The organism is uncultured Algibacter sp. (assembly GCF_963976535.1).
Classification (GTDB): domain Bacteria; phylum Bacteroidota; class Bacteroidia; order Flavobacteriales; family Flavobacteriaceae; genus Algibacter_B.
Genome location: NZ_CAXBLF010000023.1, coordinates 1 through 48,821 on the forward strand (window position 1 = coordinate 1; position 48,821 = coordinate 48,821).

The 48,821-nt window shown below is 33.0% G+C and carries 41 protein-coding genes; 22 read left to right on the top strand and 19 right to left on the bottom strand.

Annotation, left to right across the window (positions count from 1 at the left end):
* Window positions 1–290: 290 nt before the first annotated feature.
* The 11 genes from AAC024_RS08185 to AAC024_RS08235 all read right to left on the bottom strand — a co-directional run bounded on the left by AAC024_RS08185 (window position 291) and on the right by AAC024_RS08235 (window position 12,567).
* Window positions 291–527 (bottom strand): DUF6095 family protein, encoded by a 237-nt coding sequence (locus AAC024_RS08185; RefSeq protein WP_339894797.1) that lies wholly within the window; start codon window positions 525–527, stop codon window positions 291–293.
* Window positions 511–1,332 carry an N-acetylmuramic acid 6-phosphate etherase gene (gene murQ, locus AAC024_RS08190; protein ID WP_339894798.1) on the bottom strand — a complete coding sequence of 274 codons (822 nt, stop codon included), beginning with the start codon at window positions 1,330–1,332 and terminating at the stop codon, window positions 511–513. Before murQ ends, AAC024_RS08185 begins: the two co-directional genes overlap by 17 nt.
* 69 nt (window positions 1,333–1,401) lie before the next feature.
* Complete coding sequence (locus AAC024_RS08195; RefSeq protein ID WP_339894799.1) at window positions 1,402–2,217, bottom strand: DUF4249 domain-containing protein; 816 nt, start codon at window positions 2,215–2,217, stop codon at window positions 1,402–1,404.
* A 4-nt stretch (window positions 2,218–2,221) separates the two neighbouring features.
* Complete coding sequence (locus AAC024_RS08200; protein WP_339894800.1) at window positions 2,222–4,597, bottom strand: TonB-dependent receptor; 2,376 nt, start codon at window positions 4,595–4,597, stop codon at window positions 2,222–2,224.
* A 68-nt stretch (window positions 4,598–4,665) separates the two neighbouring features.
* The gene (locus AAC024_RS08205; RefSeq protein WP_339894801.1) at window positions 4,666–6,882 is read right to left on the bottom strand and encodes an NADP-dependent isocitrate dehydrogenase; all 2,217 of its coding nucleotides are present in this window, start codon (window positions 6,880–6,882) and stop codon (window positions 4,666–4,668) included.
* Between the two features lie 254 nt (window positions 6,883–7,136).
* Complete coding sequence (gene dnaN, locus AAC024_RS08210) at window positions 7,137–8,255, bottom strand: DNA polymerase III subunit beta (protein ID WP_339894802.1); 1,119 nt, start codon at window positions 8,253–8,255, stop codon at window positions 7,137–7,139.
* 172 nt (window positions 8,256–8,427) lie between these two features.
* Window positions 8,428–10,095, bottom strand: a complete 1,668-nt coding sequence (gene gldG, locus AAC024_RS08215) for a gliding motility-associated ABC transporter substrate-binding protein GldG (protein ID WP_339894803.1) — start codon at window positions 10,093–10,095, stop codon at window positions 8,428–8,430.
* Window positions 10,088–10,573: a hypothetical protein gene (locus AAC024_RS08220; protein WP_339894804.1), complete on the bottom strand. Its 486-nt coding sequence runs from the start codon at window positions 10,571–10,573 to the stop codon at window positions 10,088–10,090. The genes gldG and AAC024_RS08220 overlap by 8 nt, the downstream gene beginning before the upstream one ends.
* Window positions 10,574–11,290 (bottom strand): gliding motility-associated ABC transporter permease subunit GldF, encoded by a 717-nt coding sequence (gene gldF, locus AAC024_RS08225; RefSeq protein WP_339894805.1) that lies wholly within the window; start codon window positions 11,288–11,290, stop codon window positions 10,574–10,576. It abuts the gene before it with no gap.
* Window positions 11,291–11,362: 72 nt separating this feature from the next.
* Window positions 11,363–11,659 carry an antibiotic biosynthesis monooxygenase family protein gene (locus AAC024_RS08230; protein WP_339894806.1) on the bottom strand — a complete coding sequence of 99 codons (297 nt, stop codon included), beginning with the start codon at window positions 11,657–11,659 and terminating at the stop codon, window positions 11,363–11,365.
* Between the two features lie 14 nt (window positions 11,660–11,673).
* Window positions 11,674–12,567, bottom strand: coding sequence for an SAM-dependent chlorinase/fluorinase (locus AAC024_RS08235; protein ID WP_339894807.1), 894 nt, complete (start codon window positions 12,565–12,567; stop codon window positions 11,674–11,676).
* A 248-nt stretch (window positions 12,568–12,815) separates the two neighbouring features.
* Here AAC024_RS08235 and AAC024_RS08240 point away from each other — a divergent pair, with 248 nt between their 5' ends.
* Both AAC024_RS08240 and AAC024_RS08245 read left to right on the top strand, forming a co-directional pair.
* Window positions 12,816–13,769: a PhoH family protein gene (locus AAC024_RS08240; RefSeq protein WP_339894808.1), complete on the top strand. Its 954-nt coding sequence runs from the start codon at window positions 12,816–12,818 to the stop codon at window positions 13,767–13,769.
* A gap of 468 nt (window positions 13,770–14,237) precedes the next feature.
* Window positions 14,238–15,194 carry a phosphoribosylaminoimidazolesuccinocarboxamide synthase gene (locus AAC024_RS08245; protein ID WP_339894809.1) on the top strand — a complete coding sequence of 319 codons (957 nt, stop codon included), beginning with the start codon at window positions 14,238–14,240 and terminating at the stop codon, window positions 15,192–15,194.
* A gap of 501 nt (window positions 15,195–15,695) precedes the next feature.
* Here the strand turns inward: AAC024_RS08245 and AAC024_RS08250 are convergent.
* The 4 genes from AAC024_RS08250 to AAC024_RS08265 all read right to left on the bottom strand — a co-directional run bounded on the left by AAC024_RS08250 (window position 15,696) and on the right by AAC024_RS08265 (window position 20,534).
* A complete protein-coding gene (locus tag AAC024_RS08250) occupies window positions 15,696–16,481 on the bottom strand; it encodes a carbonic anhydrase family protein (RefSeq protein WP_339894810.1) in 786 nt (261 codons plus the stop codon).
* A 134-nt stretch (window positions 16,482–16,615) separates the two neighbouring features.
* On the bottom strand, window positions 16,616–18,988 hold the full coding sequence (locus AAC024_RS08255) for a TonB-dependent receptor (protein WP_339894811.1): 2,373 nt from the start codon (window positions 18,986–18,988) through the stop codon (window positions 16,616–16,618).
* A gap of 57 nt (window positions 18,989–19,045) precedes the next feature.
* The gene (locus AAC024_RS08260; protein ID WP_339894812.1) at window positions 19,046–19,405 is read right to left on the bottom strand and encodes an RNA methyltransferase; all 360 of its coding nucleotides are present in this window, start codon (window positions 19,403–19,405) and stop codon (window positions 19,046–19,048) included.
* Between the two features lies 1 nt (window position 19,406).
* Window positions 19,407–20,534 (bottom strand): heparan-alpha-glucosaminide N-acetyltransferase domain-containing protein, encoded by a 1,128-nt coding sequence (locus tag AAC024_RS08265; RefSeq protein WP_339894813.1) that lies wholly within the window; start codon window positions 20,532–20,534, stop codon window positions 19,407–19,409.
* Between the two features lie 216 nt (window positions 20,535–20,750).
* On the opposite strand from AAC024_RS08265, the gene AAC024_RS08270 reads away from it, so the two are divergent.
* From AAC024_RS08270 to acs, 10 genes are all read left to right on the top strand, one after another.
* Window positions 20,751–22,106 carry an alanine/glycine:cation symporter family protein gene (locus AAC024_RS08270; protein ID WP_339894814.1) on the top strand — a complete coding sequence of 452 codons (1,356 nt, stop codon included), beginning with the start codon at window positions 20,751–20,753 and terminating at the stop codon, window positions 22,104–22,106.
* A gap of 244 nt (window positions 22,107–22,350) precedes the next feature.
* Window positions 22,351–22,770 (top strand): hypothetical protein, encoded by a 420-nt coding sequence (locus AAC024_RS08275; protein ID WP_339894815.1) that lies wholly within the window; start codon window positions 22,351–22,353, stop codon window positions 22,768–22,770.
* Window positions 22,771–22,881: 111 nt separating this feature from the next.
* Entirely contained in the window at window positions 22,882–24,111 is a 1,230-nt protein-coding gene (locus AAC024_RS08280) for a hypothetical protein (protein ID WP_339894816.1), read from the top strand.
* A gap of 12 nt (window positions 24,112–24,123) precedes the next feature.
* Entirely contained in the window at window positions 24,124–24,384 is a 261-nt protein-coding gene (locus AAC024_RS08285) for a DUF4212 domain-containing protein (protein ID WP_339894817.1), read from the top strand.
* 30 nt (window positions 24,385–24,414) lie between these two features.
* Complete coding sequence (locus AAC024_RS08290; protein ID WP_339894818.1) at window positions 24,415–26,193, top strand: sodium:solute symporter family protein; 1,779 nt, start codon at window positions 24,415–24,417, stop codon at window positions 26,191–26,193.
* A 294-nt stretch (window positions 26,194–26,487) separates the two neighbouring features.
* Window positions 26,488–29,178, top strand: coding sequence for a sensor histidine kinase (locus AAC024_RS08295; protein WP_339894819.1), 2,691 nt, complete (start codon window positions 26,488–26,490; stop codon window positions 29,176–29,178).
* Window positions 29,179–29,196: 18 nt separating this feature from the next.
* Complete coding sequence (locus AAC024_RS08300) at window positions 29,197–29,562, top strand: response regulator (protein WP_339894820.1); 366 nt, start codon at window positions 29,197–29,199, stop codon at window positions 29,560–29,562.
* Window positions 29,563–29,635: 73 nt separating this feature from the next.
* Window positions 29,636–29,860, top strand: coding sequence for a hypothetical protein (locus AAC024_RS08305; protein WP_339894821.1), 225 nt, complete (start codon window positions 29,636–29,638; stop codon window positions 29,858–29,860).
* Window positions 29,857–31,755, top strand: coding sequence for an acetate--CoA ligase (locus tag AAC024_RS08310; protein WP_339894822.1), 1,899 nt, complete (start codon window positions 29,857–29,859; stop codon window positions 31,753–31,755). The genes AAC024_RS08305 and AAC024_RS08310 overlap by 4 nt, the downstream gene beginning before the upstream one ends.
* Before the next feature lie 11 nt (window positions 31,756–31,766).
* Window positions 31,767–33,674 (top strand): acetate--CoA ligase, encoded by a 1,908-nt coding sequence (acs, locus tag AAC024_RS08315; protein WP_339894823.1) that lies wholly within the window; start codon window positions 31,767–31,769, stop codon window positions 33,672–33,674.
* 49 nt (window positions 33,675–33,723) lie between these two features.
* On the opposite strand, the gene AAC024_RS08320 is transcribed toward acs, so the two are convergent.
* Together AAC024_RS08320 and AAC024_RS08325 are read right to left on the bottom strand one after the other, a co-directional pair.
* Window positions 33,724–34,386, bottom strand: a complete 663-nt coding sequence (locus tag AAC024_RS08320) for a 3'-5' exonuclease (protein WP_339894824.1) — start codon at window positions 34,384–34,386, stop codon at window positions 33,724–33,726.
* 1 nt (window position 34,387) lies between these two features.
* A complete protein-coding gene (locus tag AAC024_RS08325) occupies window positions 34,388–36,280 on the bottom strand; it encodes a DUF294 nucleotidyltransferase-like domain-containing protein (protein WP_339894825.1) in 1,893 nt (630 codons plus the stop codon).
* A 253-nt stretch (window positions 36,281–36,533) separates the two neighbouring features.
* Between AAC024_RS08325 and AAC024_RS08330 the strand changes: the two genes are divergently transcribed.
* The 3 genes from AAC024_RS08330 to AAC024_RS08340 all read left to right on the top strand — a co-directional run bounded on the left by AAC024_RS08330 (window position 36,534) and on the right by AAC024_RS08340 (window position 40,209).
* Entirely contained in the window at window positions 36,534–37,541 is a 1,008-nt protein-coding gene (locus AAC024_RS08330; RefSeq protein ID WP_339894826.1) for an NAD(P)-dependent alcohol dehydrogenase, read from the top strand.
* Between the two features lie 259 nt (window positions 37,542–37,800).
* Window positions 37,801–39,573 (top strand): ABC transporter ATP-binding protein, encoded by a 1,773-nt coding sequence (locus tag AAC024_RS08335; protein ID WP_339894827.1) that lies wholly within the window; start codon window positions 37,801–37,803, stop codon window positions 39,571–39,573.
* A gap of 117 nt (window positions 39,574–39,690) precedes the next feature.
* Window positions 39,691–40,209 carry a DinB family protein gene (locus AAC024_RS08340; protein WP_339894828.1) on the top strand — a complete coding sequence of 173 codons (519 nt, stop codon included), beginning with the start codon at window positions 39,691–39,693 and terminating at the stop codon, window positions 40,207–40,209.
* Between the two features lie 122 nt (window positions 40,210–40,331).
* Here the strand turns inward: AAC024_RS08340 and AAC024_RS08345 are convergent, their stop codons facing one another.
* Window positions 40,332–41,537, bottom strand: coding sequence for a multidrug effflux MFS transporter (locus AAC024_RS08345; protein ID WP_339894829.1), 1,206 nt, complete (start codon window positions 41,535–41,537; stop codon window positions 40,332–40,334).
* Between the two features lie 98 nt (window positions 41,538–41,635).
* Here AAC024_RS08345 and AAC024_RS08350 point away from each other — a divergent pair, with 98 nt between their 5' ends.
* From AAC024_RS08350 to AAC024_RS08380, 7 genes are all read left to right on the top strand, one after another.
* Window positions 41,636–42,079, top strand: a complete 444-nt coding sequence (locus tag AAC024_RS08350) for a DinB family protein (protein ID WP_339894830.1) — start codon at window positions 41,636–41,638, stop codon at window positions 42,077–42,079.
* Between the two features lie 4 nt (window positions 42,080–42,083).
* Window positions 42,084–42,677 (top strand): Crp/Fnr family transcriptional regulator, encoded by a 594-nt coding sequence (locus tag AAC024_RS08355; RefSeq protein ID WP_339894831.1) that lies wholly within the window; start codon window positions 42,084–42,086, stop codon window positions 42,675–42,677.
* A gap of 96 nt (window positions 42,678–42,773) precedes the next feature.
* On the top strand, window positions 42,774–43,127 hold the full coding sequence (locus tag AAC024_RS08360; protein WP_339894832.1) for a nuclear transport factor 2 family protein: 354 nt from the start codon (window positions 42,774–42,776) through the stop codon (window positions 43,125–43,127).
* A gap of 31 nt (window positions 43,128–43,158) precedes the next feature.
* Entirely contained in the window at window positions 43,159–43,737 is a 579-nt protein-coding gene (locus AAC024_RS08365) for a YceI family protein (protein WP_339894833.1), read from the top strand.
* A 121-nt stretch (window positions 43,738–43,858) separates the two neighbouring features.
* The gene (locus AAC024_RS08370) at window positions 43,859–44,473 is read left to right on the top strand and encodes a DEAD/DEAH box helicase (RefSeq protein WP_339894834.1); all 615 of its coding nucleotides are present in this window, start codon (window positions 43,859–43,861) and stop codon (window positions 44,471–44,473) included.
* Between the two features lie 6 nt (window positions 44,474–44,479).
* The gene (locus AAC024_RS08375; RefSeq protein ID WP_339894835.1) at window positions 44,480–45,121 is read left to right on the top strand and encodes an acyloxyacyl hydrolase; all 642 of its coding nucleotides are present in this window, start codon (window positions 44,480–44,482) and stop codon (window positions 45,119–45,121) included.
* Window positions 45,122–45,375: 254 nt separating this feature from the next.
* Window positions 45,376–46,977 (top strand): hypothetical protein, encoded by a 1,602-nt coding sequence (locus AAC024_RS08380; protein WP_339894836.1) that lies wholly within the window; start codon window positions 45,376–45,378, stop codon window positions 46,975–46,977.
* A 299-nt stretch (window positions 46,978–47,276) separates the two neighbouring features.
* On the opposite strand, the gene AAC024_RS08385 is transcribed toward AAC024_RS08380, so the two are convergent.
* Complete coding sequence (locus AAC024_RS08385; RefSeq protein WP_339894837.1) at window positions 47,277–48,806, bottom strand: acyl-CoA carboxylase subunit beta; 1,530 nt, start codon at window positions 48,804–48,806, stop codon at window positions 47,277–47,279.
* Window positions 48,807–48,821: the final 15 nt, after the last annotated feature.

Consider the following 48,821-nt stretch of genomic DNA (forward strand, 5'->3'; position numbering starts at 1 on the left):
CATCACTACGCAATAATCAATTATATTTTTGATAGATTAGGAATTGTTGTTAATGATACCGAATTTGGATATAACCCTACTACTCCAAAACAAACGTCTTTAAACTAAGGCATATTATACCAATTTAACAGTCAGATGTCGCAAAAAACTTGTTTCTTTTTCTCCCATTTGTCGTCATAAAAAAGAACCGTAGCTAGGCTATGCTAAGTCCCGATAGCTATCGGGATTATTTCTTGACTGAACAAAAAATAATTCATATTTTTGAAACTACATTTAAAAATTAAATTGGGTTAATTCTTTTTAAACATACTGTCCATAATAGTGTTAATACCTTTAAATGCTAAGAATATTGCTAAACCACAAATAATTATTGCTAGTATTAAAATAGGAATGTATAAAGGTTTTTCTTGATTGGTTAATGCTATATAAACTAAGGTCGGGCCAAGAAACATAGCCCCTAAAGAAATCCCCATAGTTTTTAACCCTTTTGCAAGAATATTTCTATCTGTTTTATTTTCTTCCATCATTGTAATTTTGAACTGCTAAACGGACACTGCCAAATTCATTTAACAAATCTTCAGCTTCTTTTTGAGGGATCTTTAGTTCCGCCATAATCATTTTGGTGCCTCTATCAACCAATTTATTATTGCTTAATTGCATATCTACCATTTTGTTGCCTTTAATATGCCCCAACTGAATCATGGTAGATGTTGTTATCATATTCAGTACTAGTTTTTGAGCAGTTCCTGCTTTCATTCTAGAGCTACCAGTTACAAATTCTGGTCCTACAACAACTTCGATAGGATACTTTGAAACTTGACTTAAAGGACTATCCTTATTGCAAGTAATACAACCGGTAATTAAATTGTTTGCGTTACATTTTTCTAGGGCTGAAATAACATAAGGTGTGGTTCCTGAGGCTGCAATTCCAACAACAACATCATTTTGGTTAATATTGTATTCTTGTAAATCTTTCCAGCCTTGAGTTGTAGAATCTTCGGCAAATTCAACAGCTTTTCTTATGGCATAATCTCCACCAGCAATTAAACCTATAACTAAATTATGTGAAACTCCAAAAGTTGGAGGGCACTCTGACGCATCCAAAATTCCCAACCTACCACTTGTGCCAGCTCCCATGTAAAATAAACGACCACCACCTTTTAATTTTTCAATTATTTGATTTACTAAACCTTCAATTTGTGGTAATGCTTTTTCAACAGCATCAGGAACTGTTTTATCTTCTTTATTGATGTTTTCAAGCAATTCAAAAATGCTCATCTTTTCCAGATGATTGTGGTTAGAATCTTGCTCGGTAGTTTTAATGAAACTCATGATTCAAAAGTACATAAAAATTTAGTTGACATGATTCTATGTACGTAATTGTTTTTGTACGTATTTTATTTATTCAACAGTATAGGTAAAGACATCAGTTTCAGAAACTCTAAAATACCCCAGTGGGAAATTATCTGGGTTAGTTTGATTGATACAATTCCCTCTTACCGTTGCTGGTTGCGTTTCAAAAGGGTCGCCAGAATCCTCATCGTTTTGTTGCAATAGAATATGTAAAAACTCGTAAGTGCGTTTAGAAATACCAGAGTTTCTAATTAGCAGGAGGTCTCCAGTCTCTAAATCTTCATCAGAATAAAATGCAAATATTTGATTACCATCTGTAAACTCATCATCATAGACTTCAAGAGTTGAACTATTTCTATCTAGATCCAAAAACTCAAAGAGATAATAGTTTTCTATATTTTCAGGGTCTGTGTAAAAAGCCTTAATTTCTATTTCCTCACCTGAAAATCCACCATCATTTTTTTGTTCTATAGATTCAATTGGAACCACAGGTGTCATGGTTTCTGTAGCTATATAAGTCTCATTATTATAAAGGATGTTTAAATTATAAATTTCACCAATAACTGGTATAAAGTTTTCATTTTTATAAATGCCAGTGGTGGCTTCTTCAATAAAATTAAAGGTATTATTATTTGAATCTGAAATAGCCACATTAGCTCCTGTAGCGGGTGGAATACTATCATCAAAATATGGAGCAGTAAGACTAAGTTGGATTAATTGAGTGTTTCCATTTGTGCCTTTAATCCAATGGATGGACGCATCGATAACTAATCTAGGTTCAGCATTATTTACGTCAACATCAATAACATCCTCGCAAGAGATTAGTGTAAGAAGGATAAAAATGGTTTTAAATATTTTTTTCATAACCTTAAAGTTTAAAATTATAAGATATTGATGGTACAATTCCGAAAATGGCTAATCGAGTAGCTTCGTTTGAGCCTGTAATTTCGTTTTGTCCAAAAGATATTGTAGCTGCATTTCTTCTATTATACAGATTATAAATACCAAATACCCATTGGCTTCTCCAGCCTTTAGTTTTATTTGGTTTTGGCGTGTAGTTTAAAGATATGTCTAACCTGTGATATGCAGAAAGTCTATCAGAATTTCTACCACTATAATTAGGAATGTTTAGACCATTAAATTCATATTGCCCATTTGGAAAAGTTGCTGGTTGTCCTGTTTGAAATAGAAAATTGGTATTTATTTTCCATTTTTCATTCCAGTCATAACTTCCCGTAAATGAGATATCGTGCGTTTTATCAAAAGGAGTCTTGTACCATGCTCCATTATTTATACCTAATTCGGTTGCTGTTCTTCCTGGAGTTTGCTGTTCAGATTTAGAAAGGGTATAAGCTAACCAACCTTTAAATCGGCCTTCATTCTTTTTGAGAAAAATTTCCAATCCGTAAGCCCTGGATTTTCCGTTTAATATGACTTGCTCAATAGCATTATTTGCAATTAAATCAGCCCCATCAATATAATCTATTCTGTTTTTTACGGTTTTATAGAAGCTTTCAACTTCTAATGAATATTTGTTATTATTGAAATTTTTAAAATATCCAACCGCATATTGGTCGAGTAATTGTGGTTTTACATATTTGCCACTTGGTGTCCAAATATCTAATGGCGTAGGTGAGTTCGTATTTGAAAGTAGATGTAAATATTGACTCATCCTATTGTAACTCAATTTCACAGAACTCTCAGAATTTAGTTGATATGCTAAAGATGCTCTAGGTTCTAGGTTGTAAAAATTTTCAATAACATCACTTCGTTTGAATGTTTCAGTACCAATTGGTTCAGCTTTTTCATAAATTTGAAAATCTTCATTAAAAAGAACAGCTTGATTATTCTCATAAACATTTAATTCATCTTGCCCTAAACGATAGAAACTACTTAAGCGTAATCCATAAGATAATGCCAGTTTATCTGAAACTTTATGTTCGACATCTAAATAAATAGCATTTTCAAATGCATATTTATCAATAAGCTTAAAAGGGTTTATTCCTGAAGATTCCACAGTAGGTTTTATTTCACCTGGATTAAACTTATAATAAATACTATTTAACCCATATTGAAGTTTTATTTTATCCGTTAGATAATGTTTAAAATCATACTTTAAATTGAAGTTTTGAATTCCAGAAACCCAATCAAATTCAACAAAATTTAATTTTAAATCGTAATAATAATCAGAATAGATTATAGATAAGTTGGAGAATAATTTATCTGAAAATAAATGATTCCATCTGAAGTTTAAAACGGAATTACCATAGGTGTTTTCAAAAGTATCTTCAATTCTAAATACATCTCTACCGAAGTATCCAGAAAGATAAATATTGTTTCGCTCGTTTAATTTATAACTTAATTTAGTATTTAAATCATAGAAGTAAGCAATGTTATTTATATCAAATAGTGGTAAAAATAAATGCGCATAACTTGATCTGCCTCCCAATAAAAAAGATCCTTTATCTTTTTTAAGAGGACCTTCAATAAGTAATCTGCTTGACACAATACCAACTCCTCCATTGGCATGAAATTCTTTGCTATTCCCTTCTTTTTGATAGATATCTAAAACAGAAGAAACGCGACCACCATAACGTGCAGGAATCCCACCTTTGTAAAGTCTTAAATCTTTGATAGCATCTGGATTAAAAACGGAAAAGAAACCAAATAAGTGTGATGAATTATAAATAATAGCTTCATCTAAAAGGATAAGATTCTGGTCTGCTGCTCCACCACGAACGTTAAATCCAGAAGCACCTTCTCCAGCATTAGTAACACCAGGAAGTAGCGTTATGGCTTTAATGATATCAGATTCACCAAGTACCACCGGAATATCTTTAATCGTAGCAGAGGTGAGTTTATTTACACTCATTTGTGGGGTTCTAATATTGAGTTTTTCAACATTTTCTGTAATAACGACTTCATCTAAACTTTCTATAGCATCTGTTAAACTAAACTTTTTTGAGATGTCTTCTGAAAGACTAATAGTTTCTGATATTGTGGAATACCCCAAATAGCTAATAACAATATTATAAGTGCCTTCAGGTAATGTTATGGAATAGAAGCCATATTCGTTGGTAGTTGTACCGGCAGATATTTCTGGAAAAATAATGTTAACTCCAATAAGGGTTTCGTTACTTTTTTCTTCAGAAATGGTTCCACTCAATGTGAATTTTTCTTGTGCGTTAAGTGGGAGTATTGTGAAACAAAATGCACAAAGAATCCATAAAAAGGGGTTCTTCATCTAATAGCTTTTTTTATAAAAGTATAAAAAAGCTGCTAAAAAGGAGCTTTTTGAAGTTTATATTAATATTATAATAATCTTAAAATAGCATTAAAGGTCTCACTTGGTCTCATTACTTGATTAATAAGTGCTTCATTAGGCTCATAATAACCTCCAAGATCTGTAGCTTTACCTTGAATATCATTTAATTCTTTTATAATTGCTTCTTCATTATCGGCTAATTGTTTAGCAATTGGCGCAAATTCAGCTTTTAAAGCTTCATCTATATTTTGATTAGCTAATTCCTGAGCCCAATACATGGCTAAGTAAAAGTGACTCCCTCTATTATCTAATTCACCAACTTTTCTAGAAGGTCCTTTTCTGTTCTCTAATAATTTATCAGTGGCATCATCTAAAGTTTCGCCTAAAATCTTTGCTTTTTCATTTTTGTTAACTTCACTAAAATGTTCTAAAGAAACCGCCAAAGCTAAATATTCACCTAAAGAATCCCAACGTAAATGGTTTTCTTCAAGTAATTGTTGTACGTGCTTTGGAGCAGAACCACCAGCACCAGTTTCAAATAATCCACCACCATTCATTAACGGGACAATGGATAACATTTTTGCGCTTGTACCAACTTCCAGTATGGGGAACAAATCTGTTAAATAATCTCTTAACACATTTCCTGAAACTGAAATAGTGTCTTTTCCATTTTTCAATCTTTCGCATGTAAAAAGCGTAGCTTCAATGGGTGATAAGATTCTTAAATCTAACCCAGATGTATCGTAATCTTTTAAATATGTGTTTATTTTTTTAATTAATTCAGCATCATGGGCTCTGTTTTTATCTAACCAGAAAACCGCAGGTGTTTGAGAAGCTCTTGCTCGTGTAACCGCTAGTTTTACCCAATCTTGAATTGGTGCATCTTTAGTTTGACACATTCTCCAGATATCTCCAGTTTCAACAGTATGTTCAATTAATGTATTGCCAGAAGTATCAATAACGCTAACAGTCCCATTAGAAGCTATTTCAAACGTTTTATCATGGGAGCCATATTCTTCAGCCTTTTGAGCCATTAGTCCAACATTAGGAACAGTACCCATTGTTGTAGGATCGAAAGCGCCATTCTTTTTACAGAAATCTATGGTTGCTGAATAAATTCCTGCATAACTACTATCAGGAATTACTGCTTTGGTATCTTCCAATTTGCCATCGGCATTCCACATTTGCCCAGATGTACGAATCATTGCAGGCATAGAAGCATCAATAATAACATCACTCGGGACATGCAGGTTTGTAATACCTTTATCGCTGTTTACCATAGCAATTGCTGGTCCATTTTTAAATGCAGCATCAATGTCTGCTTGTATTTCTTTACGTTTAGCTTCTGGTAAATTTTGAATTTTTTCAACTAGATTTCCAAAACCATTATTTACATCCACACCAATTTCATCTAATGTTTCAGCATGCTTAGTAAATACGTTTTTGAAAAACACTTTAACGGCATGACCAAATATAATAGGGTCGCTTACTTTCATCATGGTAGCTTTCATGTGTAATGAAAACAATACATTAGTTGCTTTAGCGTCTGCTATTTGCTCTTCAAAAAAGTGTATTAAGTCTTTTTTGCTTAATACCGTGGCATCAATTATTTCTCCTTTTAATAAAGCCAAAGAATCTTTTAAAATAATAGTTGTACCATCGCTATCAGTATGAACAATTTTTATGCTAGTAGCATCATCTAAGGTTACTGATTTTTCATTATGAGCAAAATCATTAGCTTCCATAGTAGCTACATGTGTTTTAGAATCGCTAGACCACGCTCCCATAGAATGTGGGTTCTTTTTAGCATAATTCTTAACTGCTTTAGGCGCACGTCTATCTGAATTACCTTCACGTAAAACAGGATTTACAGCACTACCTTTTATTTTATCATAGCGTATTTTAATATCTTTTTCAGCATCAGTTTTAGCCTCATTTGGATAATCAGGAATATTAAAACCTTTAGATTGTAATTCTTTAATAGCGTCTTTTAATTGTGGAAGAGAAGCACTAATGTTTGGTAATTTTACAATATTTGCGTCTGGTTTTTTTGCTAATTCACCAAGTATAGCTAAATCGTCAGTAACACGTTGGTCTTCATTTAAAAAATCTGGAAATACAGATAAAATTCTTGCGGCTAATGAAATATCTTTAGTTTCAATATTAATGCCAGAAGACTTAACAAATGCTTGTACTATGGGTAATAAGGAACGTGTTGCTAAAGCCGGAGCTTCATCGGTTTTAGTATAAATGATTTTTGACATTGGTGTCGTTTTGTGTTGAATTATTATTTGGCTATATAATGAAAACGAATGACGATAACGTTTTCGCGGTGCGAATATACAAAAATTGACTTTTAAAAATGTTTAATTATTTAGGACATACTGTTTTTTTTTGATAAAGTCAAGCATTAGCCTTTAACCGATAAAAAAAAACAGCAACCCATTTAAAGATTACTGCTTTTATATCATGAGATTCCCACCAGAGTTTATCTCGAGCGCAGTCGAGAGGCAGGAATTTAATTATTCAACATCACCGGCATCACCAACATCGTAATATGCTCACCTTCATCAAGTCCATCAACAGGCGTTAAAATACCTGCTCTATTAGGCATACTCATTTCTAACTGTACTTCATCAGAAGTTAAATTATTCAACATCTCCGTTAAAAAACGCGAGTTAAAACCAATTTGCATATCGTCACCTTGATAATCACAAGTTAAACGCTCTTCGGCTTTATTACTATAATCAATATCTTCAGCAGAAATATTAAGTTCTGCACCAGCAATTTTCAAACGAATTTGATGAGTCGTTTTGTTAGAGAAAATACTAACACGACGCACAGAATTCAAAAACTGATTTCTATCAATTACTAATTTATTTGGATTCTCTTTCGGTATAACCGCTTCGTAGTTCGGGTATTTTCCATCAATTAATCTACAAATTAACTCAGAGTTTTCAAATGTAAACTTAGCGTTGCTTTCATTGTATTCAATTGTGATATCATTTTCACTAGCGGCCAAAATACCTTTTAAAAGATTCAATGGTTTTTTGGGCATTATAAACTCAGCAACTTGATTTGCTTTTACATCTGTACGCGTATATTTTACTAATTTATGCGCATCAGTAGCAACAAACGTTAAGCCTTCTGTAGAAAACTGAAAAAATACACCACTCATCACAGGGCGCAAATCATCATTTCCAGCAGCAAAAATGGTTTTGCTAATAGCGGTTGCTAAAACATCGCCAGTTATTACAGTTTTACTTGGGTCTTCAAGCGCTACAGCTTTCGGAAATTCGTTTCCATCGGCGTAAGCCAAAGCATATTTACCGTGATTAGAGCTAATTTCAACCGTGTTATTGTCTTCAACAACAAAAGTTAATGGTTGCTCCGGAAAGGTTTTTAAAGTATCTAATAACAAGCGTGCAGGAATGGCAACACTACCTTTACTGTCACTTTCAACATCTAAAGTTGAAGCCATGGTTGTTTCTAAATCACTTGCAGAAACGGTAAGTTGGCTGTGATCTAATTCAAATAAAAAATTATCCAAAATAGGCAACGTGTTCGAGCTATTAATAACGCCACCTAAAACCTGTAACTGTTTTAATAAATAAGTACTTGATACTATAAATTTCATTTGTTAGTTTATATTTTCTTTAAAGGTCACATGTAACATTTATATTATAATACATATTCAAAAAATGTATCTGAGCATAAATGTTTCATCTAAAAGCTTAGTTTTAATTGTAATTCTACTACTTACAAATATATTCCAAACTCTCTATATTAGGAAACAAACTTATTAACATTTAAGAAGCGTATTTTTTCTTTCTTAGGTAGTTGAAAACAAAACCAAAAACGCCAAGTAATACTAGTGGTAATAAGATGTTTATAAGTTGCCACTTGGTTTTCTCTGAATTTATTTTTTCTTGATTTAGGAAGGCAACAGCAATTTCTTTAGATCGAATGTTTATAAGTCCGTTATCATCCAATAAGTAATTAACCGCATTCAGTAAAAATTCTTTGTTGCCATAAGTTTGTCCCGTCCATCTATCAAAGCCTAATTCTTGTGGTACGTTTCTAGTCACATCATTTTTTATGACATCCCCATCAGCTATCACAATCATTTTCGTAGGAATGCTTTTATTTTGAGCTTTTTGAAGTTTAAAAGGCTTTACGCGATTGCTATAAACCGAATTAAATTCGCCTTCTAATAACACAGCAAGCGATTGATTGCCTTTATCAAATGTTTGTGGGTTTTGTTCTTGGGTTACCAACTCTAAACTCACTTCTTTAGGAGTGCCTTCTAATTTTGTTAAAGGTGCCGTTTCAAGAAGAATGGTTTTATCAATATTATTTTTTAAGGTGTCAATCTGGTTAGCAAAATCAAATTTCACTAAATTCAAATTATTAACAATAGGGTGCTTACTGCTCGAACCCGCTAAAGGCGAATACGGCCATTTTAAATGTTGAAATTGAGACTGACTTCCTTCACCCATAGCCAAAGTAATAGGAGCAGAGTATAGAGTACTTACCATATAAGGATTAATACGAATACCATATTTGAAAAAGAAATCGGTTAAATTTAAATCTCTACTCACAGCATAATTTGTTCCTGTAGCATTGTACAAGCTATCTTTTTCCATAGCTACGGCATCAATTAACCAAAGGCTTTTACCACCGTTCATGGTATATTGATCTAAAACTAGTTTTTCTTCTTCAGTAAACGCTTCCGTAGGTTTTGCAGAAATAATTAAATCAAAACGGTTAATACTTTTAAGTGTGCTTTGTGGGTTTGATGCAACACTATCCAAAGTGAATGGTGCGATATAATAATAAGCGCCTAGTGTTTTAACAAAGGTAGCAATGTACTTATCTTCCAATTGCTTGTTGCCCTTTAAAATAGCAATCTTACGTCGCTTTGGGTTTGTGAGTTGGCTAAAACCATCCGCAAAAGCATATTCCAAATTTTGCACAGAATTACTAACTAATTCCTGCTGAGAGGCTCCAATTTTATTTTTTACTAAGGGAATAACAACGGTTTGTTCATTATAACTTGCCAAAGCATAAGGAAAAATAACGGCTTGTGTAGATTTTCCGCTTTCTTGAACACTTAATTGCATAGGTGTTAATCCACGTTGTGTGAGTTGTTGAATATTACGCTCTCGTGTAGATTCGTCTTCTAACGGATTAATAAAATTGAAAACGATATTGCCATTTACAGCAGCAAACTCTTCCAATAACTGTTTGGTTTCGTTTTGAAGTCGTCTAAACTCAGAAGGGAAATCTTCGCCTTCTAAAAACACATCTATAACAATTGGAGATTCAATAGCCTCAATGATTTGTGTAGCAGATTCACTTAAAGTATAGCGTTTATCAGCAGTTAAATCAAAACGTTTGTATAAATTACCGCTTATAAAGTTAATCGCAACTACAGCGATAACGAGAATTAATATGTGTTTTATATTTTTATTCAAAGGCTTTTTCTAATTGATAAGGTCTTACCGATTCAACACTATTATTTTTAAATTGAAGTTCTAAACATTCTTGCATAGCATTAAATGCGCCTGGTACAAACCCCATATTGTAATGCCATTTTTCTTTCGAATAAGCTTTCAAGCTTTCATCCCATCCAAACCATTCTGGTTTCCCTAAAAGGGCTTCAATATTATTTTTATTTTTTCCTATTAATAAGCTATCCGTAATTATTTGATTAGCCATTTCGTAGCGTAAGGCAGGTTTCTCTTCCCAAGCTTCAGCATCAAAGTATTTTTCATGATGATAGCTACTAAAAATGTTTAGCATTGGGTAAAATAAATAAAAATAAACAATAGGCGTTAATGCCAAACTTACTATAAGCGTCAGCCATTTGCGTTTATCAATAGTATTTATAAATAGCCAAACCACAACAAATACAATAACTAGAAAAAAAACAAATAAAGGCGTTACTATCATTTACTTCGCTTTGTTAATATTTAGTTTGGTTAGCATTAAAAAGAATACCGTAATACTTAAAAAATAAATAATATCTCGCGTATCTAAAACGCCACGACTCATACTTTTATAATGTGTACTCATACCTAATTGTTCTACAAAATCACTTGACAGATACTCCGCAATACCTTCAAAACCAATATAAAAGATGAAACAGATAAAGACAGCACTGATGAATGCCACAATTTGATTATCTGATAAAGTCGAAGCAAACACGCCAATAGCCGTATAAGCTGCCACTAAAAACAGCAAGCCAAAATAAGAACCTAAAGTGCTACCCATATCTAAATTACCAATAGGATTGCCTAATTGATAAATGGTGTAAACGTAAAGTAAAGTGGGTATAAGCGCGATTAAAATTAAAATAAGCGCTCCAAAATATTTTCCTAAAACAATGTTGAAATGCGAAATAGGTTTCGTTAATAATAACTCCAAAGTACCTTGTTTTTTTTCATCTGAAAAACTACGCATAGTTACCGCAGGAATCAAGAAAATCAAAATCCATGGTGCCAATAAAAAGAATGATGATAAATCAGCAAACCCATAATCAAGAATATTAAACTCGCCTTTAAAGAGCCAAAGGAATAGCCCGTTTAAAACTAAAAATATAGCGATAACCAAATACCCAATTGGTGAGGCAAAAAATGAGTTTATTTCTTTTTTAAGTATTGCTAACATTTGTTTTTTTACTGTTTACTGCGACTGCGACTGCGACTGCGACTGCGACTGCGACTGTGACTGAATACTGTTTTACTCAAGCGTTGCCATTTTATCAACACTCCAAGCTTCTGGTTTTATACTAAAAAGTGGTTTTACCTTACTCCAAACAGCTTTGAATAATTCAGACTCTCTATAGTTATCTAAAGCTTCTTCAGATTCCCAATAACTATAAGTAAAGAAAATACTTGGGTCATTTTTATCTCTATATAATTCTAAAAATCCACAACCATCAAAAGCTCTAATTCTAGTTTTGGTGTCTTCAAAATTTTGAAGAAACACTTCAATATTCTGTTTGTAAAACCCCATTTTAACTATTCTTACTAGCATAAATTGTCTTTAAATTAATAATCGGCAGCTTTGGTTGCATTTTGCGGAATTTCAGCACCTTTAGGAACAACTGGTTTTGGTATAAAGTTAATACTCACGGCATCCATTAAGCCTAAACCTAAAAGGGTTGATGCACTACCAACCGTTGTGCTATTACTTTTATAAACAGCAATTTCTAAAAAATTACCAGAATTAAAAACCACGAGTTTTCTACCTTCATCTTGCCGTTTGTTTTCTGGAATTTCAAAATTTACAATATCGCTGTATTTATTATGTATTTTCTTGAACGTGTAATTACGTGCCGAAATTTCAAAATCACGTCCTTTTTGTATCGTTTCAAAAAACTGGCGCTTAATATTAGTAACTACATTACCGTAATTATCAATGTAAAGAATGTTACCAACAATTTGGGTTTTGTCATCATTAACATAAGGCACAATGTTTTTCATTGGTTTTATCTCAGAAATAGGTTTTCCAATAACTTCTAAAGTGCCACCACGAGCAATATGGCAAGCCACTTTTACAAACACATCCAAAACAGGAAAACTAGTTTGTATTTTATCATGAATATTAATTTCAACAATTTTTTCAGGAGCTATTTCAGAGCAAATCATACTCATAATACCATTATTGGCACAAATAAAGTAATGATCGTCTAACTTGAGTGCTATATGTTTGTTATCAGGATTTATCTCAGAATCAATCCCGATGATATGAATCGTTCCTTTCGGAAAACTATTATATGCATTTTGAATTATATAAGCCGCTTCCGGAATATTAAACGGTGAAACAGAATGTGAGATATCAACAATTTTAACATCGGGCAGTTCACTGTAGATAGCGCCTTTTGTAGCGCCAGCAAAGTAATCTTTTTCACCAAAGTCGGTTGTTAATGTTATGATTGCCATTGGCAAATTGTTGATATGTTTTTAATGTTAACTCACTCAAAATTATTAAATTTGAGTTTCACAAAAATGTGATACAAACCTACATAAATTTTCGTTTTAGTTTTTATATTTTAAATGAAAAATGTTGGTTCATGAAGTCTTATTTAATAAAAATGCGACATATTGAATAAAACTAATAAATCATTTCATCTAAGTAAACATTATTTCAATATTTTATACTTGTTAATCACTAAACTAATAACACGCTTTTGAACGAAATTATTATTGAACTAGAAGAAATAACTCCAAAAGAATTTTTTGGAGCTCAAAATGCCAACATAGAACTTCTTAAAAAGTACTTCCCAAAATTAAAAATTGTAGCACGCGGTAATAAAATTAAAGCCTTTGGTGATGAAGAATTGCTAGAGGAATTTGATAGACGTATCACTATGCTTTTAAAACACTTTGCGAAGTATAATAAGTTAGATGAAAACGCTATAGAGCGTGTGTTAACAAGCCAAAGTAGTGATGATTATACAACATCAACAGCAAGTGGCGAAGTGATTGTGCATGGCGTTGGCGGAAAAAAGATTAAAGCGCAAACGGCAAACCAGCGCAAAATGGTAGAACTTATGCGTAAAAACGATATGGTTTTTGCGATTGGACCTGCAGGAACTGGTAAAACCTATACGGGCGTAGCGTTGGCGGTTCAAGCCTTAAAAAATAAAGAAGTAAAGCGCATTATTTTAACCCGTCCAGCAGTAGAAGCAGGGGAGAACCTTGGGTTTTTACCAGGCGATTTAAAAGAAAAGTTAGATCCCTACATGCAGCCACTTTATGATGCGTTGCGAGATATGATTGCTCCCGAAAAATTAGCAAGTTATATAGAAAAGGGCACCATACAAATTGCGCCATTGGCATTTATGCGTGGGCGTACTTTAGATAATGCTTTTGTGATTCTTGACGAAGGACAAAACACAACGCATGCCCAAATGAAAATGTTTTTAACCCGTATGGGCAAGCATGCTAAGTTTTTATTAACCGGCGATCCTGGGCAAATAGATTTACCACGTCGTACCATTTCAGGCTTAAAAGAAGCCTTGTTAATTTTAAAGAATGTAGAAGGCGTAGGCATGATCTTTTTAGACGATAAAGACGTCATTCGTCACAAACTCGTTAAAAAGGTCATAGCGGCTTATAAAAATATAGAAAACGTAGATTAAACAGTTTACAGTGTTCAGTCGCAGTTTTCAGTAAAGTAGAAATATCAACATAAAATGTCACATTGAACATTATCGATAGCAAAATATATTTTGATTGAAGATACGAAGCGCAGCTTGACGAAACGTCTTAAAAAGAATTAAAATATTTAGAAGCTATGTCCCGCTTTCCGCTATATCTTTTCATGTGCTGATCTTGGTTCAGTATCTCATAAAAGTAGTATAATTGTAAAATTTTAGTTATAATTAATCTAGTGGAAAACACATAAAAAGGATGCCGCATCAATCGGGGCTAGGGCTTTTTAGATAAAAATTATAAAACGTCATTGCGAATAAATCGATAAATTTGTAGCCTGTACTGAGCGCAGTCGAAGTGAGATTAAAAATAAAATAACAGAAAACAAGCTTTGCGCCTTTGCGCCTTTGCGAGATAAAAAAATTAGTGAATTTCCCGAAAAATCGGAACAGGCCATGGCAAAAACAAACAACACCATAATCGATACCAATTTCAATTTCCCAAACCAAAAAAGTGTTTACAAAGGAAAAGTAAGAGAAGTCTATAATATCAACGACCAAGAATTAGTCATGGTGGCAACAGATCGTCTTTCAGCCTTCGATGTAGTGATGCCAAAAGGGATTCCATACAAAGGGCAAATCCTGAACCAAATCGCTACCAAAATGATGGCAGCCACTCAAGATTTAGTTCCCAATTGGTTAACCGCAACCCCAGACCCAAATGTGGCTGTGGGGCATTTATGTGAACCCTTTAAAGTAGAAATGGTAATTCGTGGCTATATGTCTGGTCATGCTGCACGCGAGTATAAAGCGGGCAAACGCATGCTTTGTGGCGTTGCCTTGCCAGAAGGCATGAAAGAGAATGATAAGTTCCCAGAACCTATTATTACGCCAGCAACCAAAGCAGAAATGGGCGACCATGACGAAGATATTTCTCGTGAAGACATCCTAAAACGTGGTATCGTATCAGAAGCCGATTATGTGGTTTTAGAAGATTATACCCGTAAATTATTTCAACGTGGTTCTGAAATTGCAGCCTCAAGAGGCTTAATTTTAGTAGATACTAAATACGAATTTGGAAAAACAAAAGACGGACAAATTGTTTTGATTGACGAAATACACACCCCAGATTCTTCACGTTATTTTTATGCCGATGGTTACCAAGAGCGTCAAGATAAAGGTGAAACCCAAAAGCAACTCTCTAAGGAGTTTGTACGCCAATGGTTAATAGCCAATAATTTTCAAGGCTTAGAAGGACAAACCGTGCCTTTTATGAGCGATAAATACATTGAAACAGTTAGCGAGCGCTATATCGAACTTTACGAAAACATTACAGGCGAAACTTTTATAAAGGCAGATGTGAGTAATATTCAAGAGCGTATTGAAGCGAATGTTTTGGAATATTTGAAGTAGAATCATAGAGAACCTATTATCATATATAAAAGTCTTTGCCGTAAGCAAGGTCTTTTTTATTGCGCCATTTTTTCTTAAGAAGTTGAATTTTTTATGTTCCTCAAAGTCGGGAGACTTTGAGGAACACTAAATTTTATGATAGGACGTCGTTTTAATAATTTATATCAGACGCTACTGAAACAAGTTCAGCACAAGTAAGCAAAGTTAAAATTTTAAAATTGAATAGTCAATATTCACTTCAATAAGTGAAAGAAAAGTTATCAACTTTTAATAGTTAATAATATAGCTTCTTAACCTAATCTGCGCAAAGTCTCCCGACTTTGTGGCAAACATTAAAATTTATTATATCAAGCTATTTCCAATTTTTTAATATCAAATCAATCGACTGCTGCGAGCGTAATAAAAAGGATTTTCTATGAAGTTATTTTTGTTGTTTATGTTTGTGCTCCTCAAAGTCGGGAGACTTTGCGGAGCGGGACTTTGCGGAGCGGTATTTAAAAATTAATAATTAAGCTTAACAACCCGTTCATTCAAAGGCTGCTCATTCCTATAATTATTAATCGGCATATTATTTCTAAGCTTTAAAACCTCTTCAACTGATAAAATAATTGGTTCTTTAAACACAATCCAGTTGACACCTTCAGAACACGGTGGTGTGGTTAATGAACCGCCATAAGAGTAATAATGTTTGTCTTCTAAAAATAAGCTTGATAAATCTATGTTTTGATGAATGTCTTTGGTTGCGCCATTTTCAATAGGTAAAAAGCTTTCAAAAAACTCAAAGAGTTGGCTTTCCTCGCCTTCTTCACCTAAAATACCTAATACGGTAATGCTGCCAGATTTGCTAAGGTGTACTAAGTGCATTTCAATAGGGTAAATAACGCCGTTTATTTTATGCTCTGCGGGTTCGTGAAAATGGATTTGCTTTAAATAATACGTTTCGTTTTTGTACTTTATAGAATCGCCAGCCTCAAAATCAAACTGAATGGAGTGTCCGTTATTTTCCACTTCGCTTAAAAGTGTTGTTGGTGTATATTGAATTTTTAAATCGCCTTTAATTTTTACAGAATCGGCGTCCTTATTAATAATGTTTATGGGCGATTGATGTTTACCATCACAATCGGAATTTTTTTCGATTTCTATCCAATGTTCTGGTGAGGTTTCACCGGAATAACTCCAGTGATGTGCATTTTCGGTTTCTGTAGCATGGGCTGTTTTAGGTGTTTGTTTGCAAGACACCACAGCTAATAAAATAGTTAAAAAAAGGAAACGAAGTTTCGTATTCATAATATGGTAATTTGTAAATTTTGATGCTGCAAAATTACTAATCTCACAGAGTCAAAAAGCTTACTTTTGTCATGTTTTGAAAATCTTTTGGAAGATTTATTAACTATTTTGATTTATCTAAATTTAAAAAAGGGCTAGCGCCTACGTTGTCCTGAAAATTCCATAGCCTCACCTTTGCCAAAACCATAGCTAATTCCAAAGGTTACAAAACGCCCGCGTTGCCTGCTATTAAACAAATAAAATTCGGGTTGCGTAGTAGTTGTTTGGTCTATTCTTGACGCAAAAATATCGCGAATACTTAAGTTTAAAATAACTTTTCCTTTAAGAATTTTTTTTCTTAAACCAAGGTCTGCAAAAAGATTATCAGAAATTTCACTTTGAACAGTTTCAAATTTAGACCTGTAATCGCCCGAGATTTCTAAATCAAATTCAGCAGGAAGTTTAAATTTAGTGGTTAGGCTAGTGGCCCATTGATTGCCTTTAAAATCAAAATTAATGGTTTCAAAAAAACCTTTTCTAGAAAAATAATTAATATTAAAATCACCATGTATTGAAAACCATTTAGAAGGCGCATATTTTCCATTGGCTTCAAAACCTGTGGTTGTATTTGTGCCCACATTTTCTGGTCTAGAAGTACTTACATTATCTTCAAAAGTTGAAATACGCTCAACAACGTCAATGGTATATCGGTTATATAAACTAAAATTTAATGAGGCTTTACCAATTTTATGAATGCTGGTAACCTCGTAAGAATCTGTGTATTCTGGTTCTAAATCTGGATTTCCAGTAGAGATGCTAAAATTGTTTCGAATGTTTGAAAACGGATTTAATTCTCTTAAACCTGGTCTTCTAATTCTTTTTGAGTAACCAGCTTGTAACGAAAAATTATCATTCACTTTATAGGATGTATGAATACTAGGAAACAAGTTGGTGTAATCATCTTCATTGCGTTCATTAGTGGTTTCCAACAAGGTACTGAGATTCGTGTTTTCTAGTCTAACACCAAGTTTAAGCCCCCATGTATCACCTTCGTAAGCAACGGTTGTATAAACACCTAAAACCTTTTGATCAAAATCAAAAATATTCGTTAAATCTGGGTTGTTAATCCAATCACCATTTACAAAATCGCTTACAGCAAAATCGTTAGATACGCTATTTATAACATATTGTGAGCCTGTTTCTATGGTGTATTTTTCTAAAAACGGATGTGTGTAGTCTAATTTAAATGTATAATCTTCTAATGTGTAATCGGTTCTTGTTTTCTGTTGAAAATTGTCATCATCACCAATAACCGTATTGTTTTCAAAGTCTGAAAATTGGTCTTTACGAAAAGAACTTCCTAAAGCGCTAAACAATAAACTTTGTTCTTTATGTCTTTTGAAATTCTTCTTATACTGTAATTCGTAACGTAATTTGGGGTTATCAGCTTCTGTTTTTTCATCACGAAGCCAACTATTAGTAATCGAATTTGAAGCGTCTTTTCGATTGAAGTTTGTTTTTGAAAACTGGTCCTCTACTTCATAAGCATAAGAGCCAGATAGGGTTACAACATTATTATCGTTTAGATGATAATCGGCTCCAATAAGGATGTTGCTAAATTTCTCATCAAACTCACTGTCTCCATAACTCGTAATAGTTGTATTATTTATTAAATCTTGGTTTATAGATTTTCGTTCAGTGGGGTAAGTACGAATTCCAAAACCTAACTGACTAAACAGATTAAATTTTTCGGTACGTTTGTTAATACTTAACCCAAAGCTGTTGCTATTGGGAACGCCAACATTTAAAGTTGTCGACCCATTGATACCTCGTTTTTCTGATTTTTTAATAATAATATTGATGATTCCTGAAGTGCCTTCTGCATCATATTTTGCTGAAGGGTTCGTAATAACTTCTACTTGTTCAATCATATCTGCAGTAATACTTCCTAGGGCATTGCCATCTGCACTAACAAGAACGGATGGTTTTCCGTTGATAAGTATTTGCACACCTTGACTGCCTCGTAAACTAACATCGCCTTCAATACTCACATTTACTGAGGGGATATTGTTTAAAACTTCTAAGGAGCTAGCACCAGTAGAACTTAAATCTTTACCAACATGAAACACCCGTTTATCCAGCCGGAATTCTGTTCGAGATTTTTCAGCACGAATAACAACTTCATCTAAAGCTTGATTGTCTTCAGATAATATGATGGTTTGTAAGTCGATTTTATTTTTTAGAATTCTAAAATCCTTGAATGTCTTTGTTTTAAAACCAATAAAACTAACTTCAATATAGAAATCTGTCTCACTCGTTTTTAAGGAAAAGGTACCGTTTTGAGACGTAATCGTTCCTGTTAAAGGTTTTTTAGAATCGTTGTCTAATAGGGATATGGTTGCATACTCTACAGGCAGATTATTGTTGCTTTCTAAAACTTTCCCAGTAATAATAACTTGTGTATTTTGAGCTGAAACAACACTTAATCCGAAGCATAAGAGACAAACTAAAACTAACTTATTGTGCATGAATTGGTAAAAAAAATAGTTAACATATAAACAACAAAGATATATTTAAAGACTGAATTATTTTTTTTTACTTGCTTTAGCCATAGGATTAAAAGCTAAACATAAGTCTAACCAATAGGATAAATCAGCTTCATTATCAAAACCATCGGGAGTTACAAAAATATAACCTTTCATGGGGCGACCTGTAAAATCCATAGGAAGACATTCTGGTTTTTTAAGTTCATCTAAATAAACCAATTCACCAATACGTGCCATGAGTAAGCTATCGCCATATTTTTTATCAAGATGGATGCCACAAAGCATTTTGTTATCCACCTTAAAGCATAAACCGCCCATCATTTTGAGTTCAGAGAAAGCAGTCTGTTTATCTTTTAACTGTCTTCGTATTCTATCTGCTAAATATTCATCGTAAGCCATACTAATTGTTTTTAAATGTATCTATTATTTTTCGTGTTAAATTATAAACAATCGCATTAGTTTTAGCGTAATGGAATGATATAAAACAAACTACAATCATAAATAATACAGCTCCTAAAATTACAGTTGTAGGTTCTAACGAATTACTTAAAAACTTGTTTAATCCATAGCCTGTAAAACTTCCGTAAAGCAATACAAAATGAATGACATAAATGGATAAGGTTTTTTCACCTATTCTTGCAATTAAAGATTGTTTTAAAAAACGTTCTAAGGCATAAAAACCCCCAAATAAAATTAATACATCACCAAGTCTAGTAAATAGATAATTATAGTCAGCACTCATTTTTAATAATTCAATATTTGTAATATAACTAAGTGTTGTAAGAAACCATGATGAATAATAAATGAGAAAACTACCAACTATAAAAAAAGTAATGACAGTTAATACATTAAAGCGATCTCGGTGTACGTGTCTAAAAAACACAGTAGAAATAAAGGCGCCAAAAGCCGAATACCCAAACCATGGTAAAATAGTAAATACAGAACCATTAGCTTTGGTTATATAATTAGCAATGATTATTGGAACGTGTTCTAAAGTCAAGTTTCTGTAAAGCGGTTCAGTAACAAAAGAAATACATCCTATTACAAAAAGAACCGTTGAAAAAATATAACTATGTTTTTTAAATTGGATATGTAAACCAACTAAAAAAATTAGTGATAAACCAATACACTGGAGCACATCAACTACAAAAAAATAGGAACTAAAATGGCCAGAGAGCCAGCTGAAAACATTCATGCGCAAACTATAGCCAATGGCAAGAAGTAGTAAACCTCTGAATAACTCTTTTTTGATTCTGGGCTTATCATCGCCTTTAGCATAAGCACGTAGTAGTAAATAGGCAAATACTAAACCTGAAATTGTAAAAAAAGTAGGAGCTGTAATCCCTCTAAAATACGACCAAATTGTATAAGCTGTGTTGGAATAATCTTTATAAACTGGTGCCAATAAAGTATCTATAAAATGACCTTGAAGCATCATTAATATAGCAAATGCTCTAACGGCATCTATAAAATATAAGCGATTAGATTGCGCCATAAGTTGGTTTGCTAATGTGATACCATTTCTCATTTAAAATAATTATAATAAAACCCCCTTTTTTTACTTTCTGCTTCAGTAGAAAAATAGACCATAACTATTGCTATGCTATATTTTTAAACTTTGCATAAAACAAAAAATCATCATTTTATTTTATAATAATTTTAATTAAGAACTGGGATAAATATACTTTTAAATATTTGAAACAGAATGTTTGTAAAGTGATATATTTATAAAATCATAATAAGTATGGAGCAACTCATTAAAACCTTTTCAGATTATGCATGGGGAATCCCTTTAGTAGTTTTACTTATTGGTGGTGGTTTGTATCTTTTAATTTTATCAAGATTTTTGCCATTTCGTTATATTGGTCACGCTATTCAAGTGTTACGAGGGAAATATGACGACCCAAATGACCCTGGGCAAATTTCACATTTTAAAGCTTTAACAACAGCTCTGTCTTCTACCATCGGTATGGGGAATATTGCAGGAGTAGCAGTAGCCATTTCAATTGGTGGGCCGGGAGCGATGTTCTGGATGTGGGTAAGTGCTATAGTTGGTATGTCTACCAAATTTTTCACATCTACACTAGCTATTATGTATCGCGGGAAGGATAGTGCAGGCGAGTTACAAGGAGGACCCATGTATTTTATTACTGAGGGCTTGGGTAAATCTTGGAAATCTTTAGCTATAATGTTTAGTCTTTTTGGCATGATTGGGGCATTGCCAGTTGTAAATGCCAATCAGTTAACACAAGCCATAAATGATATTGTATTAATCCCAAACGGTGTGGAAGTAGGGTTAAAATCTAATTTAATAATCGCTTTTGTATTAGTTTCGATGACTTCAGTAATCATTATAGGTGGATTAAAACGTATTAGTAATGCGGCATCTAAAATGGTGCCTTCTATGGTATTATTATACTTTGTTTTAGTGCTATTTATTTTGATTTCTAATTATGAAGTGGTTCCAAAATACTTCGTGATGATTTTTACAGATGCATTTTCTGCAGAACATTTTAAAGGTGAAAAATTGCTTGGTGGAGTCCTCGGTGCTTTGATTCTTTTAGGAATTCGTAGAGGTGCGTTTTCAAATGAAGCGGGAATTGGTACGGCGCCCATGGCACATGGTGCCGCAAAAACCGATGAGCCTGTTCGTGAAGGTTTAGTGGCTATGTTAGGGCCTGCGATAGATACTTTGATGGTTTGTACGCTAACGGCTTTAGCTATTCTGGTTACAGGTGTTTGGGAAACCACGTCTGATAATGGTGTGAGCTTAACGGCTTCGGCATTTAATCATGCCATGCCAGGATATGGTGCTTATTTACTAATGATTTGTGTGTTAATATTCAGTGTGTCTTCATTGTTTTCTTATGCCTATTATGGTAGCAAATGTTTGTCGTTTTTAATTGGTGCAGATAAGAAACATTATTATAATTATATATACATTATTAGTATCATATTGGCAGTAACAACGCCGTTTAGTATGATGCTAAACTTAATTGATGGGGTGTTTGCGCTTATGGCAATTCCAACCATGATTTCTACTTTAATTCTCGCTCCAAGAGTTGTAAAAGAGGCTAAATCTTATTTTAAACGACTATAATACCAAATAAACTTTAAAATGATGGGTTAAATTCGTTTCTATTTCCTTTATACCTGACTACCGGCAGGCGGGTTTCAATATAAAATAGAACCGTAACTAATGCTATGCTTATATTTTCTATCTTATCTAAAGAAAATATAATTTTAATTTACCATCAATAATTTTAAAATTCATTTGGTATAAATCAACTTATACTCTTGTATAATTCTTGCTAAATTGATATATTTATGCTAAATACATATATATGACTATAGATTTATGTCCAAATTGTGGTTCAGACCATTTTGTTAAAAGCGGAATCGTTAGCAATAGGCAGCGGTATAAGTGTAAAAAATGCAACTATTTTTTCTCTGTCAATAAGATAGGAAAGAAAATAGATGATTATTATGTAAACAAGTCACTTCAGTTGTATTTAGAGGGATTAACTTACCGCGAGATAGAACGAATTTTGGGGGTGTCTCATGTTAGTATAATGAATTGGGTAAAGAAGTATAATATAAAGCGTCCGTATAATTCCAATTACCACCCGACATATAAAATTTTAAACACTACAGAACTAGGCAATTACTTTCAAAATGCGGATAATATCAAGGGCGCTGGGGTTGTAGTTACGGAGCTTGGAGACAAGTTTATGCTTATAAAATGGGAACGTTTTAAGGAATAGATATAGTAAGTTTACAATTATATATATAGTTTTTTATTTAATTCATTCTTTTTTAGAGTTTAGCGGTGCACACAAAACCAAAATTAATACTAACTAAACTCAAAACCATTTATGAAAAAACTGTATTTATTACTGTTTTGTTCAGCTCTTTTTGGCTTGCAAAATATGTATTCACAAGGTTCTCCGGATTATAATGGAGGAATGAAAGTGAAACTTGATGATGAGGGTAAAAAATACTTCCGAGTTATTTCCTGGGTTCAGGCTCAAGCTGCTTATAGTGATGATGTGCCAGCTATAACCAGTAATACGAGCTTTAATTTAAGACGAGCCAGAGTGTTATTATTTACTCAAATAAATTCAAAATTCTTATTAGTTACTCATTTTGGTCTTAATAGCCTTAATAGTTCAACATTGAGTCCTACTGGAACAGGCAACGGTTCTCAAGTATTTATGCTTGACGCTTGGGCACAATATAATTTGAACAAAAACTTAAGTGTTGGTGCTGGGTTGCATTATTTTAATGGAATTTCTAGATTAAACAATCAAAGTACACTTAATATGATGACTTTGGATAACAATCGGCAGTCTTGGGCTACGTTGGGGCTAACAGATCAATTTGGAAGACATGTAGGCGTATTTGCTAAAGGTAACTTAGGAAAACTTCAATATCGATTAGCAATAAATGATGTATCGGTTAATGGTTTAGACGCCAGAGATGTTAATGACATTGTTAATTCAAATACCACAATTTATGGCGGTAGAAAATTCTTGGGTTCAAAAGATTCAGGGAAAGCTTATGCGGGTTATTTCGATTTTAATTTCTTAGATCAAGAATCTAATTTTTTACCTTATAAAGTAGGTTCTTATTTAGGCGGAAAAAAAGTTTTTAATATTGGAGCTGGTTTTTTCTTACATCCAAACGGATCTGTTAGAATGGAAGGTTCAGAATTAGTAAGCGAAGATGTTAATATTTTTGCAGTTGATGCTTTTTATGATACACCTCTTGGTGATGATGGTAGCGCACTTACGGCTTATGCTGTTTATCAAACGAATGACTACGGAAAAAATTATTTGTTCAGCGTTTACGGAACGGGAAGCATGATATTTGCTCATTTAGGATATGTTCTAGCTGGAGATAAAACTAAAACAAGATATCAACCTTATATTTCTTATGGTTCTAATAGCTATGATGTGGTTAGTAATGATAAGAATATATTTGGATTAGGAGCTAACGCGTATTTCAGCGGTCATAATTCTAAATTAACATTAGAATATAAAAATCAAAAATTTGGTGATTCTAAAACTGGAACGGTAACGCTCCAAGCTATGATTTACCTATAAAAACTAACAATTATGAGAGAAAAACAAAAACATGCAACAGCATACTGGAAACAGAACCTTAAATATTTAGTGATTCTGCTTTCCATATGGTTTATCGTTTCTTATGGATGTGGAATTCTATTCAAAGATGCATTAAATGAAATTAGATTAGGAGGCTTTAAATTAGGCTTCTGGTTTGCGCAACAAGGTTCAATATATGTATTCGTAATACTGATTTTCGTATATGTAAGATTGATGAATAAATTGGATAAAAAATATGGTTTCGACGAGTAACCCTTAACTAAAATTTAAAACAAAAACATTATGAGTGTACAAACTTGGACATGGATATTAGTAGGGGTGACGTTTACCCTATATTTCGGAATAGCAATTTGGGCTAGAGCGGGATCAACAAAAGAATTTTACGTCGCTGGTGGAGGTGTTTCTCCATTAGCAAATGGAATGGCAACAGCAGCAGATTGGATGAGTGCTGCCTCCTTTATTAGTATGGCAGGATTAATATCTTTTATGGGATATGATGGCTCTGTGTTTTTAATGGGTTGGACCGGTGGATATGTGCTTCTCGCACTACTTCTCGCTCCATACTTACGTAAATTTGGAAAGTTTACTGTTCCAGATTTTATTGGAGACAGATATTATTCAAACACAGCAAGAACAGTTGCCGTAATTTGTGCGTTAATTGTATCATTTACTTATGTTGCAGGACAAATGCGTGGTGTAGGAATAGTGTTTTCTCAATTCTTACAGGTAGATATCAACATAGGCGTTATTATTGGTATGACCGTGGTTTTGGTCTTCGCTTTTTTAGGAGGGATGAAAGGTATCACATATACCCAAGTAGCACAATACTGTGTGCTAATCTTTGCTTTTATGGTGCCTGCATTTTTCATTTCTTTACAAATGACAGGAAACATTATTCCTCAAATTGGTATGGGAGGAAAAGTAGAAGGCGGTGTATTTTTACTGGATAAATTAGATGCTCTGCATACGCAATTAGGGTTTAATGAGTACACAAGCGGAACAAAGTCCACATGGGATGTATTTGCTATTACTTTAGCTTTAATGGCAGGGACAGCTGGATTACCTCATGTTATTGTGCGTTTCTTTACGGTGCCGAAAGTGAAAGATGCACGTAAATCTGCTGGATATGCGTTATTGTTAATTGCAATTCTTTATACTACAGCTCCAGCTATTGCAGTATTCTCTAGAACAAACTTAATAGAAACAGTAAGTGAGCAAAATTATGCTGAAATTCCTCAATGGTTTAAAAATTGGGAAAACACTGGGTTAATAGCGTGGGCAGATAAAAATGGTGATGGAAAAATTCAGTATGTTGCAGGTAGTGCTTTAGCTAGCAAAAAACCGCTTTATACAAATGAAAGAGGTGCTCATGGTGAGCGTATGATTTCTAATGCCAGTGATGCTAAAAATGAATTGTATGTTGATCGAGATATCATGGTATTGGCAAATCCGGAAATAGCTAATTTACCTAATTGGGTAATTGCATTAGTTGCTGCTGGTGGTCTTGCCGCTGCGTTATCAACTGCTGCTGGATTATTATTAGTAATTTCAACTTCAATTTCTCATGATTTAATCAAAAAGCAAATAAAACCAGACATTTCTGAAAAAGGAGAATTAATGGCTGCACGTATTGCAATTTTCTTTGCAGTAGTTATTGCTGGATTGTTCGGGATTTATCCACCAGGATTTGTCGCCGCCGTAGTCGCACTGGCCTTTGGTCTAGGCGCCGCATCATTTTTCCCAGCTATTATTTTAGGAATTTTTGATAAACGAATGAATAGTAAAGGCGCTGTTTCAGGAATGATTGTAGGTATCGTGTTGATGTTATTTTATATGATTCGCTATAAAACAGGATTAATAGGAGTTATGGAACCAAGACCAGCAAGCGAGTGGTGGTTTGGTACTTCGCCGGAAGGCTTTGGTACAGTTGCAATGATAGTAAATGTTGTTGTTTCTCTAGTTGTTTCAAGATTAACACCTGCACCACCTCAATATGTTCAAGACATAGTTGAGAGTATTAGAATCCCTTCTGGAGCAGGAGAAGTTGGCGAAATACATTAAAATTTATACTTGAAAGCCTCAATATTCAAGTGTATTGGTTGGTTTAAAAACAGTATTACGAAAGTAGTACTGTTTTTTTCTTATTTTTAGATTTCAAATGAAAGCCCATGAAAAAGCGTCACGAGCAAAAACTTATAGTCTTATCAATAGCCTTGTTTTTAATTTTTAACATTCCATTTTTGTTAATCTTTAATTTAGAAGGCGCAATATTTGGAATACCAATCTTCCATTTTTCAATATTTTCTATTTGGCTATTATCTATTGTTATTTCCTATATCATTTTAAAACGTCACTATGAATAATTACACTTTGGTTGTTATTATTGTGGTGTATTTAGCGGTGTTGTTTTACATCGCTTTTCTTGCTGAAAAAAAGAGAAAAAGCATTTGGGTAAACAATCCATACGTTTACACGTTGTCTTTGGCGGTTTATTGTTCAGCTTGGACCTATTACGGAAGTATAGGTATTGCTGCAAATTCAGGTATTAATTTTTTACCAATATATCTTGGACCTGTAATAGCTGCACCTTTATGGATAATAATTCTCAGGAAAATTATTAGAATTTCAAAACAGCATAAAATTTCTTCTATAGCAGATTTTATTTCGCTTCGTTATGGAAATAATCGATTCTTAGGAGCTCTTGTTACTCTGGTTTGCCTTTTTGGAACGCTGCCCTATATTTCTTTACAGCTTAAAGCGGTTTCTGAGACTTTTGCAATTATGACTGATGAAACGAGTTATGTTTCAACTTCAATTCTAGATGATACTACGTTCTACATTGCATTATTGTTGGCGGTTTTTGCAGCTTTTTTTGGAACGCAAAAAACCGACGCTTCAGAAAAGCACAAAGGGATTATTGCCTCAGTGGCATTTGAATCTATTTTAAAACTTGTTTTCTTTTTAATTATTGGAGGTCATATCACCTTTTATTTATTTGATGGAACATCTGATATTTATAGTCAAATTTCAATAACAGAAAACTTTCATGAACTAACCACGCTAAATGGGGTTGAAGATGGTTTCAATTGGTTTTTCATGATGGCGTTATCTTTTATGGCTATCTTTTTGTTACCCAGACAATTTCAGGTTTCTGTATTAGAAAACAATCGTGAAAAACATTTAAAAAAAGCAATATGGCTGTTTCCACTGTATTTGCTGTTGTTTAATCTTTTTGTTGTTTTTATTGCTTGGGCAGGTAAACTTACTTTTGGAGATTCTGTGAACCCGGAATATTACACCTTGCTATTGCCAATGGAAAAAGGTCATTCGTTTTTGGCTTCATTAGTTTTTCTTGGGGGTTTTTCAGCAGTAATTTCAATGGTGGTTGTTTCAACCTTGGCATTATCTACAATGGTGAGTAATAATCTTATTATTCCTTATGGTTTCTTAGACAAGTTTATTAAGAATCAACCAGAACGTAATTCAAAGTATATTAAGAACATTAGGCGCATCTCTATTTTTATCATTATTATTTCAGCATACTTTTTCTATATTTCCTTTTCAAAAGAATTATCGCTTTATGCTATTGGGCTTATTTCATTTGTAATTATTGCTCAACTAGCACCTTCCTTTTTTATAGGTTTATTTTGGAATAGAGGCTCGTCAAAAGCAGCAATAATTGGTATTATTGTAGGCTTTATTATTGTGTTTTATACGTTGGTATTGCCTTTTACGCTGCAGGCTTATACTGGTGTAGATGATTTTACTAAATATGGATTGAATGGTATTTCGACTTTGAAACCTTATGCTTTGTTTGGTATTGATTTCCTTAGTCCGCCATCTCATGCTTTTTTCTGGAGTATGAGTTTTAATATTTTGACTTATTTGGTGTTTTCTTTAACTTCTAAAGGGAATTATAGAGAACGAAATTATGCCGAAATGTTTGTTGATAGTAAAAACTTTTCAAAGTTACAGGATAGTGCTTTGGTTTGGAAGGGCGAAGCTTATGTTGCGGATATAAAAAATGTGCTGATTAGATTTCTAGGTGAAAAAAGAGCACAACGAGCGTTAAATATATTTTTCACAAAATATAAACTCCCACAAGACACGCAACTGGCAGATGCTAGACTTATTAATTTTTCTGAAAAACTACTAACTGGAAATATTGGTAGCGCTTCTGCAAAAATTTTAATCTCTAGTGTGGTTAAGGAAGAGGAAATTAGCTTAGTAGAAGTATTAAAGATTTTGGAAGAATCAAAAGAGCAAGTAGTTAATAATAAAATGCTTTTAGAAAAGTCTAATGAACTTTCCAAACTCTCATCTGAATTAAAAGATGCTAACGAGGAACTTGTTAGTAAAGACAAACAAAAAGATGAGTTTTTGGATACGGTAGCTCATGAATTAAAAACACCAATTACCGGAATTCGGGCAGCAACCGAGTTGCTTATGGATGAAGATGATGACATGCCCAAAGACATCAAGAATCAATTTTTGAAAAATATTCTTCAAGATTCTGATCGTTTAGGAAGACTCATTAATAATATTTTGGATTTTGAAAAACTTGAAACAGGGCGTTTAAATCTGGACTTTAAATATCAAGATATTGAAAAAACAATTGCTAAAGCTATTAGGAGTGTAGCTCAAATAGCAAGTAAAAAAGGGATTAAATTGGTAAATAAAAATCCGCATACTTTTAAATTAAATTATGATGAGGATAGAATACTGCAAGTGCTTACTAATTTGCTGTCAAACGCCATTAAGTTTTGTGAGCCTAAAAACGGAAAAATAGTAGTTGATTATAAACTCGGTAATCAAAATATTGAAGTGTCTGTAACGGACAATGGTAAAGGGATTCCAGAGGAAGACTATGATTATATTTTTGATAAATTTTATCAATCAAAGCATCAAAATACTATAAAACCAGAAGGTAGTGGGCTAGGTCTTGCTATCACTAAACAAATAGTAGAAAAGCATCATGGAAAAATTTGGGCAAAAAAGGACGTAAAAAATGGTGCAACGCTTGTTTTTACGCTACCTTTTAAGTAAATTGTAGTCCCAATAACTATGAAGAAGAAAATTTTAATTGTTGACGACGAACCAAATATTGTTATGTCGTTGGAATATGCCTTTAAGAAACAAGATTTTGAAGTGTATATTGCAAGAGATGGAAGTGAAGCATCAGAGATATTAAAACACCAAACACCAAATGTGGTTTTGTTAGATATTATGATGCCTAATGTAGATGGTTATCAGACATTAAAACACATAAAAAAAACAGAAAGTTTAAAGGATATAAAAGTGGTCTTTTTAACTGCTAAAAATAAAGCTTCAGATGTTGAAAAGGGTTTAAAACTTGGAGCGGATAAATATTTAACCAAACCTTTTTCAGTAAAAAAAATAGTTTCAGAGATATTGGAACTATTGACTTAGAAATTGTCTTTTAAGTCTTTTTAAATATTGGTTTTGTGTGCAAACAAACAGTGTTTAATTAAAATTTAAAGACATGAAATTTCGTATTACTCCATTGGCGTCAGATATTATAATTAGTATCTATGCTATCGCTACGCTTTACTTAAGGTTTAAGTTTGAAAACGATGCTATCGTGAGTCCCATGAATTCAGTTGTTATGGGCGTTTGCTTTGTGCTTATTATTTGGGTGTTTATTAAGCTTAAAGTGCTTAATCCAAATTGGTTTGGTTTGTTGAATTCTAATAAATTCAAATCATGAAATATCAAGAATTCTACAATAAAAGCATTAGTAATCCAGAAGCATTCTGGAAAGAACAATCCGAGCAAATATCTTGGTATAGCAAGCCTGAAAATATTCTTTCAAAGAATGATAAAGGACATAATCAGTGGTTTGAAGATGGAAAACTTAACCTGAGTTATTTATGTATTGATAAACATATAGAAGATGGTTATGGAAGACAAAACGCTATTATTTATGATTCACCTGTAACCAATTCTAAAGAAATAATAACTTATAATCGCTTGCATAAAGAAGTTTCTAAACTTGCAGGTGCACTTAAAGAAATTGGTTTAAAAAAAGGGGATACGGCAATTGTTTATATGCCTATGATTCCACAAGCAGTATATGCTATGTTAGCCTGTGCTAGAATTGGTGTCATTCATTCTGTTGTTTTTGGTGGTTTCGCACCAAATGAACTTGCTATTAGGATAGACGATTGTAAACCAAAAGTTATTTTAACCGCGTCTAGCGGCATTGAGATTGATAGAATTATACCTTATAAACCTTATGTGGATGAGGCTATAAAATTAGCAGAGCACAAACCAAATAGTGTGATTATTTATCAGAGACATTTAGGTGCAGATACACCTGGAAAGCCTTATGATATTGATTATTTATCAGCATTAAATACTGCTACTCCAGCTGAACCAGTAGAGGTGGAGTCAACACATCCGCTGTATATTTTATATACATCTGGAACAACAGGAAAACCCAAAGGAATAATAAGAGATTCTGGAGGATATGCCACTGCTTTAAAATTTTCCATGAATTATGTTTATGGAGTGCATAGCGGTGATGTTTTTTGGGCAGCAAGTGATGTAGGTTGGGTAGTTGGACACAGTTACATAGTTTATGGACCATTATTAAATAGAAATACCACAGTACTTTTTGAGGGAAAACCAATTAGAACTCCGGATGCTTCTACCTTTTGGCGTATAATTGAAGAGTATAAAGTAAAAGTTATGTTTACGGCTCCTACAGCAATAAGAGCGATTAAAAAGGAAGACCCTAATGGGGAATTTCTTAAGCAGTATGATTTATCTAACTTAAAATATCAATTCCTTGCTGGAGAGCGTTGTGATGCCGCAACATTAAAATGGACTGAAGACAAGCTTAAAGTGCCAGTTATAGACCATTGGTGGCAGACAGAAAGTGGTTGGCCAATGTTGGCTAATATGGCTGGTGTTGAATTAGCTACTGTTAAACCGGGATCTGCAACGTTCCCTGTTTGTGGCTATGATATACAAATTATGAGTGAGGAAGGTGAGATTGTTCCAAATGGAAAGGAAGGTTATGTTGTTGTAAAATTACCACTACCTCCAGGTAATTTGAAAAATATTTGGGGAAATCCAGAACGTTTTGTAGCAGGATATTTAAGTCGTTTTCCAGGATACTATTTTTCTGGTGATGGTGGTTATAAAGATGAAGACGGTTATGTCTTTATTACAGGACGTGTTGATGATGTTATTAATGTGGCTGGACATAGACTGTCAACAGCAGAAATGGAAGAGGTTGTTGCTTCTCATCCTTCTGTAGCAGAATGTGCCGTAATTGGTATTAATGATGATTTAAAAGGGCAGATACCTTTGGCTTTGGTCGTTACCAAAACAGACAATAAATTAGCAGAATCTGTTATTCAAACGGAGGTCATTAAAGATGTTAGAAAGTCTATTGGACCTGTCGCTTCTTTAAAACAGGTGGTTTTAGTAGATAGATTACCAAAAACACGTTCTGGTAAAATTCTTCGTAAATTGTTGCGAAGTATTGCCGACAACGATCAATATAAGATACCATCAACTATTGACGATCCTCTAATTATTAAAGAAATAGAAAATAAGTTTATATCTCATAAAGTAGGAAACACTAAAAAATAAATTAACTAATCATGAGTAATTATCACATAAAACATTTAGAAGAATATTATCAAGTCTATAGAAAGTCTGTTAGAAATCCAGAAGGGTTTTGGGAAGAAATTGCTGAAGAACATTTCCTTTGGAGAAAAAAATGGGACAAAGTTTTAAGTTGGGATTTTACCAAACCTGAAGTGAAATGGTTTGAAGGTGCCCAATTGAATATTACTGAAAATTGTATAGATAGACATTTAGCAACACGAGGTGAAAAAACTGCCATTTTGTTTGAACCTAATGATCCAAAAGATCCGGCTGAACATATTACATATAACGAGCTGAATGAAAGGGTTAATAAATTTGCCAATGTTTTAAAAGATCAAGGCGTTAAAAAAGGAGATAGGGTTTGTATCTATTTACCAATGATTCCTGAATTAGCAGTTTCTGTTTTAGCTTGTGCGCGAATAGGAGCCATCCATTCTGTTGTTTTTGCAGGGTTTTCATCAACAGCCTTGTCAACAAGAATTAATGACAGTGATTGCAAAATGGTTATCACTAGTGACGGATCTTTTAGAGGGGCGAAAACAATTGATTTAAAAGGAATTGTAGATGATGCGTTGGAAGAATGTTCTTGTGTAGACACCGTTTTAGTAGCAAAACGTATTCAATCGGAAATTAACATGAAAGAAGGACGTGACCAATGGTTACAACCTCTTTTAGACAATGCTTCAGATAAATGTAAGGCAGAAATTATGAATGCAGAAGATCCATTGTTTATTTTATATACATCTGGATCTACAGGAAGGCCAAAAGGAATGGTACATACCACTGCAGGATATATGGTTTATACTGCTTATACTTTTAAGAATGTATTTCAATACAGAGAAGACGATGTTTATTGGTGTACTGCCGATATAGGCTGGATTACAGGACATAGTTATATCGTGTATGGCCCTTTAATTAATGGAGCTACAACAGTTATGTTTGAAGGCGTACCTAGTTATCCTGATTTTGGGCGTTTTTGGGAAATTATTCAAAAACACAAGGTGAATCAATTCTATACAGCACCAACTGCCATTCGTGCCTTGGCAAAACAAGGCACTGAATTATTAGAATCTTACGATTTATCATCATTAAAAACATTAGGATCTGTAGGAGAACCAATAAATGAAGAAGCGTGGCACTGGTATAATGATAATATAGGAAAAAAGAACAGTCCTATTGTAGATACGTGGTGGCAAACTGAAACAGGAGGTATAATGATTACTCCAATTCCTTATGTTACCCCTACTAAACCTACCTATGCAACCTTGCCGTTTATTGGTATTCAGCCTACATTAATGGATGAAAACGGCAATGAACTAAAAGGGAATCAGGTTGAAGGAAGATTGTGTATTAAGTTTCCATGGCCTAGTATAGCGAGAACCATTTGGGGTAACCATCAGCGTTATAAGGATACTTATTTTTCAGCTTATGAAAATAAATATTTTACAGGCGATGGTGCCTTAAGAGATGAAGTTGGATATTATAGAATTACAGGACGTGTAGATGATGTTATTATTGTTTCTGGTCATAACCTAGGAACAGCGCCTATAGAAGATGCTATTAATGAACACCAAGCAGTGGCTGAATCTGCCATTGTCGGATTCCCACATGATGTGAAAGGAAGTGCTCTATATGGATATGTTACCTTAAAAGATACCGGTGAATCTAGAGATCATAACAATTTAAGAAAAGAGATAAATCAAATTATTACAGAACATATTGGGCCAATTGCTAAATTGGATAAAATTCAATTTACAAGCGGATTGCCTAAAACTCGTTCTGGAAAAATAATGAGACGTATTTTGCGTAAAATTGCTCATAAAGACACTTCTAATTTAGGAGATACAAGTACTTTGCTTAATCCAGAAGTGGTGCAAGATATTATGGATAACTCACTTTAGTTAAATGATTTTATAAAAGTAAAAAAGCGTCTGTAAAAAGGCGCTTTTTTTATAATAGCCCGATCCTTTTATCTGATCTTAATAAATCTTTAAGGGTTAAAGATTTGTTTTTACTTAAAACCCCAATAAGTTTTACAAATAATAGAGCAGTAATATATGCATCTCCCGAGGCAGTATGTCTATCATGTTGTGGGATATTAAAGCGATTGGATAAATGGTCTAGACTAAAATGAGATTTGGTCGTATCCAGTTTCGTTTTGTTAAATAGATGTCCAGTATCTAGTACTTTGTTTTTAAGTTTTGGTAATTCTAAGCGTTTTAGTACTTGGTTAATCATAGCGATATCAAAAGCAGCATGATGCGCCACTAAAACAGTATTTTTTACATGTGCTAGAAACTGAATAATGGCTTCTTTTTCACTAATTTTTGTATGAGTTCCTTTTTTCATTAAGCCGTGAATTTTCACTGTATCGGAATTAAATAGATCCTGTTTAACATAGCATTCAAAGCTATCCGAAACTTTTATGATATGTCCTTGAACGGCAATGGTTCCGATAGAAAGTACACGATCGTTTTTAATATCTAATCCAGTGGTTTCCGTATCAAAAATTATAAAACGAAGATTATTCAAATTTTGATCTTGTGAGGATTCAAATTGATTAAGGTACTGCAACCAGAAATCAGGATATGTCTTTTTTTTAAACCACTTCATATTACATGAATTGAGAAAGCTTAAATCTTGTTTGTATTAATTCTTGTACTTCTTTGACGGTTTTGAAACAATTTTTTAATTCTAACCTATTGGCTTTGCTTAAACTTTGTAAATCGATGAATCTTCCAGAGTTATTGTTAAATAAACCTTGTTCTGTTCTAAATCGAAGTAGCTTTTTAAAGGAATCACGGCAGGCTAAATAAACATCCTTGTTTTGTGGTTCTAATTCTGCAAGTTTTTCATAACGTAGTATCGTGTTATTCTGAGCTTTAATGTTTTTGGAAAGCACTAATAAACGAGCGGCATCAACTAAGGGCATCATCGCACGTGCTTTAATATCAAATTGGTCTTTGTGCTCCCCATTATGCTCAACTAAAAATTGTCTGAAGAAGCTTAAAGGAGGTGGATTTTTTAAGGCATTTAATCCTAAAAAATTTAAGAAGATATCGTAAGAATCGATAGATTCAAAAATTCCTTTTGCCATCAAACTAACTAAATCCTTATCGCCATAAACATATTCAAAATCAAAGAAAATGGTGCATAGCATCAGGTTATCTTGATCTGGTTTAGTAATCCATTCTTTAAATTGTGCTTCCCATTGGGAAACAGATAAACACCATTTTGAATTACTCGCCATCATATCTGCTGGACAAAATTCAAACCCTACAATATTTAAATCATGGGTGATTTTCGCTGAGAGCTCTAAAAAATAGGTTTGCGTTTTGGCATATTCACTGTCAGGAATATTATTAAATACCAGAGCATTATCTTGATCGGTAAGTAGTAATTGTTCTTCGCGTCCTTGACTTCCAATAGCCAGCCAACTAAAAGAAGTTGGAGGAGGAGCGGGCATTTTGGCTATAGCTAAATCAATGATTCGCTGTGTTATGCTTTCATTAATCGCAGATATTATTTTGGTAGCAAACGTAATAGGGATTTGCTGTTTTATATATCGTTTTAAAACTTCATGTGCCCGTTGACGAATCTGTTGCAATTGTTTAGGAGTTGTAGCTCGTTTAACTTCTTTTACTAAAACCGAAGCATTGTTTTCGCGAATGACCACGATGTCGTGTTCGGATAAAAGACCCTTTAATTCTGAGTTTGGTGTGCCATCTTTTGTAATGCACAAATGTGTAATTCTATGCTTTATCATGGCAATTTGTGCTTCGGCTACGGTTATATTCTCATGAAAAGTAATAACAGGGGAAGACATGATTTTTGTTACAGAATCATCAATAGAAACAAGTCCTGTGGCAATTTTAATTCGTAAATCTTTATCTGTAATTATACCTAGCGGTTTATTGTTTTCGGTTATAATAATTGAGCCTACACGTTTATTGGTCATTTTAAGTGCAGCTTCTCTAATGGTTGTTTTTGGTGAACAACTTACAGGGTTTTTGGAATAGGAAGCAGATTGCTCTTCAAAGAAATCTTGAATATTTTCTGTTTGATTTTCAAGTTGTAATGGGTTAGATTCAATATATCTGATATTTGCCGCAAAACTGGACATCAAAAAAGTGCTTGCTTCGGGATTGGTAGTAATATAATCTTCAAGTAATTCTGCAGATACACTGTAAACAATACTTTCTTCAATGGCTTTTGCACTAAGTTTATAATTTCCTTTTCGCATGAGGGCGCGCAAACCAAAAATATCACCTTCGTCGCATTCATCTACTAATGTGTTTGTGTCTTCTCGAAATAATCCTATAGCGCCATCTTTTACAACGTAAAATTGATTTTCTACAGGTTTTTTAGCTACAAATAAATGGGTGTCTTTTTCTAAATAATGTACATCAACAGATTTACATATAGCAAGTAATTGTGTTCTAGATAACATGCTAAAAGGCGGGAATGCTTTTAGAAAATCGAAGATGCGTTCTGCAATAGTATTCATAGTAGCAATTTAATAAAAAAGTGCTTGAATAATTATGAGTTATGTCATTTTAAAGGAAGAATTTTATATTTAAGCGTCTTGAGTAAGAAGAAAAAACTCAATCCTTTTTGTTTTAAAAAATATTGCATTATTTTTATATTACATTTAAATTAAAAAGATTTGTAAAATAGTATTTTTTTTAAAAAAGTTAAATTAAGGATAGAAATAGTGTTAACTTTAGATAATATTTATTGAAAATCACAAAATATAATTTATGGAAACAGTTAAAGCGTATGCTGCTCAAGAAACTGGAGGAGTATTACAAGAATTTCAATATGAATTACCAGAAATTGGTAATGAAGAAGTCGATATAAAAGTACATTATTGTGGTTTATGTCATTCTGATTTGAGCATGATAAATAATGAATGGGGAATGACCCAATATCCGCTAGTTCCAGGTCATGAAATAGTAGGAGAAGTGGTCAATTTAGGAAATGAAGTAAAGGGATTAAAAATAGGGGATAAAGTTGGTTTAGGCTGGAATTCAGCTTCGTGTTTGCATTGTAACCAGTGTATGGACGGCAAGCAACACTTATGTGGAAGTGTTGAAAGTACTATTGTTGGAAGGCATGGTGGATTTGCAGATAAAGTTAGAGGCCACTGGTCGTGGGTAACTCCGCTACCTAAAGGTTTAGACATGGCTAAGGCAGGACCCCTTTTTTGCGGTGGTATTACGGTTTTTAATCCTATAGTTTTATCCGGTGTGCAACCAACTGACAAAGTTGGTGTTATAGGGGTTGGTGGCCTAGGGCATATGGCTATAAAGTTTTTAAAAGCTTGGGGTTGCGAGGTTACAGCATTTAGTTCTAACCCAAATAAAAAAGATGCCATTTTAAAAATGGGAGCACATCATGTTGTAGACTCTACAAAACCAGAAGCTTTAGAAAGTATTGCCGGCTCCTTAAATTTTATTTTAAATACCACCAATGTTAGCTTAGATTGGAATTCCTTTTTAACTACATTAGCTCCACAAGGCAAATTGCATACGGTAGGGGCGGTTTTAGAGCCTATGGAAATTCCTGCATTTAGCCTGATTATGGGAGAAAAATCAGTGGGCGGAAGCCCGTTAGGAAGCATAGCACTCACTAGAAAAATGCTAGAGTTCTGCGTAAGACATGATATTTATCCAACCGTTGAAGAATTTAAAATGGAAGATGTCAATAAAGCATTAAAACATCTTGAAGCAGGTAAGGCTCGTTTTAGAGTAGTCCTTAAGGCATAATAAATTAAATAAACACTAAACAAATAATCATGGCAAAATCAAAAGATGCAAAGAAAAATGTAAAAAAGGAGGCGGTTTTAACACCTAAAGAAAAGAAAGCTGCAAAACTTGCTAAAAAAGCAAAGCGGACTTAGTGTGTCATAAAATAGTTTCATAAATTTTAAAGCCACTCTATATGAGTGGTTTTTTAATTTTATGGTTTAGCTATTAATCCTTTTAAGAATGAGTATTTTTACAGATTATATTATATAAAATATATATGCAACATCTAAAAGAATCACCTAAAAGTAAAGATAAATCAAAACCAAAAGTAACCATGGCTCAGGCCTTTAAAACTATTATTTGGCCAAGGCGTAAAATGGTTTTTGTTGGGTTGATATTGATTGTAATTCGGAGTTTGTCAGGATTAATTTTACCATGGCAGAGTAAAGTGTTATTGGATGAGGTGGTACCAAGTAAAGCCCCAAGTTTGTTATATAATTTAATAATTATTGTGTTATTAGCTATTTTGGTACAAGCAGTCACATCGTTTTTACTAACACGTATATTAAGCGTGCAAGCTCAATATTTAATAAGTGAACTTCGGGCGAAGGTTCAAAAAAAAGTATTGTCTTTGCCTATTCATTTTTTCGATAACACAAAATCTGGAGCTTTAGTATCACGAATAATGACAGATGTGGAAGGCGTTCGAAACCTTATTGGTACTGGATTGGTGCAATTAGTTGGTGGAACTTTTACAGCAGTCATTTCATTAATTATATTAATAAAACTCAATCCGTGGATGACGCTTTTTGTTTTTGTTCCATTATCCATTTTTGGGTATATAGCGTTAAGAGCCTTTAAATATATCCGTCCAATTTTTAGAACCAGAGGAAAAATAAATTCTGAAGTTACAGGCAGACTTACGGAAACTTTATCAGGAGTTAGAGTAATAAAAGCTTTTAATGCAGAAGAGCAGGAGCACAAAATTTTCGAAAAAGGGGTAGATAGACTTTATCAGAATGTAAAAAAGAGTTTAACAGCAACAGCTATAATGACAAGTTCATCCACTTTTTTAATAGGCGTTGCAACTACAGGAATTATGGGCATTGGCGGATATTATATGATGCAGAGCGAAATGACAACTGGTGATTTTCTATTCTTCACTTTAATACTTGGTTTTATGATTGCGCCCATTGTACAAATGAGTAATATAGGCAGTCAATTAACCGAAGCTTTGGCGGGTTTAGATAGAACTGAAGAGCTTATGAATATGACTGCTGAAGAAGATGACCAAGAACGAAGCGTTCAATTAGAAACTATAAAAGGCGATATTGAATTTGATGATGTATCGTTTTCGTACGAAGAAGGGAAGGAAGTACTTTATAATATTAACTTTAAAGCACCAGCGGGTTCTGTAACAGCTTTAGTTGGGAGTTCTGGTTCTGGTAAATCCACTATTGCAGGATTATCAGCTACGTTTTTAAATCCAAAGTCTGGAAAGATAACTATAGACAATCAAGATTTATCAAAAGTGAAATTAAGTAGTTACCGCCAATATTTAGGTGTAGTCTTGCAAGATGAATTTTTATTTGAAGGCACCATTAGAGAAAACATCATGTTTCCTAGACCAAATGCTACGGAAGATGAATTACAAAACGCCGTTAAAGCTGCTTATGTAAATGAATTTACTGATAGATTTGAAGATGGTTTAGAGACGTTGATAGGAGAAAGAGGTGTAAAGCTGTCTGGAGGGCAACGTCAACGATTAGCTATTGCACGTGCTATTTTAGCAAACCCTAAAATTATTATTTTAGATGAAGCTACCTCAAATTTAGATACCGAGAGTGAGGCACTTATTCAGAAAAGTTTAAATGAATTAGTAAAAGATAGAACCACCATTGTTATTGCGCACAGATTAAGTACTATTAGAAAGGCAAATCAGATTTTAGTTATAGAAGCTGGTTGTATTGTAGAGCGCGGTACGCATGATGAATTAATCGCTTCGGGAGGTAGATATTTTGATTTATATACCTATCAAGCAAAAATTTAATGATTATGAAACATCCATAACTAAAACTTGAAACCCAAGTAAAATGATTAAATGGATGTTACATAGCCTGCTCCGACAATTTCGGAGTGACCATTGAAAAAGAATAAATATAAACACATGAAAATTTCAGATTTAAGCGCATCAGAGTACAATCCATATTATAAAACTTATATAGACAAAGTATCATCTAGTGGTACTTTAGAAGGAAACTTAATAAGAGGAGGGGAGCAGATTGTGGAATTTTTTAGAGGAATTCCAATTGATTCTTTAGAATTTAGATATGCTGAAGGTAAATGGACAATAAAAGAAGTATTTCGACATATTATTGATACCGAACGTGTTTTTGCTCACAGATGTTTTAGAATTGCTAGACACGACAGTACTCCTTTAGCAGGCTTTGAGCAAGATGATTATATTATTCCAAGCAAGGCAAATTTAAAGCCTATTAATGATTTATTAGAAGAATATCAAGCAGTTCGTAAAAATACGACCATGCTTATAAAAAGTTTAAGCAACGAAGATTTAGAATTTATAGGATCAGCCAATGGTGGCAATTTATCTGCCAGAGCAGCGATATTTATAATATTAGGGCATGAAATTCATCATGTAAATGTTGTAAGAGAGAGGTATTTGTGAAAATGAGTTTTTAGTTCGTTTAACTGCAAAGATAAAGTTCCGTTTCAATGAACTTTATCGGTTGTTAAACGACTTAGTTAGCTGATTTTCTGACAAACTCAAGAGCTATCGGTATAAAACAACTAAACAATTGCCAACTTTGTTTTCCTTTTCATGAGTATAAAAACTAGCAATGACATCACCCCAAAAAACGAAAAACCAATAAATAATGGCAAAACAGAGGTTTTAACAAAACCACCTATATAATTAGCAATAGGCACCGCCATTACAGTAGAAATGAAACCGTTTATAGCTGCTCCAATACCTGCGATATGCCCGAGTGGTTGCATGGCTAAAGCGCGCAAATTTCCAAAAAGAAAACCTACAGCAAAAAATTGTAAAGCAAAAAAACTAATCAATATAGTTATGCTAGGATTTTGTCCAGACCAAAAAAGAACTACATATAAAATAGAAATAATAGCGTAAGCAATACACGAAGTAAATGCAATTTTATACATCCCAAATTTCATTACCAATTGGCTATTTAAAAAGGTAGCTAAACCTATAGAAATTGCTAAACTTGCAAATATATAAGGGAACATATCTGCTAGATTGTATTGCTCCTGGAATATTTGTTGCGAGGTACTTAAATATACCATAAACGAGCCTGTAATAAATCCCGATACAAATGTAAAGGCCACTGCTTCTTTGTGTTTGAAAAATTCTTTGGTGCCATCAATAAAAAGATGCGAAGTGAATTTTATCCGTTTTTCTTTAATGAGTGTTTCGGGTTGGCGAAGCCAAAACCAAATCATAATTAAAAGACCAAAACCAAGATTAAAATAAAAGATAGATTCCCAATTAAAATAATAGAGTAAAAACTGACCTAATGAAGGAGCAACTACGGGAACTAAAATAAAGAACATCACAACTATAGATATTATTTTAGCCATATAATCGCCACTAAATTCATCGCGAATCATTGATAAGGTTAAACTTCTGGGTGATGATATACCTACACCCTGCAAAATTCTTCCAAAAATCATCATCTCAAAACTCTTGGTTGTTACGCAAATAATACTGGCAATAATGAAGACTATAAAACCTATAAATACAATAGGTTTTCTACCAAAGCTATCAGATAGAGGACCAAAAATAAGTTGTCCTGATCCTAAGCCTAAAAATATCATGGTGATTAATAACTGATTATCATCAGGGTTGGTAACACCTAAAGAATTTCCAATTTCGGGTAAAGCAGGAAGTAGCGCATCAATTGACAGTGCCACAATAGACATTAAAGATGCCATTAGGGCAACAAATTCAAACTTAAACTCTTGGGGTTTTTCCATAGCGCAAAAATAGACGAATTAAATTCTATAATAACTCAATAATCATCTATTAATACAATATTATTATTGTTAAATTTGATATCACTAAAATGATAATTATGTTTATAGAATCTCTAATAAAAATATTTAAAAAGAACCTTAATAAACTTAAGGTTGAAATAGAATTGTATGATAATGAATCACATTTATGGCTTACTGAAGGAGAAGTAACAAACGCCACTGGAAATTTAACACTTCATATTGTTGGAAATCTAAATCACTATATTGGAGCTACATTAGGAAACACCGGTTATATTAGAAAAAGAGATTTAGAATTCGCCCTTAAAAGTGTTTCTAGAATAGAGTTATTAAAACAAATTGATGACACTAAAGCAGTTGTTGAAAACACTTTAAGACAACTTAGTGAAGAAACTATTCAAAAAGAATACCCATTATTAGTATTTAAAGAAAGTATGACTACTGGTTTTTTCTTGATACATTTAACTACGCATTTGGCATATCATTTAGGTCAAATTAATTACCACAGAAGATTATTAGATTAATAGCATGATTAAAGAAAAAGCACAACCATTATTAAACTATATAGATAAGCATATTTCTTTAAGCCAAAAGGAGGAAGAATTTCTTCTTTCTAAAATTAAGTATAGAAAATATTTAAAAGGACAGTTTATTGTTCAACAAGGCGATGTTTGCAACTACGAATGTTTTGTGGTTTCTGGTTGTACTAAAACATTTTATATGGATGAAGATGGGCAGGAGCACATAGTCATGTTTTCTATTGAAGATTGGTGGACTTCAGATATAGGAAGTTTTATAACTCAAACGCCAGCAGATTTTAATGTGCAGTGTTTAGAAAAGACTGAACTCATTATGTTTTCATTTGATATTATAGAAGAATTATATACAGAAATCCCTAAGTTAGAACGGTGTTTTAGGCAAATTATAGAGAAAGCCTTTGTGTCATCTCAAAAAAGACTTATTCGAAATTTCAGCCTTTCAGCAAAAGATAGATACCTCTATTTTAAAAACCAATATCCTAAAATTGAACAGCGTATTCCTCAGTATATGGTTGCTTCTTACCTTGGTATTACTAAAGAATTCCTTAGTAAAATTAAAAGTCAATTAATCCAAGAACAATAAATGTTAAACTAGATTAACAGTATTTCATAAACTACTTTATTTCCAGTGAAAACATAGTTTTGGATATTTGTATCATAATAATTAAAAATAAAAATTATGAATACATTAATTGAAAAAATTAGTACAATAAATGATATGATTCTACAAGGAAAGGCTTTAGAGGCTTTTGATGAATTTTATCATGATGATGTTGTTATGCAAGAAAACGATAGCCCAGAATTTGTTGGGAAAGCACTAAACAGACAACGAGAAGAAGAATTTTTTGAATCCATAACAGAGTTTAGAGGCGCAAAACCCTTGAAAGTCACTGTGGGAGAAAGCACAACTATGGTAGAATGGCATTTTGATTATACCCATAAAGACTGGGGTGTTAAAAATTACACTCAAGTAGCGGTACAAGATTGGAAAGATGGAAAAATAATTAAAGAGAAATTTTATTACGGATCATAATTAGAATATTAAATTAATAAAAAGAATAAAAATGAAAAGCACAATTAAAAATATAGCAATTATAGCCTTAGTAGCGCTATTTACAGCCTCTTTTACAACCATAGAAAAAGAGAAAAAAGATATTAAAACGGATAAAAGTAAAGTCGTTTGGAAAGGATACAAAGTTACTGGTTCTCATGAAGGTACCATAGGAATTCAATCTGGTGCTTTAGTTTTTGAAGATGACAAATTAACCGGCGGAGAGTTTGTAATTGACATGACAACAATAAATACAACCGATTTAGAAGGTGAGTATAAAGGAAAACTTGAAGGTCATTTAAAATCTGATGATTTTTTTGGTATTGTAAATCATCCACAAGCAACATTAGTTTTCACAAAAGTAATAGCATCTGGAAAAAACGCTTACAATGTTACTGGAGATTTAACTATTAAAGGAAAAACGAATCCTATAAGCTTTGTAATTTCTATATATGGAAATAAGGCTACGGCTTCATTAAAAGTTGACAGAACAAAATATGATGTAAAATACGGTTCTTCAAGCTTTTTTGATGGATTAAAAGACAAAGCGATTTACGACGAATTCGATTTAGTTACAGATTTAGAATTCTAGTAGATGAAAAATCAATTAAAAAACGTTCAGAAATGAGCGTTTTTTTTTTTTTGATTTTAAAGGTTTCTTTTTAGGGTATTGAAAAGCTTATCTTTGAAATCAATAAAGATAAACGCTATTTATGTCATTTAAAAAGTTGATTGAACCACTTAAAGATATTCTTGAAAATAAAGGTTTTGATGAGCCATTAGTTTTCCAAAAATCAATTTTATCAAAAATAAAAGGAGGCGCAAGTTTGTTTTGTATAGCACCTAAAGGCGCTGGTAAAACTACTAGCATAATTCTTAGCGTAGTTCAAAAACTAAAAGGAGAAGCTTTTGAAGATGCTCCTAGAGCTTTGATTTTAGTAAAAGATAAGCAAGCTGCTTTAGATTTAGAATTAGAATTTAATATTTTTCTAAGAGGTATGGATTTACGAGTGTATTGTGCTTATGATGAAAAAAACATAGATACGCAACGTGAAGAAATTTACGTAGGTGTAGATGTTGTTATTGCAACCCCAAAGCGCTTAAACAAAATCTTTTTTCTTAACGGAATAAATTTGAATAAGTTGCAAATGTTTATTATTGAAGATGCTGAATTTTTGTTTAGAAATAACAATCTTGCTGAAATAACCCGAACGCCTGAAAGCATAGGGAAGTGCCAATATTTAGTGTTTTCAACAACGTTTGACAGCCGTTTTGAGCGTTGGCGTGAATCTTTTATGTATAATGCTCAAGTTGTTAAATCTAAATAATATTTAATGAAGCAAAAATTTACGATTCCTTTTTTTTTGACCATAGTTATTATTGCTAATTCTTTTGTTGGAAATGCTCAGATTAAAAAAGAAAATTTAAAGTTAGGTTTTACTTACGGTACCGGTTCTCAAAATAAATTCCCATTTAACGATAAAGATTATACCCACGATGTAACCTTCTACAAAACTCAAATAAATTATAGAGTTAAAGACACACAAAAATGGGCATTCGAAGTTAATTTAGAGCCTAGTTATAACGTTGTTGAACATCAACTTTTAAATAGATATTACATAAAGCCTAGTGATGCAGATAATTATCAAGAGTTAACAGAATTATACATGCAAAAGCGTACTATAAAAGAATACGTTTTAAACTTTGGTTTCATTGTAAGATATAAGGTGTATAATACCATTAGTACTTATGCTATTGGTAGTGTGGGCCCCATGTTTTCGGATAAAGCTACAGAACGATTGGCTAAAGGTTTTGCATTTTCAGATATTTTTGGTTTAGGATTATCTTATGAGATAAATAAACTACAATTTGATTTTAGATATTCTGTAAGGCACACTTCTAATCTCGAATTAAAACAACCAAACGGTGGGCATAATACAACTAATACAGAATTTTCTGTGTTATTTAAACTTTGATTTTTTAAATTTAAAGGCCTATTCTAGATTTAAATTGTAATCTTTTACGTATTCCATTTTAATTTGTATATTTTTACTCTGTTATTGCTGAGTGCATGACAGAAATTGATAATATATCGGATGTCAATCTGAGCGCAGTCGAAGACATTGGAAATATCGTATTCAAAAGCATTTCGACTGCGCTCAATGTGACACTTTTATATTTTTGTCATGTACTAAACTGTTATTGTTAAAATAATGTAGGAATCATATCAATGGTAAAACTCAACTCCTCTCTAAAAGTAATAAGTTTCTACTTGTGCTTTTTTGTTTTTGGATTAATTGCTTTTGCTCAAGGAGATAACGATTATTATCAACTTGTTGATTCTGCTGATGTGTATATAGATACTGATTCTGAAAAAGCATTATCCTTTCTTGCGGATATTCCTAAACCTATTGAAAAACATATCCCAGGAAGAGTTGCCGATTATTATTCCCTAAAAGCGCTTGTTTATGATGATTTTAATGAGTATACAAAGCAACACCAGTATACTATTTTGGCGCTTAAGTATGCTAAAAAAGAAAATAATTTTTATGTTGCGGGTGAAGCATCTGTTGCGATGTTTTCAAATTTATATTTCATCGAAAAAGATAGCTCAGCATTCAAATACTTAGATGAGGCGAGAGCATATTATGAAAAATGCGATTATGAATATGGCGCTATGGAGGTTTCGCAAGTTGAAGCTTATGCCAAGTTTCTTGATGGTGAATATAAAGCATGTAATACATTCTTATTAAGCGAACTTGAAACATATAAAAGTATAAATGAAGATGCTTACTACTACATGTTTGCACTATATATGCTTAGTTCAAATTACATCTATTTGGACGATTTGGAAAAGGCGCATAAGTATTTCAATGAATTTAAAAAATTAAAAGACAACTCTACCATTGTAAAATACAATTATTTCTCTTTTGAGGCAGGTATAAATTTATGTTTCGCTGACGTTTTTTTTAATAAAAAGGAAATAGATTCAACGCTTTCGTATTTAGAAAAGTCAACGAAATTGAGGGAGTATATGGCTGATGATGCTTTAAAAGATTATTATACTTTATTTGCTGATAGCTATAAATATTTAGGAGATATTGATAAATCAAAGACTTATATTGATTCATTAATATTTTTTCAAAATAAGATGTATGATAGAACTGTAAAGGCAAGTTTTGAGGTAAATGACTCATTACTTTTAGCGGAGTCTGAATTAATAGTACAAAAGGAAAAAAAAGATTTGAATAGTATTTTGGCTGGGTTTTTTGCTATTGTTTTACTATTTCTAAGTTTTGTTTACTATAGGAAGCAAAAAAATAAACTAGAAACACATAATCAAGAAACAAATAAGAATTTATCGTATTTAAAAACAAATAATGAACAACTCGCCGTAAAGGTTTTTGGTTTAGAAGAGTATATTCAAAACTTGAAGAAAGAGGTTAAACAAATATCAAGAACAGAAAATATTGACCATCAAAAAGAAAGAATAAAAGATTTATATAAAAATTTACATATTAATTCATCAACCCTGTTAGACAAAGGTGAAAACCATTTGGACTTAGTTAACGAGCTTAATATTGAGTTTTTTAAAAAAATTGAGGAAAAGCACCCACAACTAAATAAATCTGAAATTATTATTTGCCATTATTTGTTTATGAAATTTACAAATAAAGAAATAGCTGTATTCCTAAACACAACTATTAGATCTGTTGAAAGCAGGCGTTACAGGATATCTAAAAAAATGAATCTTACTAAAAAAGATATGACACTTCTTGAATATTTACAGAACACTTTTTCTGATACTTTGAAGAATAATAAATTAAATTAACATCTTTTTTAAGCATTTTATACATTTGAGTAATAAATGCGTAGTCTGTTTTTGCTTAAAATTCATCAAAGTTTATGATATTTGAATTATGCTATTATCAATGCATTAATCAGCAGAATAAAACGACTTGTTTTTGTATTTAAGCTTTAATTAAAATTATTATTTGATGTACTGGGTTGGTTGTATTTCAAATTGATTTTAGTTATTGAAACAAGTTAATTTGGTGATTAATTAAGAACTTATTAAAAGTTCTGCAAATTGAAGTAAAATCAGGAGTCTAATTTATTAGGCTCCTTTTTTTATAGCGGAATATTTCCGTGTTTTCTTTTTGGTACATCTGTTTTTTTGTCTTCAAGCATAGCAAAGGCCTTTAGTAATTTTCGTCTTGTGTTTTTTGGAAGAATAACTTCATCTATAAATCCACGTCTAGCGGCTCTATAAGGGTTAGCAAATTTTTTGGCATATTCAGCCTCTTTTTCAGCTAATTTTTCTTCAGGATTTTCAGCAGCAGCAATTTCATTTCTAAAAATAATTTCACTTGCTCCTTTTGCGCCCATAACCGCAATTTCAGCACCTGGCCATGCGTAATTTAAATCGGCACCAATGTGTTTGGAATTCATTACATCATAAGCTCCGCCGTATGCTTTTCTTGTAATAACGGTTACTCTAGGCACTGTGGCTTCACTAAGTGCGTATAATAGTTTAGCGCCATGTACAATGATACCATTCCATTCTTGATCGGTTCCTGGTAAAAACCCTGGGACATCAACTAAAACCAATAACGGAATATTGAAACAGTCGCAAAAACGTGTAAATCGAGCTGCTTTTTTAGAGCTATTTACGTCCAAAACTCCAGCTAAAAACATGGGTTGGTTGGCTATAATCCCGATACTTCTTCCGCCTAATCTTGCAAAACCTACAATAATATTTTCTGCATAATCTTTATGGATTTCATAAAACGAATCAGAATCAATAATCCCAGATATTACAGCATGCATGTCATAAGGTTTGTTTGGGTTATCTGGAACAATATCAGATAAAACGTCTCTTAATTCTTCTTCAGGTTTAAATGCAATATTTTCTGGTATTTCAGTGTTGTTTTGCGGTAGATAACTCAAAAGCTTTTTGACATCCTCTAAACATTCAATATCATTGGCAGACGTTTTATGTGCCACTCCAGATTTTGAAGCGTGTGTCAACGCACCACCTAAATCTTCACTACTTACTTCTTCATTAGTTACTGTTTTTACGACATTAGGTCCTGTCACAAACATGTAGCTCGTGTTTTCAACCATCAAAGTGAAATCGGTCATAGCAGGGGAGTACACAGCACCACCTGCACAAGGTCCCATAATAGCCGATATTTGAGGAATGACTCCCGATGCTTGTACGTTTCTATAAAATATATCAGCATATCCACCTAAAGATTTAACGCCTTCTTGAATTCTAGCACCGCCAGAGTCGTTTAAACCGATAATAGGAGCACCAACTTTGACTGCCATATCCATTATTTTACAAATTTTTTCAGCATGAGTTTCAGACAAAGCACCGCCAAAAACTGTAAAATCTTGTGCGTAAATATAAACCAACCTGCCATTTACAGTACCGTAACCTGTAATAACACCGTCGCCGAAATAAATTTCATTTTCCATTCCGAAATCGGTCGTTCTATGGGTAACTAACATTCCAATTTCTTCAAACGAACCTTCATCCATTAAATAATTAACACGCTCTCTTGCTGTTAATTTTTTCTTAGCGTGTTGTTTATCTATACGTTTTTGTCCGCCTCCTAAATGTGCTAAGGCAATGCGTTCGTTGAGCTTGTTTATTTTATTTTGCTTTGA

Coding starts and splice junctions, on each gene's coding strand:
- AAC024_RS08245 (WP_339894809.1), top strand. CDS start 14,238: ATGGCAAAAACAAACAACACCATAATCGATACCAATTTCAATTTCCCA.
- acs (WP_339894823.1), top strand. CDS start 31,767: ATGAGTAATTATCACATAAAACATTTAGAAGAATATTATCAAGTCTAT.
- AAC024_RS08310 (WP_339894822.1), top strand. CDS start 29,857: ATGAAATATCAAGAATTCTACAATAAAAGCATTAGTAATCCAGAAGCA.
- AAC024_RS08330 (WP_339894826.1), top strand. CDS start 36,534: ATGGAAACAGTTAAAGCGTATGCTGCTCAAGAAACTGGAGGAGTATTA.
- AAC024_RS08265 (WP_339894813.1), bottom strand. CDS start 20,534: ATGAGAAATGGTATCACATTAGCAAACCAACTTATGGCGCAATCTAAT.
- AAC024_RS08325 (WP_339894825.1), bottom strand. CDS start 36,280: ATGAATACTATTGCAGAACGCATCTTCGATTTTCTAAAAGCATTCCCG.
- AAC024_RS08295 (WP_339894819.1), top strand. CDS start 26,488: ATGAATAATTACACTTTGGTTGTTATTATTGTGGTGTATTTAGCGGTG.
- AAC024_RS08320 (WP_339894824.1), bottom strand. CDS start 34,386: ATGAAGTGGTTTAAAAAAAAGACATATCCTGATTTCTGGTTGCAGTAC.
- AAC024_RS08335 (WP_339894827.1), top strand. CDS start 37,801: ATGCAACATCTAAAAGAATCACCTAAAAGTAAAGATAAATCAAAACCA.
- AAC024_RS08350 (WP_339894830.1), top strand. CDS start 41,636: ATGTTTATAGAATCTCTAATAAAAATATTTAAAAAGAACCTTAATAAA.
- AAC024_RS08185 (WP_339894797.1), bottom strand. CDS start 527: ATGATGGAAGAAAATAAAACAGATAGAAATATTCTTGCAAAAGGGTTA.
- AAC024_RS08365 (WP_339894833.1), top strand. CDS start 43,159: ATGAAAAGCACAATTAAAAATATAGCAATTATAGCCTTAGTAGCGCTA.
- AAC024_RS08370 (WP_339894834.1), top strand. CDS start 43,859: ATGTCATTTAAAAAGTTGATTGAACCACTTAAAGATATTCTTGAAAAT.
- AAC024_RS08345 (WP_339894829.1), bottom strand. CDS start 41,537: ATGGAAAAACCCCAAGAGTTTAAGTTTGAATTTGTTGCCCTAATGGCA.
- AAC024_RS08355 (WP_339894831.1), top strand. CDS start 42,084: ATGATTAAAGAAAAAGCACAACCATTATTAAACTATATAGATAAGCAT.
- AAC024_RS08285 (WP_339894817.1), top strand. CDS start 24,124: ATGAGAGAAAAACAAAAACATGCAACAGCATACTGGAAACAGAACCTT.
- AAC024_RS08380 (WP_339894836.1), top strand. CDS start 45,376: ATGGTAAAACTCAACTCCTCTCTAAAAGTAATAAGTTTCTACTTGTGC.
- AAC024_RS08290 (WP_339894818.1), top strand. CDS start 24,415: ATGAGTGTACAAACTTGGACATGGATATTAGTAGGGGTGACGTTTACC.
- AAC024_RS08220 (WP_339894804.1), bottom strand. CDS start 10,573: ATGATAGTAACGCCTTTATTTGTTTTTTTTCTAGTTATTGTATTTGTT.
- AAC024_RS08360 (WP_339894832.1), top strand. CDS start 42,774: ATGAATACATTAATTGAAAAAATTAGTACAATAAATGATATGATTCTA.
- AAC024_RS08255 (WP_339894811.1), bottom strand. CDS start 18,988: ATGCACAATAAGTTAGTTTTAGTTTGTCTCTTATGCTTCGGATTAAGT.
- AAC024_RS08340 (WP_339894828.1), top strand. CDS start 39,691: ATGAAAATTTCAGATTTAAGCGCATCAGAGTACAATCCATATTATAAA.
- AAC024_RS08235 (WP_339894807.1), bottom strand. CDS start 12,567: ATGGCAATCATAACATTAACAACCGACTTTGGTGAAAAAGATTACTTT.
- dnaN (WP_339894802.1), bottom strand. CDS start 8,255: ATGAAATTTATAGTATCAAGTACTTATTTATTAAAACAGTTACAGGTT.
- AAC024_RS08275 (WP_339894815.1), top strand. CDS start 22,351: ATGACTATAGATTTATGTCCAAATTGTGGTTCAGACCATTTTGTTAAA.
- AAC024_RS08205 (WP_339894801.1), bottom strand. CDS start 6,882: ATGTCAAAAATCATTTATACTAAAACCGATGAAGCTCCGGCTTTAGCA.
- AAC024_RS08300 (WP_339894820.1), top strand. CDS start 29,197: ATGAAGAAGAAAATTTTAATTGTTGACGACGAACCAAATATTGTTATG.
- AAC024_RS08250 (WP_339894810.1), bottom strand. CDS start 16,481: ATGAATACGAAACTTCGTTTCCTTTTTTTAACTATTTTATTAGCTGTG.
- gldF (WP_339894805.1), bottom strand. CDS start 11,290: ATGTTAGCAATACTTAAAAAAGAAATAAACTCATTTTTTGCCTCACCA.
- murQ (WP_339894798.1), bottom strand. CDS start 1,332: ATGAGTTTCATTAAAACTACCGAGCAAGATTCTAACCACAATCATCTG.
- AAC024_RS08280 (WP_339894816.1), top strand. CDS start 22,882: ATGAAAAAACTGTATTTATTACTGTTTTGTTCAGCTCTTTTTGGCTTG.
- AAC024_RS08260 (WP_339894812.1), bottom strand. CDS start 19,405: ATGGCTTACGATGAATATTTAGCAGATAGAATACGAAGACAGTTAAAA.
- AAC024_RS08200 (WP_339894800.1), bottom strand. CDS start 4,597: ATGAAGAACCCCTTTTTATGGATTCTTTGTGCATTTTGTTTCACAATA.
- AAC024_RS08305 (WP_339894821.1), top strand. CDS start 29,636: ATGAAATTTCGTATTACTCCATTGGCGTCAGATATTATAATTAGTATC.
- AAC024_RS08195 (WP_339894799.1), bottom strand. CDS start 2,217: ATGAAAAAAATATTTAAAACCATTTTTATCCTTCTTACACTAATCTCT.
- AAC024_RS08270 (WP_339894814.1), top strand. CDS start 20,751: ATGGAGCAACTCATTAAAACCTTTTCAGATTATGCATGGGGAATCCCT.
- AAC024_RS08375 (WP_339894835.1), top strand. CDS start 44,480: ATGAAGCAAAAATTTACGATTCCTTTTTTTTTGACCATAGTTATTATT.
- AAC024_RS08230 (WP_339894806.1), bottom strand. CDS start 11,659: ATGCTAGTAAGAATAGTTAAAATGGGGTTTTACAAACAGAATATTGAA.